The organism is Brevundimonas sp. FV1ye4L, from assembly GCF_058681255.1.
Window position 1 is genome coordinate 1,631,103 of sequence record NZ_CM178734.1, and the last position, 57,671, is coordinate 1,688,773.

42 protein-coding genes and 2 pseudogenes (2 of these 44 cut by a window edge) are annotated in these 57,671 nt (G+C 66.8%); 21 read left to right on the plus strand and 23 right to left on the minus strand.

From position 1 onward, the window contains the following. A protein-coding gene (locus ACW17X_RS07945; protein WP_492100395.1) for a PAS domain S-box protein crosses the window boundary here: on the plus strand, positions 1–1,861 show its 3' portion. Its footprint begins 938 nt before the window's first position; only the last 1,861 of its 2,799 coding nucleotides appear in the window; its start codon lies off the left edge, out of view; its stop codon occupies positions 1,859–1,861. A gap of 90 nt (positions 1,862–1,951) precedes the next feature. On the opposite strand, the gene ACW17X_RS07950 is transcribed toward ACW17X_RS07945, so the two are convergent. Continuing rightward, entirely contained in the window at positions 1,952–2,308 is a 357-nt protein-coding gene (locus tag ACW17X_RS07950) for a DUF6481 family protein (RefSeq protein WP_492100396.1), read from the minus strand. Between the two features lie 232 nt (positions 2,309–2,540). Then, positions 2,541–2,726 carry a hypothetical protein gene (locus ACW17X_RS07955; protein WP_492087797.1) on the minus strand — a complete coding sequence of 62 codons (186 nt, stop codon included), beginning with the start codon at positions 2,724–2,726 and terminating at the stop codon, positions 2,541–2,543. Between the two features lie 434 nt (positions 2,727–3,160). On the opposite strand from ACW17X_RS07955, the gene ACW17X_RS07960 reads away from it, so the two are divergent. Next, positions 3,161–4,330 carry a cell wall hydrolase gene (locus ACW17X_RS07960; RefSeq protein WP_492100397.1) on the plus strand — a complete coding sequence of 390 codons (1,170 nt, stop codon included), beginning with the start codon at positions 3,161–3,163 and terminating at the stop codon, positions 4,328–4,330. Positions 4,331–4,376: 46 nt separating this feature from the next. Here the strand turns inward: ACW17X_RS07960 and nadC are convergent, their stop codons facing one another. From nadC to ACW17X_RS07995, 7 genes are all read right to left on the minus strand, one after another. Further along, positions 4,377–5,237 (minus strand): carboxylating nicotinate-nucleotide diphosphorylase, encoded by an 861-nt coding sequence (nadC, locus tag ACW17X_RS07965; protein WP_492100398.1) that lies wholly within the window; start codon positions 5,235–5,237, stop codon positions 4,377–4,379. Then, positions 5,234–6,748: an L-aspartate oxidase gene (locus ACW17X_RS07970; protein ID WP_492100399.1), complete on the minus strand. Its 1,515-nt coding sequence runs from the start codon at positions 6,746–6,748 to the stop codon at positions 5,234–5,236. The genes nadC and ACW17X_RS07970 overlap by 4 nt, the downstream gene beginning before the upstream one ends. After that, a complete protein-coding gene (locus tag ACW17X_RS07975) occupies positions 6,748–7,605 on the minus strand; it encodes a metalloprotease (RefSeq protein WP_492100400.1) in 858 nt (285 codons plus the stop codon). Before ACW17X_RS07975 ends, ACW17X_RS07970 begins: the two co-directional genes overlap by 1 nt. 54 nt (positions 7,606–7,659) lie before the next feature. Further along, positions 7,660–8,751 (minus strand): quinolinate synthase NadA, encoded by a 1,092-nt coding sequence (nadA, locus tag ACW17X_RS07980; protein WP_492100401.1) that lies wholly within the window; start codon positions 8,749–8,751, stop codon positions 7,660–7,662. Positions 8,752–8,835: 84 nt separating this feature from the next. Continuing rightward, complete coding sequence (locus tag ACW17X_RS07985; RefSeq protein ID WP_492100402.1) at positions 8,836–9,045, minus strand: helix-turn-helix transcriptional regulator; 210 nt, start codon at positions 9,043–9,045, stop codon at positions 8,836–8,838. Continuing rightward, positions 9,038–9,748, minus strand: a complete 711-nt coding sequence (locus ACW17X_RS07990; protein WP_492100403.1) for a hypothetical protein — start codon at positions 9,746–9,748, stop codon at positions 9,038–9,040. Before ACW17X_RS07990 ends, ACW17X_RS07985 begins: the two co-directional genes overlap by 8 nt. Next, positions 9,741–10,442 carry a hypothetical protein gene (locus ACW17X_RS07995; protein ID WP_492100404.1) on the minus strand — a complete coding sequence of 234 codons (702 nt, stop codon included), beginning with the start codon at positions 10,440–10,442 and terminating at the stop codon, positions 9,741–9,743. Before ACW17X_RS07995 ends, ACW17X_RS07990 begins: the two co-directional genes overlap by 8 nt. A gap of 433 nt (positions 10,443–10,875) precedes the next feature. Between ACW17X_RS07995 and ilvA the strand changes: the two genes are divergently transcribed. After that, entirely contained in the window at positions 10,876–12,390 is a 1,515-nt protein-coding gene (gene ilvA, locus ACW17X_RS08000; RefSeq protein WP_492100405.1) for a threonine ammonia-lyase, biosynthetic, read from the plus strand. A gap of 57 nt (positions 12,391–12,447) precedes the next feature. On the opposite strand, the gene ACW17X_RS08005 is transcribed toward ilvA, so the two are convergent. The 3 genes from ACW17X_RS08005 to ACW17X_RS08015 form a co-directional block, all read right to left on the minus strand. Continuing rightward, positions 12,448–12,846: a host attachment family protein gene (locus ACW17X_RS08005; protein ID WP_492100406.1), complete on the minus strand. Its 399-nt coding sequence runs from the start codon at positions 12,844–12,846 to the stop codon at positions 12,448–12,450. A 65-nt stretch (positions 12,847–12,911) separates the two neighbouring features. After that, entirely contained in the window at positions 12,912–13,436 is a 525-nt protein-coding gene (locus ACW17X_RS08010) for a methylated-DNA--[protein]-cysteine S-methyltransferase (protein ID WP_492087807.1), read from the minus strand. Next, complete coding sequence (locus ACW17X_RS08015) at positions 13,429–14,508, minus strand: bifunctional transcriptional activator/DNA repair enzyme AdaA (RefSeq protein WP_492100407.1); 1,080 nt, start codon at positions 14,506–14,508, stop codon at positions 13,429–13,431. The genes ACW17X_RS08010 and ACW17X_RS08015 overlap by 8 nt, the downstream gene beginning before the upstream one ends. 122 nt (positions 14,509–14,630) lie before the next feature. Here ACW17X_RS08015 and ACW17X_RS08020 point away from each other — a divergent pair, with 122 nt between their 5' ends. Together ACW17X_RS08020 and ACW17X_RS08025 are read left to right on the plus strand one after the other, a co-directional pair. Continuing rightward, the gene (locus ACW17X_RS08020) at positions 14,631–17,261 is read left to right on the plus strand and encodes a M14 family metallopeptidase (protein WP_492100408.1); all 2,631 of its coding nucleotides are present in this window, start codon (positions 14,631–14,633) and stop codon (positions 17,259–17,261) included. A gap of 102 nt (positions 17,262–17,363) precedes the next feature. Further along, on the plus strand, positions 17,364–17,681 hold the full coding sequence (locus ACW17X_RS08025) for a hypothetical protein (RefSeq protein ID WP_492100409.1): 318 nt from the start codon (positions 17,364–17,366) through the stop codon (positions 17,679–17,681). 43 nt (positions 17,682–17,724) lie between these two features. On the opposite strand, the gene ACW17X_RS08030 is transcribed toward ACW17X_RS08025, so the two are convergent. From ACW17X_RS08030 to ACW17X_RS08050, 5 genes are all read right to left on the minus strand, one after another. Then, positions 17,725–19,500, minus strand: coding sequence for an SLC13 family permease (locus ACW17X_RS08030; protein ID WP_492100410.1), 1,776 nt, complete (start codon positions 19,498–19,500; stop codon positions 17,725–17,727). Positions 19,501–19,578: 78 nt separating this feature from the next. Beyond that, positions 19,579–20,691, minus strand: coding sequence for an HAAS signaling domain-containing protein (locus ACW17X_RS08035; RefSeq protein WP_492100411.1), 1,113 nt, complete (start codon positions 20,689–20,691; stop codon positions 19,579–19,581). A 26-nt stretch (positions 20,692–20,717) separates the two neighbouring features. Beyond that, the gene (locus ACW17X_RS08040) at positions 20,718–21,077 is read right to left on the minus strand and encodes a PadR family transcriptional regulator (RefSeq protein ID WP_492100412.1); all 360 of its coding nucleotides are present in this window, start codon (positions 21,075–21,077) and stop codon (positions 20,718–20,720) included. 136 nt (positions 21,078–21,213) lie between these two features. After that, positions 21,214–24,189 carry a TonB-dependent receptor domain-containing protein gene (locus tag ACW17X_RS08045; RefSeq protein WP_492100413.1) on the minus strand — a complete coding sequence of 992 codons (2,976 nt, stop codon included), beginning with the start codon at positions 24,187–24,189 and terminating at the stop codon, positions 21,214–21,216. Between the two features lie 484 nt (positions 24,190–24,673). Beyond that, positions 24,674–27,520 carry a TonB-dependent receptor domain-containing protein gene (locus ACW17X_RS08050; protein WP_492100414.1) on the minus strand — a complete coding sequence of 949 codons (2,847 nt, stop codon included), beginning with the start codon at positions 27,518–27,520 and terminating at the stop codon, positions 24,674–24,676. A gap of 428 nt (positions 27,521–27,948) precedes the next feature. Here ACW17X_RS08050 and uvrB point away from each other — a divergent pair, with 428 nt between their 5' ends. After that, the gene (gene uvrB, locus ACW17X_RS08055) at positions 27,949–30,291 is read left to right on the plus strand and encodes an excinuclease ABC subunit UvrB (protein WP_492100415.1); all 2,343 of its coding nucleotides are present in this window, start codon (positions 27,949–27,951) and stop codon (positions 30,289–30,291) included. Positions 30,292–30,466: 175 nt separating this feature from the next. Here the strand turns inward: uvrB and ACW17X_RS08060 are convergent, their stop codons facing one another. Then, on the minus strand, positions 30,467–31,606 hold the full coding sequence (locus tag ACW17X_RS08060; protein WP_492096670.1) for a type I restriction endonuclease: 1,140 nt from the start codon (positions 31,604–31,606) through the stop codon (positions 30,467–30,469). Between the two features lie 241 nt (positions 31,607–31,847). Between ACW17X_RS08060 and ACW17X_RS08065 the strand changes: the two genes are divergently transcribed. Continuing rightward, positions 31,848–32,672 carry a protein NO VEIN domain-containing protein gene (locus ACW17X_RS08065; protein WP_492096671.1) on the plus strand — a complete coding sequence of 275 codons (825 nt, stop codon included), beginning with the start codon at positions 31,848–31,850 and terminating at the stop codon, positions 32,670–32,672. A 151-nt stretch (positions 32,673–32,823) separates the two neighbouring features. Further along, positions 32,824–33,040, plus strand: a pseudogene (locus tag ACW17X_RS08070) (DUF559 domain-containing protein); the annotation flags it as partial. Between the two features lie 624 nt (positions 33,041–33,664). Here ACW17X_RS08070 and ACW17X_RS08075 read toward each other — a convergent pair. Together ACW17X_RS08075 and ACW17X_RS08080 are read right to left on the minus strand one after the other, a co-directional pair. Next, positions 33,665–33,964: a helix-turn-helix domain-containing protein gene (locus tag ACW17X_RS08075; protein ID WP_492096672.1), complete on the minus strand. Its 300-nt coding sequence runs from the start codon at positions 33,962–33,964 to the stop codon at positions 33,665–33,667. 15 nt (positions 33,965–33,979) lie between these two features. Further along, the gene (locus tag ACW17X_RS08080; protein ID WP_492096673.1) at positions 33,980–34,318 is read right to left on the minus strand and encodes a type II toxin-antitoxin system RelE/ParE family toxin; all 339 of its coding nucleotides are present in this window, start codon (positions 34,316–34,318) and stop codon (positions 33,980–33,982) included. A 280-nt stretch (positions 34,319–34,598) separates the two neighbouring features. On the opposite strand from ACW17X_RS08080, the pseudogene ACW17X_RS08085 reads away from it, so the two are divergent. Beyond that, positions 34,599–34,815 (plus strand): annotated as a pseudogene (locus ACW17X_RS08085) (DUF559 domain-containing protein); the annotation flags it as partial. 266 nt (positions 34,816–35,081) lie between these two features. Beyond that, entirely contained in the window at positions 35,082–35,675 is a 594-nt protein-coding gene (locus ACW17X_RS08090) for a hypothetical protein (protein WP_492096674.1), read from the plus strand. 92 nt (positions 35,676–35,767) lie between these two features. Here ACW17X_RS08090 and lepA read toward each other — a convergent pair whose 3' ends face one another. Then, positions 35,768–37,576, minus strand: a complete 1,809-nt coding sequence (lepA, locus tag ACW17X_RS08095) for a translation elongation factor 4 (RefSeq protein WP_492096675.1) — start codon at positions 37,574–37,576, stop codon at positions 35,768–35,770. A 195-nt stretch (positions 37,577–37,771) separates the two neighbouring features. Between lepA and ACW17X_RS08100 the strand changes: the two genes are divergently transcribed. From ACW17X_RS08100 to ACW17X_RS08125, 6 genes are all read left to right on the plus strand, one after another. Next, positions 37,772–38,902, plus strand: a complete 1,131-nt coding sequence (locus tag ACW17X_RS08100) for an efflux RND transporter periplasmic adaptor subunit (protein WP_492096676.1) — start codon at positions 37,772–37,774, stop codon at positions 38,900–38,902. 9 nt (positions 38,903–38,911) lie between these two features. After that, complete coding sequence (locus ACW17X_RS08105) at positions 38,912–42,004, plus strand: efflux RND transporter permease subunit (RefSeq protein WP_492096677.1); 3,093 nt, start codon at positions 38,912–38,914, stop codon at positions 42,002–42,004. Between the two features lie 311 nt (positions 42,005–42,315). Beyond that, positions 42,316–43,224 (plus strand): cytochrome c oxidase subunit 3, encoded by a 909-nt coding sequence (locus ACW17X_RS08110; RefSeq protein WP_492096678.1) that lies wholly within the window; start codon positions 42,316–42,318, stop codon positions 43,222–43,224. Continuing rightward, on the plus strand, positions 43,221–43,616 hold the full coding sequence (locus ACW17X_RS08115; protein WP_492096679.1) for a DUF983 domain-containing protein: 396 nt from the start codon (positions 43,221–43,223) through the stop codon (positions 43,614–43,616). Before ACW17X_RS08110 ends, ACW17X_RS08115 begins: the two co-directional genes overlap by 4 nt. Further along, positions 43,616–44,326, plus strand: a complete 711-nt coding sequence (locus tag ACW17X_RS08120) for an SURF1 family protein (RefSeq protein ID WP_492096680.1) — start codon at positions 43,616–43,618, stop codon at positions 44,324–44,326. The genes ACW17X_RS08115 and ACW17X_RS08120 overlap by 1 nt, the downstream gene beginning before the upstream one ends. Before the next feature lie 50 nt (positions 44,327–44,376). Further along, on the plus strand, positions 44,377–45,591 hold the full coding sequence (locus ACW17X_RS08125) for a M16 family metallopeptidase (protein ID WP_492096681.1): 1,215 nt from the start codon (positions 44,377–44,379) through the stop codon (positions 45,589–45,591). A gap of 65 nt (positions 45,592–45,656) precedes the next feature. On the opposite strand, the gene ACW17X_RS08130 is transcribed toward ACW17X_RS08125, so the two are convergent. Further along, positions 45,657–48,458: a TonB-dependent receptor gene (locus tag ACW17X_RS08130; RefSeq protein WP_492096682.1), complete on the minus strand. Its 2,802-nt coding sequence runs from the start codon at positions 48,456–48,458 to the stop codon at positions 45,657–45,659. Positions 48,459–48,741: 283 nt separating this feature from the next. Between ACW17X_RS08130 and ACW17X_RS08135 the strand changes: the two genes are divergently transcribed. Further along, complete coding sequence (locus ACW17X_RS08135) at positions 48,742–50,550, plus strand: alpha-amylase family glycosyl hydrolase (RefSeq protein ID WP_492096683.1); 1,809 nt, start codon at positions 48,742–48,744, stop codon at positions 50,548–50,550. Beyond that, complete coding sequence (locus ACW17X_RS08140; RefSeq protein WP_492096684.1) at positions 50,547–52,187, plus strand: alpha-amylase family glycosyl hydrolase; 1,641 nt, start codon at positions 50,547–50,549, stop codon at positions 52,185–52,187. The genes ACW17X_RS08135 and ACW17X_RS08140 overlap by 4 nt, the downstream gene beginning before the upstream one ends. Before the next feature lie 5 nt (positions 52,188–52,192). Here the strand turns inward: ACW17X_RS08140 and ACW17X_RS08145 are convergent, their stop codons facing one another. After that, a complete protein-coding gene (locus tag ACW17X_RS08145) occupies positions 52,193–53,206 on the minus strand; it encodes a LacI family DNA-binding transcriptional regulator (RefSeq protein ID WP_492026315.1) in 1,014 nt (337 codons plus the stop codon). Positions 53,207–53,309: 103 nt separating this feature from the next. On the opposite strand from ACW17X_RS08145, the gene ACW17X_RS08150 reads away from it, so the two are divergent. The 3 genes from ACW17X_RS08150 to ACW17X_RS08160 all read left to right on the plus strand — a co-directional run. Then, positions 53,310–55,376 (plus strand): glycoside hydrolase family 97 protein, encoded by a 2,067-nt coding sequence (locus tag ACW17X_RS08150; protein WP_492096685.1) that lies wholly within the window; start codon positions 53,310–53,312, stop codon positions 55,374–55,376. Positions 55,377–55,521: 145 nt separating this feature from the next. Then, complete coding sequence (locus tag ACW17X_RS08155) at positions 55,522–57,057, plus strand: MFS transporter (RefSeq protein WP_492096686.1); 1,536 nt, start codon at positions 55,522–55,524, stop codon at positions 57,055–57,057. Positions 57,058–57,066: 9 nt separating this feature from the next. Beyond that, a protein-coding gene (locus ACW17X_RS08160) for a glucan 1,4-alpha-glucosidase (protein WP_492096687.1) crosses the window boundary here: on the plus strand, positions 57,067–57,671 show its beginning. It continues 1,780 nt past the right edge of the window; only the first 605 of its 2,385 coding nucleotides appear in the window; its start codon is at positions 57,067–57,069; its stop codon lies off the right edge, out of view.

Consider the following 57,671-nt stretch of genomic DNA (forward strand, 5'->3'; position numbering starts at 1 on the left):
CGGGTCGGATTATGAGACCGCTCGGGCCGCCGACTGGCGCGCCTCCCTTCATCCCGACGATGTGGAACGCATCATCGAAGAATCCATCGCGGGCGAAGCCACCGGCGAACCCTTCTCGCTCGAGGCGCGCTATCGCCGCCACGACGGCGAATGGCGCTGGCTGAAATCCTTCTCCCGCCCCCGCCTGGCCGGAAAGACGGTGATCGGCTTCGTCGGCGTCGCCTTCGACGTCACCGACATGCGCGAAGCCCAGGCGCGGCTGGCCGAGTCCGAAGTCCGCTTCCGCACCGTCGCCGACAGCGCACCGGCTCTGATCTGGATGACCGACGACTCGTCCCGGATCATCTTCGCCAACAAGCGCTACCGCCGCTTCTGCGGCATCCGGTCCCAGAAACAGCTGGCCGACGCCTGGCGCAGGCTGGTCCATCCCGACGACGAGATCGTGGTCGAGGCCGCCTTCCTGCGCGCCTTCCAGGCGCGCGATCGTTTCGAGGCGCTCAGCCGTGTCAACCATCCGACCCTCGGCCTGCGCTGGATCCGCACCGAGGGCGTGCCGCGTTTCGACGCCTCAGGCAGCTTCCAGGGCTATGTCGGCGCCAGCCTGGACGTCACGGACGCCAAGCGGGCCGAGGACGACCTCAAACATATCAACGAACTGCTCGAAGTCCGTGTGGCGGAGGCCTTGAAAGAAAAGGCCGCCGCCGAGGCCCACCTGATGCACGCCCAGCGTATGGAGGCCGTGGGCCGCCTGACCGGCGGCGTCGCGCACGACTTCAACAACCTGCTGACGGTCGTCATCGGCGCGCTGGACATCATCCTGCGCTCGAACGATCCGGCCAAGACGAAGAAGCTGGGCGAAGCCGCCCTGGCCGCCGCAAGGCGCGGCGAGAGCCTGACTCACCAACTGCTGGCCTTCTCCCGCCGTCAGGCGCTGAGGCCGGAACCCCTGGACCTGAACGGGCTGATCCGCGAGGGCGAGCCCCTGCTGCGCCGCGCCGTGGGCGAGGCTGTGGATTTCAAGGTCAAGCTGAAGCGCGGCGGCGCACGGGTAAAGGTCGACCCGGCCCAGTTCGAAGCCGCCCTGCTCAATCTGGTCGTCAACGCCCGCGACGCCCTTGGCGATGTCACGGGCGGCAAGGGCGCGCGGATCACGATCCAGACCATGAGCTGCGCTATCGAGGCCGGTCAGGTCGCCGAGTTGGCGCCGGGCGACTATGTCTGTGTGACGGTGTCGGACAATGGATCGGGTATGTCGGCCGAGGTGATCGACCGTGTCTTCGAGCCCTTCTTCACCACCAAGCCGGTCGGCAAGGGCACCGGCCTGGGTCTCAGCCAGGTCTATGGCTTCGCCCGCCAGTCGGGCGGCGGGGTCCACGTCATATCGACGGTGGGACGCGGCTCGGAGGTCCGTCTCTATCTTCCGCCGCTGCGCGCGGAAGATGTCGTCACCCCCGTCGCCACAGGCAGCGCCGGTGAACGGGCTTCCATCCGAGGCGGACGGATTTTGCTAGTCGAGGACGACGCCAGCGTCGCCGCTGTGGCCCTGGATCTGCTCGAAAGCTTCGGCCTGGAGGTGCAATTGGCTGAGAGTGGGCCGGATGCGCTCGAGGCGCTGCGCAACGCCCGGTTCGACATCATGCTGACCGACATCGTCATGCCCGGCGGCATGAGCGGCATCGATCTGGCGCGTCAGGCTGCGCAGGACTGGCCCGAGATGCGTATCGCCCTCACCTCGGGCTATGTCGGCGACGACGTGGACCAGGCCTTGGCCGGCACGCCCTGGCCCTTCCTGCGCAAACCCTATTCGACCGAACAGTTGCGCAGCATCGTCGACGGGCGGGCCGCCCTCCCGGCGGAATAGGTCCGCTTTAGGCGCCGCGACGCTGCAGGCAAAGAAAAGCGCGCCGCGAAATTCGCGACGCGCAAATCTTTAGGTCATACGGCCAGTGAACTAGCGACGCGCCTTGCGGGCGGCGTAGCGGGCGTCCCGCTTGGCCTTCTGCTCTTCCTTGGTCAATTGCTTGCGCGCCTTGCGGTCGGCGCGCTTCTCGGCCTCGATCTCCTCCTGGGCCGCGAGTTCGGCCGCCATACGGGCGGCGTCCTTCTCGGCCTTTTCACGGCGCTGTTCGGCCTTGGCCAGCTCGTGCTGCTGGCGCAGGGCTTCCTTTTCGGCGGCGCGCTTTTCGGCGAGGCGTTCGAATTCGGGGTCGGGGGCAGCGGCCTTCGGCTTGAATTTGGCGAGCAGGGCCTTTTTGGCCTCCTGCTGGGCGGTAATGCGGTCGGAAAATCCGGTCTTCAGATCTTTCATGCGAAAGCGTCAGGGTTCCTTGTGAACAGCCAGGGGCGGCTATCGGGGGTCGGGCGGCGATTAGAAACGCGCGACCCGAAGCGGGGCGCACAAACCCGATACGCACGCCAAAAGCAAGGTTTGCAGCGGCGAAATCGAGCCGACGCGCCGTTTGAAGCGCATATCGCGCGCCTCGGGCGCCTTAGTGATGCAGATAGGTCGCGCCCTCGCGATGACAAGGGCGCGCCGTGGCCTAGTTCGGCTTTTGCGCCTGACCGACCGCCGTACCGGCGGCTCCGCCCACCGCCGCGCCGACCGGTCCGCCGACGACAGCGCCCGCGACGGCGCCGCTGGCCGCCTTCTGTTCTATGGTCGTGCCGCAAGCGGCCAGGACCAAGGCTCCAGCGGTTACAGCCGCCAGGGTGAGGATTTTCGACATGGGCTTCTCTCCAAAGGTGAAGTGTCAACGCTGAACAGATATTCAGGTTCCGTAGCGATCCGAATACGCGACTCGGCCCAAATGCGAACAGACGATTCCCGTGTCTTAGCTGAAATGCGTTCGCGACCCCCCCGTCGAATGAAGACACAATGAAACCCAATACAGTATTCGTCCTCAGGACTGTCACATTGTCGCCCCAGCTGCGAAAATGTCCCGAGATTACAGTGAAAATACCTAATCCTTTCGAAGCCTTAACCCCACACTTGCGAATCAGCCACATTCAGGTCACAAACTCCGTTATATAGGCCCGTCCTCGACGTCGGGCGGATTACGCCGTGCGTTGAAACGTCATCCGGAATGCGACTGTCACGGTCGCCTGGAAGGCGAGACTACCCGGGGGCAGCGTTTCTCGCCCTGCTGAACAGGACGAACCGTTGTCGCATTCCTCTCAGACGCGCGCCGCGTCGCGCGCCGATCGTGTGGCGAAGATCAAGCCCATGACGGCTGCTGCGGCCTTTGGCGGTCTGGTGGGACTGGCGATCGGCGGCGCCTATCTGGGCGGGACCTTGGCGCGCACGACGACGTTGCGCGCCCAGGCCGAGCGGATTCAGGGCGCCACCGCGGCCGGTTTCACCGAAGAGGCCCTGTCGGCGGCCGCTGGCGGGCTGGACGCCAGCGCCCTGTCCATCGCCCGTCGCCACGATCCTTATACCAGCTCGGGCTCGGCCCAGCGGGACCGTCAGGCGGAGCTGCTGACCGCCCGCCTCGACCAGTTGGACAATAACCGCGACCCCAACCTGCGTCGCGCCAACCTGACCTCGCCCGTCGGCGCCAAGCCGTTCCGTATGGCCAGCGCGCTGGACGCCAGCCGCGATCTCGATTGCCTGACCCAGGTGGTCTATTACGAAGCCCGCGGCGAAGGCCGCGACGGCATGCAGGCCGTGGCCCAAGTAGTCCTGAACCGCGTCCGCCACCCCGCCTTCCCCAAGACCATCTGCGGCGTCGTCTATCAGGGCGCGGCCCGACGGACCGGCTGCCAGTTCTCCTTCACCTGCAACGGCGCCATGCGCGGCCGCGTCAACACCGCCGCCTGGAACCGCGCCAAGACCATCGCCTCGGGCGCCTTGTCGGGTTCGGTCTATTCGGCTGTGGGCAACGCCACTCACTTCCACACCACCGGCGTGGCGCCCGTCTGGCGCAATTCACTGATCCGGGTGAACCAGGTCGGCAGCCATCTCTTCTACCGCTTCGGCGGCCGCTCGGGCTCCAGCGGCGCCTTCACCTACGCCGCGCGTCCCTCGACCTCGGACGATCAACCCCGCCTGATCCAGGCCGGGCTCGATCCGGTCGAGGCCGCCCGCCAGGCCGGCCAGGCCGTGGCCTATTCGCTGGTCCTGGCCCAGGAAGGCCTGTCCGCGCCTGAACCGGCCCCTGCGCCTCAGCCGCGCCCGCAAGCCGCACCTCAGACTGAGGCCGGCGCCCCGCGCGCCCAATCCGCGCCCCAGCCGGCCGCCCAGGCTTCAGCCCGCGCCACCCGCCCTTCGGTCACGCCCGCCAAGGCCGCCGCCAAGGTCGAAGCCACGGACGTCTCCAACCCGGCCTGAGCAGAGACGGGAGCGGCCTCAAACGGCCGCTCCCCGCCCTACAGGTTCAAAACGCGTCCAGGCCGATGTCCAGCACGGGCGCCGAATGGGTCAGTGCGCCGACCGAGATGACGTCCACACCGGTCTCGGCGATGGCGCGCACGGTCGTCAGATCGACCCCGCCCGACGCCTCGAGCGTCAGCCGCCCGGCGACACGCGCCACGGCGGTCCTCAGGTCCGCCAGGCTGAAGTTGTCCAGCATGACCACGTCCGGCGCCACGCCCTCGGCGATCAGGTCCAGCACCGCGTCCAGCTGATCCAGCCCGTCCACCTCGACCTCCACCTTCATCAGATGGGGCGCAAAGGCCCTGGCCCGGCGCACCGCCTCGGCGACCCCGCCGCACACGGCCACATGGTTGTCCTTGATCAGGATGGCGTCATCCAGGCCGAAACGGTGGTTCATCCCCCCGCCGCAGGCCACCGCATGTTTCTCCAGCGCCCGCAGGCCCGGCGTGGTCTTGCGCGTATCCGCGATCCTCGCCCCGGTCCCGGCCACCGCCTCGACATAGGCCCGCGTCAGGGTCGCCACGCCGCTCATCCGCCCGACTAGGTTCAACGCCGTCCGCTCGGCCGACAGAAAGGCGCGCGCATCGGCCTCCACCACCACCAGCACCGCCCCCGCCTCGAACGCCGCCCCATCCCTCAGCCGCACATCGACCGAAGCCTTGGGATCCATGGCCAGCACCGCCAGCCGCACACAGTCGATCCCCGCCAGCACCCCCGGCTTGCGCGCGACAAAGGCCGCCTTCATCAGCGCCCCTTGCGGAATACAGGCCAGGGCGGTCACATCGCCCGCCCGCCCCAGATCCTCGGCCAGGGCCATGCGCACGACCGGTTCGATCAACACGTCAGGCAGGGCGCGGCTCATTCCGCCGCCTCCAGCACCGCCGCCCGCGCCGCCCGGACGCGCGTATGGTCCGCCACCGCGTTCGTCTGCGGATAATCCGCCCGATAATGACCGCCCCGGCTCTCGCGCCGGTCCAGCGCGGCCTGCACGATCAGCCGCGCCGCCAGCAAGGCCGCCGCCGGTCCATACTGCGCCTCCAGCCGGTCGATCAGGGCGATCAGCCCCGCCAGGCCGTCCGCAGTCCGCACCACTCCCGCATGATCCGTCATCCCCGCCCTCAGCTCCGCCAGGGCCGCCTCGGGCAGGTCCGGCGCCGCGACGACCGGCAGGGCGCGCCCGCCGCCGGCCTCGCCCGCCACCGCCCGCCCGGCGCGCCGCCCGAACGCCGCCGCCTCGAGCAGGGAGTTGGACGCCAGCCGGTTGGCGCCATGCACCCCCGTCGCCGCACATTCCCCCACCGCATACAGGCCCGCGACCGTGGTACGCCCATCGGCGTCGGCGGCGATCCCGCCCATATGGTAGTGGCAGGCCGCCATCACCGGGATCGGGCTGAGGCGCGGGTCCAGGCCGCTGCGCATACAGGCGGCGAACACCGCCGGAAACTCATGCGGGAACGCGTCGCCTATGGCCGTGCGCGCATCCAGAAAGGCGCCCCGCCCGTCGATCCGCGCCGCATGCACCGCCCGCGCCACCACGTCGCGCGGCTTCAGGTCGGCGTCGTCCTCAGCCCCCAGCAGGAACCGCCCCTGCCCGTCGATCAGCCGCGCCCCCTCCCCGCGCAGCGCCTCAGTCGCCAGGGGCGCCGGGTCCAGCCCAACGTCTATGGCCGTGGGGTGAAACTGCACGAACTCGGGATCCAGGATCTCCGCCCCCGCCCGCGCCGCCAGCGCCATCCCCTCGCCCTTCAGCGCCGACGGGGTCGTCGTCGCGGCGAACAGGCCGCCCGCCCCACCGGTGGCCAGCACCACCGCCGTGGCAGTAATCTCGACCAACCGGCCGCCGCGCTCGACCACCGCCCCGACCACCCGGCCGTCGGCGTCCTGCACCAGGCCCTTCAGCCGCGCGTCGTCCCAGACCTCGATCAGCTTCTCGGCCCGCACCGCCGCCACCACGGCCGACAGGATCGCCCGCCCGGCCCCGTCGCCGCCGACCCGCGCCACGCGCGGCACGGAATGCGCCGCCTCCAGGCTGACCACGAAACCGCCATCCGCATCCCGGTCGAACGGCGCGCCCTGGGCCGCCAGCCATTCCACCGTCTCGCGCCCCGCGCCGGTCAGGGCCTGGGCCGCGCCCGGCTCGACTAGGCCCGCGCCCGCCGCCTCGGTGTCCTTCGCGTGCAGGTCGGCCGAATCCACAGCCGTCAGGGCCGCCGCCATCCCGCCCTGCGCCCAGGCCGAGGAACAGGCGTTCAGCAAGGGCTCCGGCGTCACCACCAGCACCTTCGCCCCCGCCCGCGCCGCCTCCAGCGCGGCCGACAGCCCCGCCAGACCCGCGCCGACGATCAGCGGCCCGTCATGTCGCGTTCGGTTCATCACCGCACTCCGAGAGAGTTGAGGCCCAGGCGCACCGCGCTCGCGGGATCGCCTTCGACCATGGGCATCAGGGCGCCGACCGCCGCCGCCGCACAGACGGCCAGGGTCAGCAGATAAAGCGCCAGGCTCTTGCCCGCCTCGGGCCAGCTCAGCGTGCCCCAGGCCGCGCGCCAGACGCCGCGCTTCATATGGCTGAACACCGACAGAGCCAGGAAGGCGGCCAGGATGAACCGGCCCGTCGACAGCCCCCACCAGACCACGGCCACGCCGATGGCCAGCAGCACCACCTGCTCCAGCCGCGGATGCACCCGCGTCAGCACCGGCCCCAGGGCCTTGGACCCATCCAGCGGCGGCGCGGGGACCAGGTTGACCAGGTTCAGCATGGCGATGAAGAAGGCGCCCATCAGCCATTCCCCCTGCCCTGTGGCCATCCACACCCCGACGAACGGGATCATGGCCAAGAGCCCGAACGCCGGCCCGGCCAGCGACACCAGCACCCCGTCCCACTCGCTCTTGGCCGCCCGCCGCGCCTTGGCCAATCCGCCCAGGAAGGGAATGATGTAGATCCGCGCCGGTCCCATGCCGAGCTTGTTCATCACCACGGCGTGCCCCGCCTCATGGACGAACAGACCGATCAGAACCGCCCCCGCCACAATGGCGCTGCCTGTGATCCACCACAGGAAGCCGGCCATCAGGGCCGTCGACAGCAGGGCCCAGACCAGGCTCTGGTCCTTCTCGACCGGCTCCTCGAAGGCGGGCTGGGCCTGCGCCTCGCGAACGGCGACCTCCTCGGGTTTGATGTCCCAAGGACCCGGCGTGCGGCTGGGTGTGCGGGCGGGTGTGTCTGTGTTGTTCATGGCGTCCAGATGGGCGTCGCGCGCGCTCCCGGCGAGGGGACCGAACGCCGCGCCTCAGATCAGCTCCACATCGACGTGATGCCGCGCCTTGACCAGGTCATAGCGGGCCGGAACGACGGGCGGCGGCAGGTCGATCATCCGCTGCACGGCCATGCGCCCGCGCTCGATCATCGCCTCAGGCACCGTCACCTCGAACTGCATGTGCAGCAGGCAGTCGTGGATGTTCTGCAGCGTGATCCGCTTCATGTGCGGGCACAGGTTGCAGGGGCCGATGAACTGCACACCCGGCACGTCCCCGGCGACGTTCGAGGCCATCGAACATTCGGTGATCATCACCACCTGTTTGGGCCGACGCGCCTCGACATAGTCGGTCATGGCCGCCGTCGAACCGGCGAAGTCCGCCGCCGCCAGCACGTCTTCCGGGCATTCGGGGTGGGCCAGAATCTCGGCCCCCGGATAGGCGGCGCGCATCTCGGCGATGTCGTCCACCGTGAACCGTTCGTGCACCTCGCAGCGGCCCTTCCAGGCGATGATCCCGACCGTCGTCTGGGCCGCGACATTGCGCGCCAGATATTCGTCGGGGATCAGGATGACCCGATCCACGCCCCATTCCTTGGCCGCCCATTCGACCACCTGAACGGCGTTGGCGCTGGTGCAGCAGATGTCGGTCTCGGCCTTCACATCGGCCGTGGTGTTCACATAGGTCACGACCGGCAGGCCCGGATAGCGCTGCTTGATCAGCCGCACGTCCGCCCCCGTGATCGACGACGCCAGCGAACATCCCGCCCGCAGATCCGGGATCAGCACCGTCTTTTCCGGGCTCAGGATCTTCGAGGTCTCGGCCATGAAGTGCACGCCCGCCTGGACGATCACCTTCGCTGTCGAGATCGATGCTTGCTTGGCCAGGCCCAGGCTGTCGCCGACATAGTCGCCGACCCCGTGGAAGATCTCGGGCGTCATATAGTTGTGGGCCAGGATCACCGCGTCGCGCTCGCGCTTCAGCCGGTTGATCTCGCTGATCAACCGCGCCTGGGCGGGCCACTCCAGCGGCGTGACGTGGTCCTTGACCTTCGCCCACACCCCGGCGGTCTCCCGCTCCAGTTCCTTCGTCAGACCAAAGGCCCCAAGGGTCGAACCCTCCGCCATGACCGTCTCCCTAGACCCTTATGCTCAAAGTTAGCATAAGCACATCCAATGTAGGCCGATGGAGGCCGTACGCAAGCGGATTGTTCAGTCGATCAGTTCAAACAGATCGCCCAGCGGAACATCCAGCGCCTTCGCCAGGGTCAGGGCCACCACCACGGACGGGGTGAAGACCCGGTTCTCGATCGTATTCACCGTCTTGCGCGACAGCTTGGCCCGGTCCGCCAGCTCCTGCTGCGTCAGACCAGCGGCCGTCCGCACCTCCTTCAGCCGCACAGCTAGCCGAGGCTCAGCCACGCGACGCCTGCCGATCCAGCCACCAGTAGCGCAGCGCGGCAGTCATCGCCGCCGCCTGGAACACGACCGGCATTCCCGCGACCGTCAGGGGCGGCTGAAAAAGACCGGCGACATAGAGAACGGCCACCGACGCCAGCGACACCCGAAACGCCCAAGCCGTCGCGCTTCGGCGGAAATGGATCGTGAGTTCGTCGGCCGCCTTGGGCAGGGCCCCGGCGCGCCTTTGCCACACCTTGCCCCCCAATATGACGCCCATGACGGCCAAGGGCATCGCCACGCCCCCCACCGCCGACTTCCAGTCGTCGAAGTCGCCCACGCCGGACGCGATCCGCCAGGCCGCGTCCACGCCGAAGGCCGTATAAAGCAGACCAAGCGCCGCCAAAAAGACCAGGCCCAAGGCCTCGGCGCTTTGAACCTGATCCCTGTCCAGTCCGCCCGCCACGGCCTCGATATCCGCTTCGCGCCGCCCCCAAAGATCGAACGCCAAAACCACGGTCAGACCCAGGACAGCCAGACCAAACCCGAACGCCGCCATAAACAACAGCGCGGAGCCCTTAAGCTGCCCCGCCACGATCATCAACGCGAAGGCGGCTAGGGCCAGCCCGGCCAGCATCAGGCCTTCGCGCCTCATACGCTTCAACCGCGCCCGCGCCCGCGTTCTCGACAGAGCGATCCGCTCCGCATTCCAGTCCGTCTCACCCACGGTCGGCCTCGCGATCCAGAAGATAATAGCGCAACACCGCCGCCGTGGCGGTTAGGTAGAGCAGGGCCGGCAAGGCCGCGACCGCCGCAGCCGGCCGCCAGAGCCCCAGCGCAAAGACGCCGACCATCCCGACGGCGGCAACGCCCAAGGCCATGGCCAGCGCCTTGTGCCGGAACGACAGGGTCAGCTCGTCCTCGAGCAGCCGCTTCATCCGCCTGTCGCGCGGATTATCCAGCCCGGCGACCATCAGCAGCATGAGGCCCGCGACCATGGGACCGACCGCCACCATTAGATAATCCACCCCACCCGGCGCGCCAGACGCCAAACCCCAGCCGGCCTTGACCGACAGGAAGGTCAGATAGGCGCCGGTGATCGGCATGAAGGCCATCGAAAGCGCCCGTTGCCGCTGCACCTTGTCGCGATAGCCGGAGCCGGTCTCCAGCTTGAACGTGTCTGCATTGGGCAGGAAGCGCCGCGCAAAGAAGGCGCTCGCAATCATGGCGACGACGCCCGCCGCCATCGTCGAGCCGCCGATAAGACGCCCCATCTCGGGATTCGCCGGCCACTCCTCCATGACCAGAAGGCCGGTCACCAGCAGGGCCAGTCCAGCTCCGCCCAGACCGGCGCAGATCGCCAGACGCTGTGTGCGCCTCCGCTCTCTCGCCCGTACGTCTCGTCTTTCCTGATCGTCCATAACGGCCTCACGTCACCTACAGGTGACATATAACCTATGGGTTACTAACCCCGTCAAGAGGGTCGTTTGCATGCGCCGCTCCCCGCGCCGTCCTGTGAGAGGTTCAGCCGCCCATCGCCCACAATGCCGCTGGTCGCCGCTTCGCAATTTCAACGCCTTGCGGAATTGTCGAGGCGAGTTTCAAGCCCGAGCGCGGACCACCCGTATGATAGACGCGATGAAAGCCGCCCTTTCCAGTTCTGCGCCTGATCGCCCCCTCCGGCAGCCGCTCGTGGGCGTCGGTTTGGCGCCTTTGGCACGTTTGGCGCTTTGTCACCCTGTTTTTGCGCCAAACACCGTCGCCGCAAACGGCAAGAACCGTTCCCAAGCCCGGCAGGTTCGCTTAGACAGCGGCCAACTTCATTCCTCAGAACGCCGCCTTCCCGACATTTCCATGCAAGACACCATCCGCCGCATCCTCACCGCCCGCGTCTATGACGTGGCGGAGGAAACGCCCCTCGATCCGCTGCGTCGCCTGTCGGCGCGGCTGGAACGCCCCGTGCTGCTGAAGCGCGAGGACCTGCAGCCGGTGTTTTCGTTCAAGATCCGCGGCGCCTACAACAAGATCGCCGGCCTGTCGCAGGCCGAACTGTCAAAGGGCGTCATCTGCGCCTCGGCCGGCAATCACGCCCAGGGCGTGGCCCTGGCCGCCGCCCGCCGCAACATCCCCGCTGTCATCGTCATGCCGACCACCACCCCCGGCATCAAGGTGGCGGCCGTCCGCGCCCTGGGCGGCGAAGTGGTCCTGCACGGCGACAGTTTCGACGAGGCCTACGCCCACGCCCGCTATGTGGAGAGCCAGACCGGCGCGGCCTTCATCCACCCCTTCGACGATCCCGACGTGATCGCCGGCCAGGGCACGGTGGGGCTTGAGATCGCCCGTCAGCACGCCGACCCCATAGAGGCCGTCTTCGTGCCCATCGGCGGCGGCGGCTTGGCCGCCGGGATGGCGGCCATACTCAAATTCCTGCGCCCCGAGACCCGCGTCATCGGCGTCGAGCCGGTGGATGCTCCCACCATGAAGGCGTCCATCGACGCCGGCGAGGTGGTGACCTTGAACGAGGTCGGCCTGTTCGCCGACGGGGTGGCCGTGCGCCGCGCCGGGGATCACACCTTCCGCCTGTGCAAGGACCTGCTGGACGAGATCGTCCTGGTGGACACCGACGCCATCTGCGCCGCCATCAAGGACATCTTCGACGACAGCCGCGCCATCGCCGAACCCTCGGGCGCCGTCGCGCTTGCGGGCCTCAAGGCCTGGGCCGCCGCCCACCCCGGCGCGGGCACGCTGATCGCCGTCAACTCGGGCGCCAATCTGAACTTCGACCGCCTGCGCCATGTCGCCGAACGCGCCGAGATCGGCGAGGGCGCCGAGGCCCTGCTGGCCGTGGCCATGAAGGACGACCGCGACGACTACCGCCGCTTCCTCGACAGTCTCGACGGCCGCTCGGTCACCGAGTTCAACTACCGCTGGTCCGGCGACGGCGAGGCCCAGATCTTCGTCGGCGTCGCCCTGCGCAACGGCCCGCACGAGCGCGACGACTTAATCGCGACTCTTCGCGCCAGCGGCTACGCCGTCGAGGACATGAGCGACAACGAGACCGCCAAACTGCACGTCCGCTACATGGTCGGCGGCCGCACCGTCGGCCTGCCGCACGAACGCATCCTGCGCTTCCAGTTCCCCGAACGCCCCGGCGCCTTCCTGCGCTTCCTCAACAGCCTCCAGCCCGCCTGGGCCCTGACCCTGTTCCACTACCGCAACCACGGCGACGACGTCGGCCGGGTGCTGGCCGGCGTCAGCGTCCCCCCCGAAGAACAGGCCCACCTGTCCGCCGCCCTCGCCGACCTGGGCTACCCCTACGTCGACGAAACCGCCAACCCCGCCTGCCGCCTGTTCCTGGACGGCACCTAAGCCACGAAAAAGGGGCGACCGTCACCGGCCGCCCCTTTCCATTAACCACCTAATAAATCAGGCCTTTTCGATAGCCGTCGCGATCTGATCGGTACTATGCCCCGTCAGGTCCTTGGCGATTTCGCCGGCCAGCTTCCCCTGCAGATCCTTATGCCAATGCTTGCGCAGCTCGCCCAAAGTCTTGGGGGCCGCGATGACCAGCAGCTCGTCGATCTTGTTGGTGAGGGACCATTTGTTCAGCACCTCGGCCACGCCCATCGCGAATCCGTCCTCGGCCTGAGTATCATTGTCCGGGTTAGCCTCGCTGGAGCGCCGCCCCGCCGACCCCGAGACCCGATCCTCGATCTCCGGCGTGTCCAGGGCCGTCAGCCGGATCTCCTGAGCATTGGTGTTCTTGAACAGGGCCAGCTTCTCGCCGTCGACCACGGCCACCAGGGCGCCATTGGATAGTTTCATCGTCGATACTCTTTCGGTCTGTGGACTTGGGTAACGGTCGGGGACCGATGCCGTTGCCTCCCCGATCAGAGCAGCCGCCCGCCGGCCTCGTGCGCCAGCAGCCAGCGCTTCCGCTCCAGCCCGCCCGCATAGCCCGTCAGGGTCCCGTTCGCCCCGATCACCCTATGGCAAGGCACGATCACCCCGACCGGGTTGGAGCCATTGGCCAGCCCCACCGCCCGCACAGCCTTGGGCGACCCGATCGCCGCCGCCAGCTGCCCGTAGCTGCGCGTCTCCCCCGCCGGAATGGTCCGCAACGCGGCCCACACCGCCTGCTGGAACACCGTCCCGCCGGTCTTGACCGCCACCCCGTCGAACGCCGCCAGATCACCGCCGAAATAGGCCTCCACCGCCCGGCGCACCGCCTCCGGCGCCCGCCCCTCGACCAGTTCGACCGGGCCATAGTGAAGCCGCAAAAGCCGCCGCATCCGCTCCTCGTAATCGTGGAAGTCCAGCGCCCGCACCGCCCCCTCGCCATCGGTCGCCACCAGCACCTCGCCCACCGGCGAGCCGATCCGATCCAGGGTCAAGGTCATCGACTGTCTAGGCATCGCCCGTCTCCTTCATGGTCCAGTACAGCGCCCCATAGGCCCGCCACGGCCGCCACCGTTCGGCCCGCGCCGCCAGGGCCGCATCCGCCGTCGCCAGCCGGTCGCTGGGCGCATCCTCCCCGGCGTCGATCCAGTCGCCCGCCGGCCGCAGTCCCGGCCAGGCCTCGAGCGCCGCACGCAGGTCCGGATCCGCCGACAGATCGCGCCGGATCGCCTCGGGATCGGCAGCCAGGTCAAACACCCGCCGCACCCGCGCCAGCACCCCGGGCAGAGCTTTCAGCTCATCCACCCGCGCCTCCACCCCCGCCTTGCCCTCTGCCACAGGCCGCACGGAAACCTCGCCCTGCGTCCCGTCCACCGCGACCCGCAGCCGCCGCCGCCAGACCCCGTCCACCACGCTCTCGTCCGGCGCGGCCCGCGCGGCCAAAGCCAACATCATCGCGGGCCAGTCATAGGGCGGTCGATAGGCGAGGCCCAGCTTCACCGCGCCCCCGCCTTCGCCCTCTCCCGTGCGCCGCCGCAGCTCCGATGGAGGCCGCCCGTACAGAGCCTGAAACGTCTCGTTGAACCGTCTCACGCTGCCGAAACCCGAGCCCATCGCCACCTCGGCCATCGACAGGTCGGTCTCGTGGATCAACTGCTTAGCCAGCAAGACACGCCGCGTTTGGGCCACGCTGACCGGCGCCGCGCCCAGGTGCTGGCGGAACAACCGCCGCAGATGCCGCTCCCCCACACCAAGCCGCGCCGCCAGGGCATCGGCGTCGCCCCCGTCCAGAGCCCCCGCCTCGATCAGGGCCAGGGCCCGACTGACGGTGTTCGACGTCCCCCGCCACGCCCCCATCTCGGGCGCCGTCTCGGGCCGACACCGCAGGCACGCGCGAAACCCCGCCGCCTCCGCCGAGGCCGCCGTGGGATGAAACACCACATTCTCGCGCCGGGGCGTCCGCGCCGGACAGACCGGCCGGCAGTAAATCCCCGTCGAGGTCACGCCCGTGAAGAACCGCCCGTCGAACCGGGCGTCCCGCGCCCCCAAGGCTCTCCAGCAGGCCTCCTGATCCAGCGTCTGTTCCATGACGCCAAGATGGCGGCTCGGCCCGACGATGTCTCGCGGTTTTCGGACATGAATGAGCGAGCAGGCGCCATTTCCTTTTCCAACCCTGCGGTTAAGGTGACGCCTTCCCGGGGGGTTAGTTCATGTCCAGTCATCGTCGTTCCGTGCGTCCGCTCGCTTTCGCCCTGGCCGGCGCCTGCGCCGCCGCCTTGCTCGCGGTCCAGCCCGTCTCGGCGCGTCAGACCGCCGCCGACATCCCCACCGTGCGCCAGACCCTCGGCTATGACAGCGGCCAGGAGATCACCCGCGCCGCCGACGTGCGCCGCTATTTCGAGGCCCTGAAGACCGCCGCCCCCGACCAGGTCGCCATCGGCGACTATGCAAAGACCTGGGAAGGCCGCCCCCTGTTCTGGGCTGCCGTCGGATCGCCCGCCAACATCGCCCGGCTGGACCAGATCAAGGCCGCCTCCCGCGCCCTAGGCGACCCACGCCTCACCTCGCCCCAGCAGGCGTCCGCCATCATCGCGGACCAGCCGGTCCTCGTCTGGATGGCCTATTCGGTCCACGGCAATGAGATCAGCCCCGCCGACGCCGCCATGGAGGCCGCCCGCCGCCTGCTGACCGACCCGACCGCCCAGGCTTGGCTGGCCAACACCGTCGTCGTCTTCGTCCCGACCCAGAACCCGGACGGGCGCGAGCGTTTCCTCAACAGCTTCGCCTCCGGTCGCGGCTCCCTGCCCAATCCCGATCCGGCCTCGGCCGAGCGGGACGAGCCATGGCCCAGCGGCCGCTACAACCATTATCTGTTCGACCTGAACCGCGACTGGTTCATCCAGACCCAGCCGGAGACCCAGGGTCATTCCGCCCAGGTCCGCGAATGGCGCCCCCAGGTCGTCGTCGACAGCCACGAAATGGGTTCGGACGAGACCTTCTTCTTCCCGCCCGAGGCCGAGCCGCTGAACCCGTGGATCTGGCCGCGCACCCTGGAGAACCGCGCCCTGTTCGGCCGCAACACCGGCGCCCGGTTCGACGCGGCCGGCCTGCCCTACTTCAACCGCAAGGTCTTCGACGCCTTCTATCCCGGCTACGGCGACGGCTGGCCCGGCTATCTGGGCGCCGTCTCCATGACCTACGAAGTCGGATCGGCGCGGGGTCTGGCCGCCCGGCGCAGCTCCGGGGAGATCTTCACCTACGCCGATACCGTCCGCGCCCACCTGACCGCCACACTGGCCACGATCGAGACGGCCTCAGACAATCACGACCGCCTGCTGAACGACTTCTACGCCTATCACCGCGACGGCGTGGCGGGACGCGGCGCCTATGTCCTGTCGCGGGCCTCGGATCCCGCCGCCGCCGACCGTCTCGCCGGCCTCCTGGTCCGCTCGGGCATCGAGGTCGGGGTCGCACGCCAGGCCTTCGCCTGCGCCGGCCAACACCGCGCGGGCGACTATGTGATCAACCTGGCCCAGCCCCAGCGCCGCATGGCCGAGGTGTTGCTGACCCGCGACGTGCCCATCCCGCCCGCCTTCCTGGCCGAGCAGGAACGCCGTCGCGCGCGCGGCCTGGGCGACGAGATCTATGACGTCACCGCCTGGTCCCTGCCCCTGATGTTCGGCGTCGATGCGAGCCGTTGCGACAGCGCGCCCGGCGTCGCCGTCGATGCGCGCGGCCCGGAACTGGTCACGCCCGCCGCCGTCCAGAACGCCGAGGCCCGCTACGGCTTCCTGGTCGCGCCCGGATCGAGCCAGCCGCGGTTCCTCGCCGCCGCGCTCCAGGCCGGGCTGACGATCAGTTCCGCCGACCAACCCTTCACCCAGAACGGCCGCAACTGGCCCGCCGGCACCTTGATCCTTCCGAAGGCGGGCGCCCCCGCCGACTTGGTCGCCACCCTGAACCGTCTCGCCGCCGACACCGGCGCCGAGGTGATCGGCGTCGATGAATCCTGGGTCGAGCGCGGCGCCGGCTTCGGCTCCAGCGACGTAGTGCGGCTGCGCGCCCCGCGCATCGCCCTGGCCTGGGACAGCCCGACCGCCCCCGACGCCGCCGGCGCGACCCGCTGGCTGCTGGAACGCGACCTGGGCTATCCGGTCACCGCCATCCGCGCCGCCAGCTTCGGCGAGGCCGACCTGTCGCAATACCAGGTCCTGATCCTGCCAGAGGGCCGCAACTACGCCTCTGCCCTGGGCGAGTCCGGGGTCAAGGCCCTGCACGACTGGGTCTCGCGCGGCGGCACCCTGATCAGCCTGGGAACCGCCACCCGCCTGCTGACCGACGCCGACAGCGACATGCTGGCCTCCCGCCGCGAGACCGGCGCCTCGGACAAGGACGAAGGCAAGCCGGAAAGCCCCGCCCGGATCGCCAACCAGACCGACTACGCCGCCCTGCTGGCCCACAGCGACCACGGGCCCGACTCGGTCGCCGGCGTCCTGGCCCGCGCCCATGTCGATCCCGACCACTGGATCGGCGCCGGCCTGCCGTCCGAGTTGAACATCCTGGTGCGCGGCGCCGACATCTACGCCCCGCTGAAACGCGGCGAGGGCGTCAACGCCGTGCGGTTCGAGGGCTCGGACCGGCTGCTGGCCTCGGGCCAGCTGTGGGCCGAGAACCAGGCCCAGCTCGGCTTCAAACCGATCGTCATGGTCGAGACCCTGGGTTCGGGCCAGTTGATCGCCTTCACCCAGGACCCCACGGTTCGCGGCTATCTGGAAGGCTTGAAGCCCCTGTTCGCCAATGCGGCGTTCAAGGGGCCGGCCCACGTCTCGCCACGCTGGTAAGGTCCCAGAGCCTGATCGCGATCAGGGCTGGACACAGGCTCAGAGGGGCATAACCTCGTTTTTCGCCCGCAGAGGCGCGAATAGAAAAACGGGAGCTACGCCTTGATACGACTGTCTCTTTCCACCCTTGCCACCATCGGCGCCGCCGTGGGGGCCGCCGGCCTGGTCGCCTTCACCGCCACGGCCCAGGATCGTCCCAGCCCGGAGCCCGCCGCCTCGGGCCGCGCCCTGCCGGTCGGCGCCTATCGCGAGACCTGCCGCAGCATCAGCCTCAACGGCGATCGCCTGCGCGCGCGCTGTATCGCCAAGGACGGCCAATCGGTCTCCTCGACCCTGAGTGTTCGCAGCTGCCGGGGGGCCCAGATTCAGAACGACAATGGTCGGCTGACCTGCGCAGCCGCCCCCACCCGCTCCACCTGAGCACCATCAAGCGCCGGTCCCAGCTCGCAGGGACCGGCGCGTCCTACATCGGCCAGAACAGCAATATGGCCGGCGGACCGATCACCAGCACCAGCAGGCTCAACGGCGCCCCCAGCTTGGGATAGTCCGAGAACCTGTACCCGCCCGGCCCCATGACCAGCGTATTGCACTGGTGCCCGATGGGGGTCAGGAAGTCGCACGCCGCCCCCACCGCCACTGCCATCAGGAACGGATCCGGCCGATAGCCCAGTTGCTGGGCCAGGGTCGCGGCGATGGGCGCCACCACCAGAACCGTCGCCGCATTGTTCAGGAAGGGCGTCACCGCCATGGCCGCGAACATCATCCCCGCCACCGCCACCACCGGCGGTATGCCCTGGAAGATCGACTTCAGCCCTCCGGCGATCAGATCCGCCCCGCCCGTCTGCTGGATCGCGTCCGACACCGGGATCAAGGCGGCGATCAGCACCAGCAGCGGCCCGTCCAGCGCGGCATAGGCCTCGCGCATCTTCAGCCCGCCCAGGGCTACGATCACCACCGCCGCGCCGAAGAAGGCGATCGACACCGGGATCACGCCGAACCCCACCATCACCATGGCCGTCGCCAGCACCACGGCCGGCAGGAATTTGCGCCGCTGACCGCCCAGCCGCATGTCCCTTTCCGCCAGGGGCAAAAGACCCAGGGTCGCCAACCGCCCGGGCAGGCCGGCCTCCGACCCCTGCAGCAGCAGTACGTCCCCCGCCTGCAGCCTGGCCGTCCGCAGATGCTGGGTCAGCTCATAGCCGCTGCGAGACACGCCCAGCAGGTTCAGCCCATGCTGGCCGTACAGGTCCAGCGACCGCACCGACTGCCCGATCAACAGCGAGTCCGCCCCGATCACCGCCTCGGCCAGGCTGACCTCGTCCTTTGCCTCTTCCAGCAGCACCGGCCGATCGCCCCGCACCAGTTTCAGCTTGGTGGCGTCGATAAACCCTTCCAGCGCCTCCTGATCCCCCTTGATCAGCAGGGTGTCGCCGGCCCGGACCAGGGTGTTGCCGCGCGGCCGGGTCTTGCGCTTGCCGTCGCGGATCAGGGCCATGACCTGGATCTCGTCCGGCGCCATGGCCTTCAAGGCGCTGATCGCCTTGGCCTCCATCGTCCAGTCGTCCGGAACCCTCGCCTCCGTCAGATAGGCGTTGGCGGACAGAGCCGCCGACAGGCCGATGCTCCCCGTCCGATCCTTGGGCAACAGCCGATACCCAAACGCCAGAAACACCAGAGCCACCCCGGTCAGGATCAGGCCCACCGGCGCATAGTCGAACATGCGGAACGGCTCGCCGATCATGTCCTGGCGCACCTCGGCCACCAGGATATTGGGCGCGGTCCCGACCAGGGTCACCATACCCCCCGCCATGGCGCCGAAGGCCATGGGCATCAGCAGCCGCGATTGTTTGGTCCCCGTGCGCCGGCTGACCTGCAACGCGACCGGCATCATGATGGCCAGGGCGCCGACATTCTTGGTCACCATAGACAACAGGGTCACGGCCGTGGTCAGCACGGGCACCTGCGACCGCTCGGTCTTCAGATACGGCATGATCCGCTTCAGGGCCATTTCGACGATGCCCGACTTGGCGAAGGCCGCCGACACCACCAGGGCGCAGGCGATGATCACCGTCACATCGTTGGAAAAGCCTTCGAACGCCGCCTCGGCCGGGATCACCCCGATGGCCAGCCCCGCCACCAGGGCCGCCACCGCGACCAGGTCATAGCGGAACCGGCCCCAGATGAAGGCCGCGACCGTCAGGCCGACGAGGCCGAAGGCCAAACCCTGTTGTAGTGTCACTCAGATGCTCTCGCCCCCGGCCGCCCAGCGCCGCCGATCGACAGCAACGGCGAAACCGGCCGGAGGTTCAACGCCCCTTCATCGTCCCGCGACCAGTCGCCCCGCCGCCCGCAAGATGCGCCAGATCTCGCCCAGGAAGGCCCAGACCACGATCAGCATCAGGATCGCCGCCAGCCCGCCCCCGTCGCCCGCCGTCCGATGGAAGGTCGACTGGAGGCGCTCGGCGAACTCCGTCACCGTGCCGACCCAGATCACCGGCGTCAGCGGCGACCAGAACCACAGCCACGCCACGCCCCAGGCCGCCGCCGCCCCGAAGCCGATGTCGCCCAGCGCCGTCAGCCGCACATTGCCGCCCGACGCCGCCCGCATCAGGTCGAACACCACCTTGGCCGCCGCGAACAGGGTCACGGGCCAGTAGGCGGCATTCACGATCTCGGCCAGGATCCGGCCGTAGTCGACGCCGTCCAGCACCCCCGCCACCTCGTCCGGCCGGATCGAGGCCACCGGCAGCAGGCCGGTCCACCACAGCAGCAGCACCGCCCAGGCGATGGCGCTGGACACCGCGCGCGCGACCGGCGACATCTCGGCGCTCTTGCGCACCTCCGGCCCCGATTTGGCGGCCACGCCTTCACGCAGCGTCGCCCCGCCGCGCGCCAGCCTCTGCCCCCAGGTCTCGGCGTCCAAGTCGCCGCCCAGTTCAAAGAGGCCCAGGTCCTTGACCCGCCATTTGGCGATAAAGTCGGGCTTCTTCTCCTGCCGCTCCAGCACGAAGCCGATCAGGGTCACGACCCCGATCACCGACACCGCCCCGTTGAACAGACCGCCGACGACCTCGCCCAGGCTTTGCCCCGCATAGACGTCGCCGGTCAGGACCTGCACCCCCACCCCGATCAGGGTGACGCACGCCATCACCAGCAGCGCCGTCTTCACCGCGAACAGCCACCAGGGATACAGCTCCGGCCCGATCAGCGCCTGCGGCCCCGACCGATACCGCGCCGCCACCGTCAGCGGATGGCCGACCTCGCGCAGCAGGGCCTCGACCTCGTCGTCGCTCGGCGTCCGGCCCAGCCGCTCTTCCAGCGCCTCGAGCCGCCCCATGATCTCGTCGCGCAGCTCGGCGACGATGTCGTCGCGCGTCGCCTTCGGCAGCTGGGCCGCCACCGCCTTCAGATAGGATTCAACCAGGTCCATCCCACGCTCTCCCTCTTTCCCGATGTTCACAGCATCTTCTCCAGCGAGGCCGACAGGCCCCGCCATTCGGCCGCCAGCCGCGCCAGCATGGCCTCCCCGCGCGGCGACAGGCGGTAGAACCGCTTCTTGCGCCGCTCCTCCTCACGCCATTCGCTGTCCAGCAGCCCCTGGCTCTCCAGCCGGCGCAGCAGCGGATAGAGGGTGCTCTCCTCCATCTCGACCCCGACCTCGCCCAGCGCCACCCGCAGCGAATAGCCGTATTGCTCGCGCCGCAAGCTCGCCAGCACCGCCAGGATCAACGACCCCCGCCGCAGCTCCAGCCGCAAGCTCTCGAACAGCAGTTCCTCATCCTGACTCACCCGCTCGCTCCAACCGACGCGCCGCATAGTGTGCGACACACAGTGTATGCGGCATACTGTGCGAGAGTGTCAAGCGAACCCTGTCGCCAGTGTTTCAGACACGAAAAAAGGCGGCGGACCGAAGTCCGCCGCCCCTATTTCAGCCCCAAGAAGGGCGTTCGACTTAGAACGACTTCGTCAGATTGATGAAGGCCGAACGGCCGAAGTAGTCGTAGCTCGACGACAACGGCACATTACCGACGCGGCTCGCGTATCCAGCAGTGATATAGGCCGGATCTTCGTTAAACAGATTGCGAACACCAGCCGTCACAGACCATTCGTCGGTGCGGTACTGAATAGACGCGTTGTGCAGATAGTAGTCGTCAACTTCGTTATTAATGCCGTAGTCATTGATCAGGGATTGGCCGTAACGGTTCTGATAGTAGTCTTCGTAGCCGGACGCTGCGATCCACTCCAATCCGTAGCGAACGCGCCAGTTATCCCACGAATAGGTGGCGTCGAACGTGGCCGAGAACTCGGGCGTGCCGATGGTGCCGACCTCATCATAGATGGGATCGTCAGCAAACAGCGTGCTGTAGCGCTCGGTCATCTGCGTAACGTTCAAGTTGAACAGGGCAGTGCCCGGTCCGAAATCTCGGCGATAACGAGCCGTGTAATCCAGCCCCTTCACCACATCCGTCGCGACGTTGACGTAGCTGTCATAGACCGTCAGGGCGTTTACGGAATCACGCTCAACGAGGGCGCAATAACCAGAGTTGGATGCGAAATCAGACGCGGACGAGTTGTAGCAGAAGCTCATGATCGCGCCCGATCCGATCCTCGACACGCCGTTATCGACCTGGATTTCGTAGTAATCGACGGCAAAGGACAGGTCGCCCCAGCCCGAGGGCAGGGTCGGCTGGAAGATTGCGCCGACAGTCATGTTGTCGGAGGTTTCAGCCTCAAGACCGGCAACAGCTCCACCCGAAGTGATCACCCGAACGCTGCTGGTCTGAACGAACGTAGAACCCAGACCTTCGCTGGCGCAGTTGGCGACGACAGCGGCAGGATCGTTCGGCGACTGTTCCGAGCAAGGATCGTTCGAGCCTGCGATGAAGCCACTGGTGGCGCCGACAAACTGTTCGAACAGCGCAGGCGCGCGATAAGAGGTGCCGTAGGTGCCGCGCAGCGACAGCCAGTTCACCGGCGTATAGACCAGACCGATCTTGTAGGTCGTGTCTTCGCCATACGACTCATAATCCGTGTAGCGGGCCGAGGCACTGAGGGTCAGGGCCTGGGCGAAGGGCAGGTTGGCCAAAAGCGGCGCTTCCAACTCGCCGAACACTTCCCACACTTGGTCCGAACCCCGGGTAATGCCAGCGGTCGAGAAGCCATAGATATTCGAATTTTGCATATCCAGGGCGGGCGTATCGTCGATCTCGGCTTCACGCCATTCGGCGCCCACGAAGGCCGAAACCTGACCTGCCGGCAGGGTGAACAAAGGACCGTCGAGGCCGAAGCTGACGACCTTCTCGGTGTATTCTGTGGTGCCGGTAATCGGGCGGAAGACATAGTTCTTCCAATCCTCCGGCAAATCGCCCCCGACCGTGGCCGATGTTAGGAAGGGCGCCGGAATACAGCCCGCCGTCGGATCGGTGATGTTGACACGGCAGGTCACGGTCCCGGTCAAACCGGTGGACAGAACGCCCGTGCGGGTCAGGCTTGCCGGGGTTCCCGCCGGCGCGACGACCACATCCAGAGAATTCCGAAGCAGATCAGTAATGAACTGCTCGAACATATACTCCGCCTTGGACGTCGTATAGCTCGCATAGGCGTCATAGCGCCAGTTCGGGACGATGAAGTCGCCACGAATGCCCACAACTTCCTTATTGAAGTCAACGGTCTGCTCGCTGTCATACAGGCCGTAACCGACGAAGGCGCGAACGCCGACGCGAGCGTTAGCGAAAGGTCCGGTCGTGGGGCTCAAGCCCCCGGCCGGATTTGCCGAGAAGTTAGAAGCGGTCAGATTGGACGGGATAAGCAGGTTGCCGCGGTAGTAGTCGAGGGACAGCTGGCGATAACCGACTTGCGACGACTCGCGACGATTGAACAGAATTTCACCATACAACTCTGCATTGCCCAAAGCCTGCAAGTCATAAGCGCCTTCGGTATACAGCGTCGTCACCGTAACCGGCGACATCAGCGACTCCTTCAGCATGTCCTCTTCGAAGCTGTCGCGGTCGTAATAGCCCACGCCTTCGAACCCGACGAGACCAGTCGTCACGGCCGAATTCGGCCGCCAGCGCGTGAAGGCGCCTGCAGTCGAGGAATTGCCCGGGCCAGGAACGCCGGCCAATGCGCTGGTGCCGATGGTGTTGATCGTTACCCCGCCGCCGTCGATCGTATAGCATTTCGGCTGGCCGGTCATCGGATCGATGAAGTCGGAACCGTCAGCGTAGCCGTCGACCGCGCAACGCGCCCAGTCGCGCGCCCCCAAGGTCATTTCCTCACGGTTCATATACTCGGCCGAACCGGCGACATGCCAACGATCGCCGCTGGTCCCGGCGACGATCGACAGACGGCCTTGCTGACCTTCGCCGTCTGCGTCAAGCGGAGCGTTATACTGCGCCTCAAGTGTAAGGCCGTCGATATTGTTGCGGGTGATGATGTTGACGACGCCGGCGACAGCGTCAGAACCGTAGATAGACGAGGCGCCGTCCTTCAGCACCTCAATACGCTCGACCATGGCCGAGGGCAGCACGTTCAGGTCGGTCGAACCCACCGAACCGCGCGAACCCGCTGGCGCAACGCGACGGCCGTTCAGCAGGATCAGGGTGCGGGTGGCGCCCAGGCCGCGCAGCGACAGGGTGTTGGCGCCGGGGCCGCCGTTGGTGACATAGCCGCCGTAGGCGTTGTTGATCTGGTCCGTACCGCCGGAGATGGCGGTGCCCTGCAGGACATCGGTGGTCGAGGCGAAACCAGCCAGCGTGGTTTCGTCGCGCGTCACCACCTGAACCGGCGACGGCGAATTATAGTTGTCGCGGCGCAGGCGCGAACCGACAACGACGACTTCTTCGACAGCGACGGCTTCATCCGCCTGGTCGGTGGTGGTTGCCGTCGATTGCGCGAACGCCGTCGGCGCGAAGCCGATCACAGCCACGGCCGCTAGGCCCGCGACCATGGTCGAACCCAGCAGTTGGTTCTTGAATTGCAGCATATTCCGTACGCCCCTCTTTCAAATCATCACGCGCCGCCTCGTCGAAACGGGCGAACCGATGACGCTCTTATAGAACGACGGACACAATGGGACAGGGATGCGGTCGCCTTCCTGCCACTTTCCACGCAATGACGTTACATTTCCGCCACATCACGATGACAGAAGCGTGTTGAAAATTTGACGCGAAATCGGGCCGTTCATCGAACATTAGTGCTTGTAGCTGGTATCGGCGGTGATTTTTATCCCAGTTGGCGGGCGATGTTGGATTTTCCCTCGCTTTTGACGAGCCCGTCTCCCCTTGTTCATGACAACGTCGAAATCGTTTTCGCCCCATTCCAACCGCAAATTTTGTCGGCAGGCGTCGAAATCACGAAAAAGGCGGCGGACCGAAGTCCGCCGCCTCATTCATTTGGAACCGTCGTGAGCCTTAGAAGGCCTTGGTCAGGTTCACGAAGGCCGTGCGGCCCAGGTAGTCGTAGCCCGAGTACAGCGGGGCGTTGCCGACCCGATTGTAATAGCCCGACGAGATGGTCGGCGGGTTGTCGTTCAACAGGTTGCGGACGCCGAGCGTGGCGGTCCAACCGTCGGACGCATACTGAACCGACGCATTGTGCAGCCAGTAGTCGTCGGCCTCGAGGTCCAGATCCGACGTCGCCGGATCTTCTTCGTAATAGGCGTAGCTGTCGGTGCCCTGGATCCATTCGACGCCGTAACGCACGCGCCACTTGTCCCAGGCGTAGGAAACGTCAGCCGTTCCGGTGAACTCCGGATTGTCGATCATGCCCAGGTCGTCTTCCAGGGCGTCTTCGGCGAACAGCTTGCTCGAGATTTCCGTGTACTGGGTGATCGCCAGGTTGAACAGCGCCGTGCCGGGGCCGACGTCCTTGCGATAACGGATGGTGTAATCCAGCCCCTTCACATTGTCGGTGGCCAGATTGACGTAGCTGTCCGAGACGGTCAGGCCGTTGTCGGCCGGATTACGCGAAACCAGGCGGCAGAAGCCGGCGTCGGCCGCGAAGTCCGACGGATTGGAGTCGTAGCAACGGTCCAGGATCTCCGTGGCGCCGGTGCGGGACACGCCGTTCTCGACCTCGATCTCGTAATAGTCGACGGCGAAGGCCAGATCGCCCCAGCCCGAGGGCAGCGGCGGCTGGATCACCAGGCCGACAGTCATGTTGGTCGAGGTTTCAGCCGACAGGCCGGCGTCTGCGCCGCCTTCCGTGATGACCTGCACGCCGGTGGTCGCCTCATAGGTGTCCGGCAGGCCTTCGGCCCGGCAGTTGGCGACCCGGTTGGGGTTCACTCCGTCTGCCGTGTACTCGTTGCAGGCGTCGCTGCCGCTCGACAGGAAGCCCGAGGTGGCGCCGACGAACTGTTCGAACAGCGCCGGGGCGCGGTACGAGGTGCCGTAGGTGCCGCGAACCGTGACCCAGTCGATCGGACGATAGACCAAGCCGACCTTGTAGGTCGTGTCGTCGCCGTAGGAGTCATAGTCCGTGTAGCGGAACGAACCGTTCAGGGTCAGCTCGCGCACGCCCGGCAGATCCACCAGGATCGGCGCTTCGATCTCACCGAACACTTCCTTGACCGAGTCCGAGCCGCGCGTGATGGCCGAGGTCGAGAAGTTGTAGGTGTTGCCCAGCTGGCTATCCAGGCCCGGGGTGTCGTCGATCTCGGACTCACGCCATTCGGCGCCAAAGAAGCCCATGACCTGGCCTGCAGGCAGGCTGAACAGCGGACCGTCGATGCCGATGCTGACCACCTTCTCGATGAACTCGGTCGTGCCGGTCACCGGACGGAAGACATAATTGACCCAATCCTGCGGCAGGACGCCGGCGATGGTCTGGGTCGTCAGCGCCGGGGCGGCGACGCAGCCCGGATTCGACGCCAGATCAGCGCACTGGAACCCGCCCGAACCATTGCTGACGGCGTCTAGGGACGCGATCAGATTATCGGTCAGGAACTGTTCGCTGGTGTAGGTCGACTTGGACCGCGAATAGCTGGCGTAGGCGTCATAGCGCCACTCCGGCAGGAAGAAGTCGCCCTTGATGCCGACGACATAGCGGCCGAAATCGACTTCCTGCTCGGAATGGTCGTTGCCGAAGCCGATAAAGGCGCGCACGCCCACGTTGTCGCCCTGATTCAGACCTTGGTCGGCGAAGGCGACGCTGCCTTGCAGGTTGGTCGGGATCAGCGGGCTGCCGACGGCGTAGTCCAGCGCCAGTTGGCGATAACCGGTCTGCGACGACTTGCGCTGGTTGAACAGGGCTTCGCCGTACACTTCGGCATTGCCCAGGGCTTGCAGATCATAGCCGACTTCGCCGTACAGGGTGGTGATGTCCACCGGCGTGATCAGCGACTCGTTCAGCATCCGGTCTTCGAAGGTGTCACGAACATTGACGCTGTTGCCGGAGCCGCCGACGCCTTCGAACCCGACCAGGCCGGTCGTAACGGCCGAGTTCGGACGCCAGCGGTTGAAGGTCGTGCCGACCGCGCCGGGGGCGGCGACGCCCGTGGTCGCGCCCGTGGCGATGGTGTTGATCGTCACGCCGTTCGAGCCGGTCGTGGTGATCGGATAGCATTTCGACTGGCCGGTCAGCGGATCAATATAGTCCTGGCCGTTGCGCAGGCCGTCGGTCTGGCAACGGGTGAACTCGCGGTCGCGCAGGGTCAGTTCGTCACGCTCATAGCGTTCAACCGAACCGGCGGCGCGCCAGCGGTCGCCACGGACGCCGGCCGTCAGCGACAGACGGGTCGAACCGCCCGCGCCATTGGCTTCCAGCGGCTCGTTGCGCTGGGCTTCGAGGGTCAGACCTTCGAAGTTGTTGCGGGTCTGGATGTTGACCACGCCGGCGACGGCGTCCGAACCATAGACCGACGATGCGCCGTCCCGCAGAACTTCGACGCGGTCGATGATGGCGGTCGGCAGCACGTTGAGGTCGGCCGCGCCGACCGAACCGCGCGAACCGGCCGGCGAGACGCGACGGCCGTTCAGCAGCACCAGGGTGCGGCTGGGGCTCATGCCGCGCAGGCCGATGGTGTTGGCGCCGGGGCCGCCGTTGGTGACGTAGCCGCCGTACGAGTTGTTGATCTGCGAGGTGCCGCCGGTGACGGCCGTGCTTTGCAGCGCCTCGGTCGTCGAGGCGAAGCCCTGCAGGGTCGCTTCTTCACGCGTCACCACCTGGGTCGGCGACGGGGCGTTGTAGTTGTCGCGGCGAATGCGCGAGCCGATGACGACGATATCGTCGATGCTGGCCGAGTCTTCAGCCGGCATGACCGAAGCATCCTGCGCCAACGCCATGGACGGGGCAAACATCGCCATAGAGGCGACTGCAATTCCACCGACCATGGTCGATGCAAGAAGGTTGTTCTTACGAGTACGCATACGCCTCTTCACAGATAAGATTGACACAATACTCGAACACGATATGTATATCGGTGTTATGTATCATCGATATACAGAATGCATCCGTTATGCGACCGGCCTAAGCGCACCGAAAGCGAACTGCAACTAAAAAGTCGCATAAAAGTTGAGAACAAGGACAAATTGCGCGCGAAATGCATCATTGCACGGCGTAAAGTAGCATTTTATTTCTACATTACGCCGTTTTATCGCCATTTTTGACGCCCGCCTTCTTTCAGAGCCCAGAAGCGCTCGGCGCGGGTATGGCGGAGGCCGGACCCCCGCACTAAGTTCTGTTCATGAACCGTTCCTCGACGCCGAAGCCCGCCGCCGCAAAGCCGGCCAAGCCCGTCCACACGCCTGACCCCGGCGTGCGAGAGGCCGCTGCGGCGTTCAAACGCGACACCGGGAAAATGCCGATGTTCGCCCCCGTCACCGGCCCGCGCCTGACGCCGGAGGAGCCCGTCGCCGCCCCTGCCGACTGGGTCCCGCACCGCCCCTCGCACGAGGGCAAGAAGAAGGGCGGCCGCTTCCGGCTCGAGACCAAATACACCCCCGCCGGCGACCAGCCCGCCGCCATCGCCGAACTGGTCGCCCAGGCCGAGGCGGGCGATCGCGATCAGGTGCTGCTGGGCGTCACCGGCTCGGGCAAGACCTTCACCATGGCCAAGGTCATCGAACAGACCCAGCGCCCGGCCCTGATCCTGGCCCCCAACAAGACCCTGGCGGCCCAGCTCTACTCCGAGTTCAAGAGCTTCTTCCCGGACAACGCCGTCGAATATTTTGTCAGCTACTACGACTACTACCAGCCTGAAGCTTATGTTCCGCGTACGGACACCTATATCGAGAAGGACTCGTCCATAAATGAGCAGATCGACCGGATGCGGCACTCGGCGACGCGGGCGATACTGGAGCGGGAGGATGTGATCGTCGTCGCCTCCGTCTCCTGCATCTACGGCATCGGGTCGGTCGAGACCTATACGGCCATGACCTTCACGCTGAAGGTGGGGGACCAGATCGACGAGGGGAAGCTGCGGGCCGATCTGATCGCGCTGCAGTACAAGCGCAACGACCTGAATTTCGACCGCGGCATGTTCCGCAAGCGCGGCGACGTCATCGAGATCTTCCCGGTCCACCTTGAGGACCGCGCCTGGCGCATCAGCCTGTTCGGCGACGAGCTGGAGGCGATCCAGGAGTTCGACCCCCTGACCGGCAAGAAGACCGCCGACCTGACCGAGATCACCGTCTACGCCGCCAGCCACTATGTGACCCCGCGCCCGACGCTGAACCAGGCCACCCAGGGCATCAAGGCCGAGCTGAAGGAGACGCTGGACTGGATGATCGAGAACGGCAAACTGCTCGAGGCCCAGCGCCTCGAACAGCGCACCCGTTTCGACCTGGAGATGATGGAGGCCACCGGCAGCTGCGCCGGCATCGAGAACTATTCCCGCTGGCTGACCGGCCGCGCCCCCGGCGAGCCCCCGCCCACCTTCTTCGAATACATCCCCGACAACGCCCTGCTGTTCGTGGATGAGAGCCACGTCACCATCGGCCAGATCAACGGCATGTTCCGCGGCGACTACCGCCGCAAATCCACCCTGGCCGAATACGGCTTCCGCCTGCCCTCCTGCATCGACAACCGCCCGCTGAAGTTCGAGGAATGGGAGGCCATGCGCCCTCAGACCGTCCACGTCAGCGCCACCCCCGGCGCCTGGGAGATGGACCAGGCCGGCGGCGTCTTCGTCGAACAGGTCATCCGCCCCACCGGCCTGATCGACCCGCCGGTCGAGATCCGCCCGGTCAGCGGCGCCACCCGCAACCAGGTCGACGACGTCATCGACGAGGTCAAGGCCACCACCCGCGCCGGCTACCGCAGCCTGGTCACCACCCTGACCAAGAAGATGGCCGAGGACCTGACCGAATACATGCATGAACAGGGGATCCGCGTCCGCTACATGCACTCCGACGTCGACACCCTGGAGCGGATCGAGATCCTGCGCGACCTGCGTCTGGGATCCTTCGACTGCCTGATCGGCATCAACCTGCTGCGCGAGGGGCTGGACATCCCCGAGTGCGGCCTGGTCGCCATCCTGGACGCGGACAAGGAGGGCTTCCTGCGCTCCGAGACCTCGCTCATCCAGACCATCGGCCGCGCCGCGCGCAACATCGACGGCCGCGTCATCCTGTACGCCGACCGCATGACCGGCAGTATGGAGCGCGCCATCGCCGAGACCGACCGCCGCCGCGAACGCCAGATGGCCTACAACACCGAACACGGCATCACGCCCGAAAGCGTCAAGCGCGACATCAAGGAGCTGATGGACAGCCCCTATGAGTCCCGCGAAATGGACCGCCTGACCCGCCCCGGCGTCGCCGAAGCCTCCAAACCCTTCGTCGGCTCAAACTTCCAGGCCGCCCTCAAGGACCTGGAAGGCCGCATGCGCGAAGCCGCCTCCAACCTGGAGTTCGAGGAAGCCGGCCGCCTGCGCGACGAGATCAAGCGCATGAAGCTGCTGGACCTGGAATTCGCCAACGAGGCCCTGACGGGGGCGGGGGAAGAGGTGGACCGGTCGGCGCCGAAGAAGTGGCGCGCGGAGGCGGCGGCGGAGAAGGCGGAGGCGTTCAGGAAGGGGCGGCTGTAGGGGGCGCTCCCGCTTCCTTCTCCCCTTGCGGGAGAAGGTGGCCGAGCGAAGCGAGGTCGGATGAGGGGTCACGCCGGCCCTAACGATCCACGCCGAACCGACCCCTCATCCGGCCCTTCGGGCCACCTTCTCCCGCAAGGGGAGAAGGGACGCGCAATTTAGAGGTAACCTTCGCTCAGGCCTTTTCGGGGCCTTCGAGCTCTTTGATCCGCTTCTCGATCTGATCAGACAGTTGATAGATGTCCGTCAGGTCGCTGATCAGGTGTCGGATTTCGTCCTTGTCGGAGAAGGTGCCGACATACTTCTTGGTGACGCCGTTGAAGTGCAGGCGGGCGATGGTCTTGCGGTTGTTGTCGTCCAGCAGGATCGCGCAATAGGACTGGGCGTCGCGCATGACGATGCGTTTGGGCTTCACCACTTTCGAGGCAATTGCCTGGATGATGTGGAAGCCGGACACCTCCTCTTCCGTCGTCACGACGATCTCGGGATCGCTCGGCGGGGCTTCGTCTTGGTCGGTCATCGACGGGCCGGTCGCGTTCAGGGCCGTGGACAGGCGCTCGTTGACCTTGTCGCGAATGATCGAAGAAAAGGTCGCCACGACCATTTTGCCGAAATTCTCGCGGACCTGAGCAGTGACGCGCCCCTCGTGGACACGGGTGGCCATCATCCGCACGAACTCCTCCGAGGGCTCGGCCATCTCTTTTTCCAGTTCCTTGCGAAGCAGGGACTGGAGTTTCAGCAGTCCCGCTTCCTGAACGATCTTGTCGATGTCGAACGAGAGCTTGGTGAATTTCTCGACCGTGCGGCCATCGGTCGGCTTCAGCGCGTCCATGCTGAAGGTGAAGAACGGCTTGTCGTCCATCTTGTTGGTGGCTTCGACGTCGGAATAGAACTGGTAGACGACGCCGTTGGTCAGGATAGCCAGCCGGGCATCCGTCACCGAGAAATAGCGAAACAACTGGCTGGCGTGGTTGAGGTTGAGCGCCACATTGCTAGGCTTACACTCGATCAGAATGCGGATCTTGCCACCATGGCAGATGGCGTAATCGACTTTCTCACCCTTCTTGGTGCCAACGTCGGCTGTATATTCCGGAATGACCTCGGACGGGTTGAACACGTCGTAGCCCAGCGCTTGGATGAAGGGCATGACCAAGGCCGTCTTTGCGGCCTCTTCGGTCAGCAACACCTCTCGATGCTCCATCGTGCGTTTCTGAAGTTCGCCCAGTTTCGTTTGAATGTCCAAGGCTTTCCCCCTTATTGAACAACGATAGCTAAGCCGCAACCGGCACGGGAGTCTAGCGCCGTCGGCGGACAATCAATCTGGATGAGGGGTTTCACCGGGCCCTAACGATCCACGCCGAACCGACCCCTCATCCGGCCCTGCGGGCCACCTTCTCCCGCAAGGGGAGAAGGAAGGGCGATTAGCGCACTGGTAAAGACCGTCGCCGTCATACTAACCTAAGGTTGGTGGGGAGAATGGGTTGGTCGATCAGGGCAAATATGGCCGCGACTGGGATAAGGAGGAGTTGGACCTCATCGTCGCCGACTATTTCGCCATGCTCGACGACGCCGTCTCTGGTCGCCCGCTGGTCAAGGCCCGTCACGCCAAGGCGTTGTCACAACAGATCGGCCGCACGGTCGGCTCGGTCGGTCAGAAATACGGAAACATCTCCGCCGTCCTGACCGAACTGGGCATGCCCAAGCTGAATGGTTTCGGTAGTCGGCCGAACTACCAAGAAGCCATCTTCTCCGCACTGGAACGCCATCTCGACCAGAATCCCGCCGCTTGGGACATCGGGATGCCATTGCGCGACTCCCTGCGGGCCCAAGCGACCGAACAGCCGGCGTATGGAAGCGGGGTGTCGGAGCCCTCGACCGCGTTTGAGCCGGCGCCCCTGCTGATGACCTCGGCCCCTCCCCTTGGCGCGGAGAGGCCCCGACGACCCGTGGGCCTGTCGCGACTGGTTCGGAAATTCGATCCGGCGGCTCGCGATCAGCGGAACCGGCAGCTTGGCTTGTTGGGCGAGGAGCGCATCTTCCACCACGAACGCGCCCATCTGATCGCCCATGATCGGGCGGATCTAGCGAAGAAGGTCGAATGGACGTCGCAGGAGCGCGGAGACGGGGCCGGATACGACATTCGCAGCTTCGACCCGACGGATGGTCGTGAGCGACTGATCGAGGTGAAGGCCACGCGTGGCGGCGCATCGACGGACTTCTTCCTGACCCGAACGGAATGCGAGGTGGCGCAGGAGCGGCCTGACGCATGGCGGCTTTACCGCGTGCATAGCTTGCCCGTCCGGCCGGAATTCTTCGTCCTCGCGCCACCGTTGGAAAGCGCGGTGGTGCTGACGCCGGAGGCGTGGCGGGCGTCCTTCTGACCCCTCATCCGACCTCGCTGCGCTCGGCCACCTTCTCCCGCAGGGGGAGAAGGAAGAGGTTGCAATCTTGGCGGGCGTTGCGCACAATCTTTATATGAGCGACTGGCTGCAATCACGCGCCAAACAGATGCGCCGCGAGCCCGTCCATTATGAGCGGCGGCTGTGGGGGCTGTTGCGGGATCGGCGGCTGGCGGGGCTGAAGTTTCGGCGGCAGATGGTGATCGGGCGGTATATCGTCGACTTCATCTGTCTGAGGCATCGGCTGATCGTCGAGGCGGACGGGCCGCAGCATGACGACCGGATCGAGGACGCCGAGCGGGACGCCTGGCTGCGCGAACAGGGGTTCCGGGTGCTGCGGTTTCCGAATGGGATGATCGGGAACCAGCGGGAAGCGGTGCTGTCGGCCATTGTGGCGGCGACGGAGGAAGGCCTGACGCGCGACTAAACCTTCCTTCTCCCCTTGCGGGAGAAGGTGGCCGAGCGAAGCGAGGTCGGATGAGGGGTTTCACCGGCTCTGACGGTTCAGGCTGAACGACCCCTCATCCGGCCCTCCGGGCCACCTTCTCCCGCAGGGGGAGAAGGAAGGGCGTCTCCGGGTCGAGGACGCGGTTCAGTTGGGCGCGGCGGGTCTCCATTTCGGCGGTCCTGGCGGTGCGCGTCAGGCCCTGGGCCTTCATCGCCGTTCTGATCCCTTCTCCCCTTGCGGGAGAAGGTGGGCGAGCGGAGCGAGGTCGGATGAGGGGTTACACCGGCCCCGACGATCCACGCCGAACCGACCCCTCATCCGGCCCCCCTGGTCTTTCATCATCCTCCGGCAAGCCGCGCCTTCGCGGCGCAGACCGGGGGACCCAGCGGCGCGCGTGAGCGCGAACCTGTCGCGGACGCGATCTTCAAACGCCGTGCGGCGGATGGATTTCGCCTGACGGCGCCGCTGGGTCCCCCGGTCTCGCTACGCTCGCCGGAGGATGACGAAAGGCGGGGCGGGTTGACGGCTAAACCAACTCCACCTTCAGCGAACGCCCCAGCACCCGAGCCGCGCGGCTGAGCGTGTCCAGCGTCACGTTCGACGCCTCCGGGTCGAGGACGCGGTTCAGTTGGGCGCGGCTGGTCTCCATTTCGGCGGCCATGGCGGCGCGGGTCAGGCCCTGGGCCTTCATCGCCTGCTGGAGCTGGAGGGCGATCACGCTCTTGACCGCGCGCAGGGTCACTTCCTCGCGGATGCCGTCCTCGTCGAGGAAATCGTCCAGGGTGGCGAGGTCCGACGGATCGCGGAACTTCATGTCTGAGGTCATTCGACGCTCCTTTGATTAAAGGCTGCGCTCCTTCATGCGGCGTAGCGCGATCTCGATCTCGGCCTTTGGGGTCTTCTGCGACTTCTTGAGGAAGCCGTGGACCACGACCAGCGCCTTGTGCGCCGTATCGTGGAAGAAGATCATCCGCACCTCGCGATTGCCGCCGAGGCTGGACCGGACCTCCCACAGGCCGCCGCCCAGCGAACGGCAGAGCGGAAGCCCCATCGGAAACCCGAACTGGACCCGCTTGAGGTCGTAGCCGAGGATCGCGCGGTCCGGCTTATCGAAGGATCGCAGCCACTCCTGAATGACCGGCCGACCGGCGGGGGTCTGGTAGAAGCGGACCGTGTGCATGGGTCACTCGTCTAACGGCGTGATGATGGTGCATGGCTTGGTCCCTGGCAGGTTATAGGGCAGATCGTACCATAAATAGTCCATTGAGCAATCCTGCCTTTTAGCGGCGATTTGCAAGAAGCACGGGGCAGGCCCTGGGCCGCCATCCCCGTTCTGATCCCTTCTCCCGTAAGGGGAGAAGGAAGAGGTTGCAATCTTGGCGGGCGTTGCGCACAATCTGGATATGGACGACTGGCTGCAATCCCGCGCCAAACAGATGCGCCGCGAGCCCGTCCATTATGAGCGGCGGCTGTGGGGCCTGTTGCGGGATCGGCGGCTGGCGGGGCTGAAGTTTCGGCGTCAGATGGTGATCGGGCGGTATATCGTCGACTTCATCTGTCTGAGGCATCGGCTGATCGTCGAGGCGGACGGGCCGCAGCATGACGACCGGATCGAGGACGCCGAGCGGGACGCCTGGCTGCGCGAACAGGGGTTCCGGGTGCTGCGGTTTCCGAATGGGATGATCGGGAACCAGCGGGAAGCGGTGCTGTCGGCCATTGTGGCGGCGACGGAGGAAGGCCTGACGCGCGACTAAACCTTCCTTCTCCCCTTGCGGGAGAAGGTGGCCGAGCGAAGCGAGGTCGGATGAGGGGTTTTACCGGCCCTGGCGGTTCAGGCTGAACGACCCCTCATCCGGCCCTGCGGGCCACCTTCTCCCGCAAGGGGAGAAGGAAGAGAGGGTTGCGTCCAACTTTGGCGTAACGGCGGTTTAGGCCGTGGGGACATGAGCCAGGGCATTCACCGCAAGATCCGATCCGACGCCGTCTGGGCCGAGGTGCGCAAGGCGTGGGAGGATGGGGAGACCGCGCGGTCGGTGGCGCGGCGGTATGACGTCGGGGTTCACGCCCTGTGGAAGCGGCGCGAGGCGGAGGGCTGGACGCGGCCGGAGCCGAAGGCGGGGCCGGTGGAGCCGGCCGAGGGCTGGGGCGCCTATGTGCAGGGGCGGCGGGACGCCTTCGAGGCGCGTCTGGAAGAGGCGCGGGCGCTGGCGGAATGTCTGGTCGAGGCGATGAAGGACGAGCGGCTGACGCGGGCGCCGCACTGGCATATTCCGTGGCTGTATCGCTGGCGCGCCGACCATCTGGGGGCTGAGGCGGCGGCGCGGGACCGGGAGCGGGCGCGCGAGGCGGGGCATCCGTGGGCCGAGGTGTTCTGGGACGAGGACGGGGTGCTGAGGCCGCTATGGCGGCTGGATGAAGAGATGGCGCGGCTGCACCCGCAGGACTGGCGCCGGGCGCTGGGCGTGCCGGAGGGGGTGGAGGTGGGACTCCTTCTCCCCTTGCGGGAGAAGGTGGCCGAGCGCAGCGAGGTCGGATGAGGGGTCGGTTTGGCGTGGATCGTCAGGGTCGGTGTGACCCCTCATCCGGCCCTGCGGGCCACCTTCTCCCGCAAGGGAGAAGGAAGAGGAGTCTAGTCCTCGTCCATCTTGAGCGCGGCGATGAAGGCTTCCTGCGGGATTTCGACCTTGCCGAACTGACGCATCTTCTTCTTGCCGGCCTTCTGCTTCTCCAGCAGCTTCTTCTTCCGCGTGGCGTCGCCGCCGTAGCATTTCGAGGTCACGTCCTTGCGGAGCGCGCGCACGGTCTCGCGGGCGATGATCTTGCCGCCGATGGCCGCCTGGATCGGGATGACGAACAGGTGGGGCGGGATCAGCTCCTTCATCTTCTCGACCATGCCCCGGCCGCGCGTCTCGGCGCGGGCGCGGTGGACCAGCATGGACAGGGCGTCGACCGGTTCGGCGTTGACCAGGATGTTCATCTTCACCAGGTCGCCGACCTTGTATTCGGTGATCTCGTAGTCGAACGAGGCATAGCCCTTCGAGATCGACTTCAGACGGTCGTAGAAGTCGAACACCACCTCGTTCAGCGGCAGCTCATAGACCACCATGGCGCGGGCGCCGACGTAGGACAGTTCGATCTGCTGGCCGCGGCGGTCCTGGCACAGCTTGATGACGCTGCCGAGGTATTCGTCCGGCGTCAGGATGGTGGCCTTGATCCAGGGCTCGCTGATCGTCTCGATCTGCATCACGTCGGGCAGGTCGGCCGGGTTGTGCAGGTCGATCTCGGAGCCGTCGCGCAGGCCGATCTTGTAGACCACCGAAGGGGCGGTCGCGATCAGGTCCAGGTTGAACTCGCGGCTGAGCCGTTCCTGGATGATCTCGAGGTGCAGCAAACCGAGGAAGCCGCAGCGGAAGCCGAAGCCCAGGGCGGCGCTCGATTCCATCTCGTAGGTGAATGACGCATCATTCAGCCGCAGCTTGCCGATGGCGGCGCGCAGGTCCTCGAAATCGGCGGCGTCGACCGGGAACAGGCCGCAGAAGACCACCGACTGGACCTCCTTGAACCCCTTCAGCGGTTCGGCGGTCGGCTTTCTTTCATCGGTGATGGTGTCGCCGACGGCGGCGTGGGCGACTTCCTTGATCTGGGCGGTGATGAAGCCGACCTCGCCGGGGCCCAGCTGGTCCACCGGGGTGTTCTTGGGCAGGAAGACGCCGACCCGGTCGATCAGGTGGGTCGAGCCGTTGCGCATCATCTTGACCCGCATGCCGGTCTTCAGCACCCCGTCGAAGACGCGCACCAGGACGACGACGCCGAGGTAGGGGTCGTACCAGGCGTCGACCAGCATGGCCTTCAGCGGGGCGTCGGGGTCGCCCTTGGGGGGCGGGAGTTTGGTGACGATGGCTTCGAGGACGTCCTCGATGCCGATGCCGGACTTGGCGCTGCACAGCACGGCCTCGGAGGCGTCGATGCCGATGACGTCCTCGATCTGGGCGCGGACCCGCTCGGGCTCGGCCGCCGGCAGATCGACCTTGTTCAGGACGGGGACGATCTCGTGGTTGTTGTCGATCGCCTGATAGACGTTCGCCAGGGTCTGGGCCTCGACCCCCTGGGACGCATCCACGACCAGCAGCGACCCCTCGCACGCCGCCAGGCTGCGCGACACCTCATAGGCGAAGTCCACGTGGCCCGGCGTGTCCATCAGGTTCAGGACATAGTCCTGCCCGTCCTTGGCGAGGTAGTTCAGGCGCACCGTCTGCGCCTTGATCGTAATGCCCCGCTCCTTCTCGATATCCATATTGTCGAGCACCTGCTCGGACATCTCGCGCGCGGTCAGGCCGCCGGTGAATTGGATCAGTCGGTCGGACAGGGTGGACTTGCCGTGGTCGATGTGCGCGACCACGCTGAAGTTCCGGATGTTCGAGATAGGGGGAGTCGTCATCCGCGCGCCCCTATCACGCGTAGAGGTCCGGGACCAGCGGGCGCGGCGATCCGCGCCCCTGACAGTGTCAGATTAAGGCTTTGCAATAAAGCGCATGGGCGTTTGAGGACCGTTCGCAGACGAGGTAAGAAGCGGGTCTGTGATCACCGGCGCCAGCCGGGCGGTCCGCTTCGCCTGCAACCGAGGAAATCTCCCGTGTCCAAGACGACCCGAACCGCCTTCAGCCTTGGCGCTCTCGCCGTGTCGGCCTTCCTGCTGGCCGGCTGCGGGGGGCATGGCGACGAGGCGACCGAGGAGAAGGCCGCCGGCGGCTCGCGCCAGACCGTCACCGCCGCCACCGTGACCCAGACCAATCTGCGGCGCACCGTCACCGCCTCGGGCACCGTCTCAGCCTGGGAGGAAGTGCCGGTCGCGGCCGAGACCGGGGGCCTGACCGCCGTCGCCGTCTATGTGGATGAAGGCTCCTATGTGCGTCAGGGCCAGCCCCTGGTGCAGATGAACGACGTCCTGCTGCGCGCCCAGCTGCGCCAGCAGCAGGCCCAGGTGCAGCTGGCCGAAGCCAATGTGGCGCGCGACGACGCGGCCCTGGACCGGGCGCAACAGCTGAAGGAACGCGGCTTCCTCAGCCAGGCCTCGCTGGACACCGCCCTGGCCAATCAGCGGGCGTCCAACGCCAATCTGGCCGCCGCCCGCGCCACCCTGGCCCAGACACAGACCCAGTTGTCGCAGGCCACCGTCCGCGCGCCCGTCGCCGGCCTGGTCATCAGCCGCAGCGTCACCAAGGGCCAGATCATCGCCGCCGGGACCGAGCTGTTCCGCATGGTCCGCGACGGCCGGCTGGAGTTGGACGCCCAGGTGCCCGAGACCGAACTGGCCCAGGTTCGCGCCGGCCAGTCGGCGACCGTCTCCTCGAGCGAGGCTGGAACCACCGCGGGCACGGTTCGGATCGTCACGCCCGAGGTCAACGCCAACACCCGCCTGGGTCTGGCGCGCATCTCGCTGTCGCCCGGCGCCCCGCTGCGGCCGGGCATGTTCGCCCGCGCCGACATCGACGTCGGCGACCAGCCGGCCACCACGGTGCCGACGGGCGCGGTCCTGTATCGCGACAACAAGCCGGGGGTCTTCAGCCTGGCCGCCGACGGTCGGGTTCACTTCCAGCCGGTCGTCATCCTGTCGCGGACCGACACCCAGACGGCCGTCACCGGCGTCAATGTCGGCGCCCAGGTCATCGTCGACGGCGCCGGCTTCCTGAACGAGGGCGACCGCGTCAACGTCGCCCAGGCCCCCGGCGGCGCCCGCCCCGCTACACAGCCTGCGGCCAAGTAGGACCGACCGATGAACCAGATGTCGTCCTGGGCGATCAAGAACCCGATTCCGATCATCCTGCTGTTCCTGCTGCTGACGCTCGGCGGCGTGGTCGGCTTCATGGGGATGCGGATCAATCAGAACCCTGACATCGACTTCCCGCTGGTCAATGTCACCGCCGCCCGCCCCGGCTCGGCGCCGGCGGAAATGGAGGTCCAGGTCACGCGGCTGATCGAGGACTCGCTGGCCGGCCTGTCGGGCGTGCGCCACATCACCTCGAACATCAGCGACGGCGTCTCGACGACGGTGATCGAGTTCGAACTGGGCACGGACACCGACCGCGCGACCAATGACGTGCGCAACGCCATGACCGGCCTGCGCGCCAGCCTGCCCCAGGACATGCAGGAGCCGGCGGTCCAGCGCATCGACATCACCGGCGACGCCCTGATCACCTATGTGGTCCGGTCGCCGACCATGACGCCGGAAGAGATCAGCTGGTTCATCGACAACGAGATGAGCCGGGCCCTGCTGGCCCTGGGCGGCGTGGGCGAGGTCAACCGGTCAGGCGGCGTGGATCGCGAGATCCGGGTGGAGCTGGATCCGCAACGGCTGTCGGCCTACGGCGTCACCGCGGCCGAGGTCAGCCAGGCGCTGAACAACGTCAACAACAACCTGCCCGGCGGCCGCGTCACCATCGCCGGGTCCGAGCGCGCCGTCCGCACCCTGGGCGCCGCCACCTCGGTCGCACAGTTGCGCGAGACCCTGGTGCCGCTGGGCGACGGCAAGACCGTGCGCCTGGATAACCTCGGCACGGTCGAGGACAAGTGGAGCGAACCGCGTCGCCTGGCCCGCTACAACGGCCAGGAGGCCGTAACCTTCAACTTCCTGCGCTCGCGCACTGCGTCCGAAGTCAAGGTCGCGGAACGGGTCCGCGAAGAGGTCCAGAAGATCGACGAGGCCCATCCCGAGCTGACCATCAGTCAGGTCACGGCCAGCGTCGAGGAGATCGAAGAGAGCTATCTGGCCTCGCTGGAGGCCCTGCTGCTGGGCGCCGTCCTGGCCGTCATTATCGTCTTCATCTTCCTGCGCGACTGGCGCGCCACCCTGATCGCGGCGACGGCCATGCCGATGTCGCTGATCCCGACCTTCGCCATCCTGGGCCCGCTGGACCAGTCGCTGAACGTCGTCACCCTGCTGGCCCTGTCCCTGACCATCGGCATCCTGGTCGACGACGCCATCGTGGAGATCGAGAACATCGTCCGCCACATGCGCGACGGCAAGCCGCCCTATGACGCCTCGCTGGAGGCGGCGGACGAGATCGGCCTGGCGGTCGTGGCCACCACGGCCACCATCATCGCCGTCTTTGCGCCGGTCGGCTTCATGCCGGGCATCATCGGCCAGTTCTTCAAGGCCTTCGCCCTGGCGGCCTGCGTCTCCGTGGCCTTCTCACTGTTGGTGGCGCGGACCCTGACGCCGCTGATGGCGGCCTTCATCCTGAAACACACCCACCATGAGGATCGCGATCCCTTCTGGATGAGCGGCTATCTGAAGGCCCTGCGCTGGTGCCTGGGCAATCGCTGGAAGGTCTTCATCATCGGCATCCTGTTCCTGGTCGGGTCGATCGGAACCTCGATCGTGGCCAAGATGTCGTTCGAGTTCATGTCGCCCGGCGACACGGCCCGCGCGGCCTTCCAGGTCGAGCTGCCGCCGGGTTCGACCCTGCGCCAGACCGACGCCGTGGTGCAGCAGATCACCCGCAAGCTGGAGGCCCGCCCCGAGGTCACCTCGGTCTATGCCGCCATCGGCGGCCAGGACGTGACCCAGGCCAACATCTACGCCGACATGGTGCCCAAGGGCGACCGCGAACTGAGCCAGCAGGCCTTTGCGCGGGTCATGGTCGACGAGATGAAACAGATCCCCGGCGCCCGCATCCGCGCCGGCATCGCTCAACAAGGGGGCGGGCCGGGCGACGGCACGACCTACACCTTCTCAATTCTGAGCGACAATCCTGAGGCCCTGACCGCAGCCGCGCGCAAGGTGGAGGAGGAGATGCGCGGCGTCCCGGGCCTGGCCAACGTCGTCAACTCGGCCGCCATCGCCCGCCCGGAAATCCTGGTCACGCCGCGCGCGGACGAGGCCGCCCTGGCCGGGGTTTCGGCCGGCGCCATCTCGCAGGCGGTGCGGGTCGCCACCATCGGCGACGTCGATCAGAACCTGCCCAAATATAATCTGGGCGACCGCCAGATCCCGATCCGGCTGCAGTTGACCGAGGAAGCCCGCGAGGACCTGAGCGTGCTGGAGACCCTGCGCGTGCCCGGCAACAACGGCGCCTCGGTGCCGCTGAGCGCCGTCGCCGACATCGAGTTCGGCGCCGGTCCGGCCACCGTCACCCGCCAAGACCGGTCGCGCATCGCCTCGATCAGCGCCGAACTGGACGGCATCACCACGGGCGCGGCCGGCGTGGCGGTCAACCGCCTGCCCTCGGTTCAGAACCTGCCCGCCGGCGTGCGTCAGGTGCCGGCCGGCGACGCCGAGTTCATCCAGGAGATGCTGACCGGTTTCGGCATCGCCTTCGCCTCGGGCATTCTGCTGATGTATGCGGTGCTGACCCTGCTGTTCAAAAGCTTCGCCTATCCGATCACCATCATGGCGGCCCTGCCCCTGGCCATCGGCGGCGCCTTCATCGCCCTGGCCATCGGCGGCGCCAACTTCTCCATGTCGGCCCTGATCGGAGTGCTGATGCTGATGGGGATCGCGGCCAAGAACTCCATCCTGCTGGTCGACTATGTCATCATGGCCGAGAAGGAGGGGATGCCGCGATACGAAGCCATCATGGATGCGGCGCACAAGCGCGCCCGGCCCATCCTGATGACCACCTTCGCCATGGGCGCGGGCATGGTGCCGATCGCCATGGGGATCGGGGCCGACGTCCAGTTCCGCTCGCCGATGGCGATTGCGGTGCTGGGGGGGCTGATCTCCTCGACCTTCCTGTCCCTGCTCTATATCCCCGCCATCTTCACCATCATCGACGATGTGGCCAAGTGGGCGCGGCGCATCCTGCGCCGGTCGACGGCGGGACAGCGGGAACTGGCCCAGCCGAGGCAGGGGCCGTTGGTGGAGTAGTGGGTTCCCGTAAATCCGTCTCCTTGTCCTGACGGCGCGGCGCCGACATCGGTCCCGGCGACCGTTCGGGCTGGTTTATGAAGGGGGGCGGCGCCCCCGGGCTCAAGCACGGTCTGAAAGGACCAAGGGCGGCCGGTGCGCCATCAACCTGGACAATCAGACGACGCCGTCAGCAGACAAGGGTGACGGATTTTTGGAGGGACGGAGATCGCGGCGGAAACACGGCGACGCACTGGCGCGACGCAAAAGCCGCGGTTATAGCTGGCGGATAAGGCGAGTTCATCGCCAGCCTAATTATAGAGATGAAACGCATGGCCGACGCGCACGCCGCTCCGCACCACGACTATCACCTCGTGCCGCCCAGCCCGTGGCCGCTGCTGTCCTCCATCGCGGCGACCATCATGTTCATCGGCGCCGTGATCTGGATGAAGGGGCTGGCCCCGGCCGAGAACGGGCCGATCGCCGCCAACTTCCTGGCCGAGGGTCGGCAGGGAGTCTTCTTCGCCGGTCTGGCGGGGGTGCTGATCTCGGCCTTCGGCTGGTGGTCGGACGTGATCAAGGAATCCAAGGCGGGCGATCATACGCCGGTCGTGTCCATCGGCCTGCGCTACGGCATGATCCTGTTCATCGCGTCGGAGGTGATGTTCTTCGTCGCCTTCTTCTGGATGTTCTTCGACATGGCCCTGTTCCATGAATCGCGGGCGTTGACGCCGGAAGTCGGAACCTGGGCGGATACGGCCAAGGCCTGGTCCACCTGGCCGCCGCAAGGGGTCGAGGTGCTGTCGCCCTGGCAGCTGCCGCTGCTGAACACCGTGACCCTGCTGCTGAGCGGCTGCACCGTGACCTGGGCCCACCACGCGATCCAGGTCGGCGACCGCAAGGGCGCCAAGATCGCCCTGGTCATCACCGTGATCCTGGGCGTCTTCTTCACCTGCGTTCAGGTCTACGAATATCAGCACATCCTGCACGAGCACCTGTTCTTCAACGAGGAAGCGATCAACTCGGGCCTGTATGGGTCGATCTTCTTCATGGCGACGGGCTTCCACGGCTTCCACGTCCTGATCGGCACCATCTTCCTGGCGGTCTGCCTGATCCGCCTGCTGGCCGGGGACTTCACCCCGCAGAAGCATTTCGGCTTCGAGGCGGCGGCCTGGTACTGGCATTTCGTGGACGTGGTCTGGCTGTTCCTGTTCGCCTTCGTCTACGTCGTCTTCGGTTGATCCCGGACACCACGGACAAGATTGCGGCGGCGGGGGACGAGGGATCGTCTCCCGCCGTCGCCGTTTCCGCTGTGCGGGCGGGCGTAAAGGGGCGGTGCCCGCGCTGTGGTCAGGGGCGGCTGTTCGCCGGCTTTCTGAAGGTGCGGACGGAGTGCGAAGCCTGCGGCCTGGACTACACCACCATCCAGACCGGCGACGGGCCGGCCAGTTTCATCATGCAGATCGCGGGCTTTGTGGTCGGGTTTTCGGCCCTGGTGGTCGAGATCAAATTCCATCCGCCGATGTGGCTGCACCTGATTGTCTGGCTGCCGCTGGTGGTGGGCCTGTCGCTGGCGCTGATGCGGCCGGGGCGGGGGCTGATGATCGGCCTGCAGTACAGGAACCAGACGTGATGCGGTTTCCCTGGATACTGACCGTTCTGACGGTCGCGGCTCTGGCGCTGCTGATCGGGCTGGGCCTGTGGCAGGTCGAGCGGCTGAAGTGGAAAGAGGGGCTGATCGCGGCGTCCGAGGCGGCGGCGGCCAAGTCGCCTGCGCCGCTGGATCAGGTGCTGGGCCCCAATCAGGACGAGGGCGATCTGGAGTTCAGGAAGGCGTTGATCGTCTGTCCGGGTCTGGCCACCGCCCCCTATGTCGAGCTGCAGTCGATCCATGACGGCGAGGCGGGGGTGCGGCTGATCTCGGCGTGCAAGCCGGCGGGGGCGGAGTTCAGCCTGCTGATCGACCGGGGCTTCATCGCCGACGGAGTGAACGACCGGCCGCGCGTGATCGAGACCAGCCTGCCGCTGGTGCTGATCGGGGAGTTCCGCAGTTTCGATCCGCCCAGCGGCATGACGCCGGCGCCGGCGAACGGCCGCTTCTACGGCCGCGACACGGCGGCCATGGCCGAGGCCCTGAAGGTTCAGGGGCCCGTGAGGCCCGAGGCGGTGTTCGCAATCAGCCCGACCAATCCCGAGTTCGCGGCCCTTCGGCCGTCCGCGCCGCCGGCGGCCTTTTCCAACAATCATTTCGGTTACGCCCTGACGTGGTTCGGGCTGGCGATTGCCCTGGCGGGCTTCTATGTGGCCCTGCTTCGACGTCGAACCAAGAAAGACATCCCCTGACGGCTTCCCTGCACACCCTGTCCAACGGCGTTCGCGTCATCTGCGACCCCATGCCCGGCCTGAAGACCTTGGCCGTCGTCGTCACCGTCAAGGGCGGGGCGCGGTGGGAGGCGGAGGATCGTTCCGGCTGGTCGCACCTGCTGGAGCATCTGGTGTTCAAGGGCGCCGGCGACATGGCCGCGCGCGAGATCGTCGAACGGATCGAGGCCGAGGGCGGCACGATCAACGCCTCCACCGGCTATGAGCGGACCAGTTTCGAGGTGCGGGGCCTGGACGGGTCGCTGCCGCTGGCGATGCAGGTGCTGTCGGACCTGGTGTTCCGGCCCACGCTCGACCCCGCCGAGATCGAGCGGGAAAAGGACGTGGTGGCCCAGGAGATCGCCGAGGCCTTCGACACGCCCGACGACCATGTGTTCGAGATGGTCCAGACGCGCGCCTTCGCCGGCCAGCCGCTGGGCCGGCCGATCCTGGGCTCGGTCGCCAGCCTGAAACCGGCGGACAAGGCGACGGTCGAGGCCTGGCGGGCGCGGTTGTATTCGCCCGACCGGATGGTGGTGTCGGTCTCCGGCGCGGTCGAGGAGGGCGAACTGCTGGCCCTGGCCGAGCGTTGGTTCGGCGCGGCGGCGGCGACCCCCGTCGAGGCGCCGGCGCCGGCCCTGTTTGTCGGCGGGCATGCGGCCCTGACGCGCAAGATCGAACAGGCCAATCTGGTGTTCCAGCTGCCGGCCCTGTCGGCGACCGACCCGGCCCTGTCGTCGATGCGGTTGTTCGGCGAGATCCTGGGCGGGGGCATGGCCTCGCGCCTGTTCCAGAGCGCGCGCGAGGAGCGGGGCCTAGCCTACGCCATCGACGCCTATCAGGAGCCGTATGAAGATACGGGGGTGCTGGGCATCTACGCCGGCGCGGCGGCGGACCGGGCGAAAGAACTGGCCCAGGTGGCGGCGGGCGAGGTGCGGGCCCTGGCCGAGACGGGGCCGACCGAGAAGGAGCTGTCGCGGGCCAAGGCGGTGATGAAGGCGGGCCTGTGGATGTCGGACGAGAATCCGATGAGCCGGGCGGGACGCAACGCGGCCCAGACCCTGATCTTCGGCGCGCCCCGGTCCAGCCTGTCGATGACCGAACAGCTGGAAGGCCAGACGGTCGAGGACGTGCGGGCGGTCGGTGCGCGGATGCTGGCGGGCGGCCGGGCGGCCAGCGCCGTGCTGGGGCCCAAGTCGGCGGCTCCGGCGGGCGAGGCGTTTGCGGCGGGGCTGTTCGGGGGGTAGCTCCCAGCCCCAAAAGAAAGGGCCGCCTCTTTTCCGAAGCGGCCCAAGTTTGCTCAGGGGAGAAATCAGAAGCGGTAGTTCATGCCCACCGCGAAGGTCCGGCCATAGCTCTGATAATCGATGGTCTGACGGTCATCGCCGTTCTGGAAGGTCTTGAACGGTTCATCGGTCAGGTTGTTGACCTGCGCCAGGATCGACAGGCCTTCCAGCGGGCCGGACTGGAACTCATAGCCGACCTGGGCGTCGACGACGGTTTCCTCGGCCACCGAACGCAGGGTCCGGCCGTTGCCGAAGCCGGCGACCTCGCCCAGGAAGTCCGAACGGTAACGGGCCGAGACGCGGCCCTGGAAGCCGTAGCGTTCATAGTAGAGCGTGCCGTTCATGACCGTTTCCGACAGGCCCGGCAGGGTGGTGGGCGGGTTGGCGGGATCCGGCTGGACCTCGCTGTCCGTCTGCGAGGCGCTGAACAAGCCGCCGAAGCCTTCCAGCGCCGGGTGGAAGATATCAAATGGCGCGGAGACCGAGAATTCCAGACCCTTGATCCAGCCGCCGTCGCCGTTTTCAGGCGTCGTGAGAACACCCTCATTGATCACGGGCGTGACGCCGCCGGTCGGATAGCCGGTGAAATCGAACAGCACGCTACGCGTGTAGACGTAGCTTTCGAGGTTCTTGTAGAAGGCCGCCAGCGAGACATAGCCCTTGCGGTTGGCGAAGTACTTCTCGAACGAGACGTCGACCACATCGGCGATGAAGGGCTTCAGCTCGGGATTTCCGCCGCCGCCGCCCCACGGCGAGTTCTGGGTCGGCGTCGCGTTTGCGTTGTTGTTGCCCGCGTTGAACGAGAAGTTCCGCGAGGCGCGCATGTCGTCCATGCGCGGGCGCGCCAGAGTGCGGGCCACGGCGAAGCGGGCGAACATGTCGTCGCCGACCTCCAGGATGAAGTTCGAGCTGGGCAGGATTTCCAGATATTCCGCGCCGCCGGTGAGTTCGGCGACGGCGGCCACGCCCTGGCTGATCTGCTGGGCCTCGAAGCCTTGCCCCTGCTGATCGGTGTAGACGAACTGCATGCCGACATTGCCGGTCAGCGGCAGGCCGAACAGAGAGTGGTCGATGTTGGCGCGGACATAGGCGGTCGAGACCTTTTCCGTGACTTCCCAGTTGCCGGCGGCGACGTCGGCGTTGGGGTTGCGGACTAGGTCCAGCAGGCCGCTGTTGACCAGGCCGAGGGCGTCATAGCTGAGCACCTGCGAGATGCCGAGGTAGCCCAGGTCGGTCGGGTCCAGCAGATACTCCGACGGCACGAACAGATCGCCGCCACCGGGGACGCCGATGTAATACTGGTCGTTGACGAAGGTCTTGTTCCGCTCGGAGTAGTTGAAGCCGAAGTCGATCGACTTGAACGGGCTCTGGTGCAGTTGGCGGTTCGCGGTCAGGCGCACCGCCTTGATCTCGTCCTCGATGGACGGGGTGTTCATATAGCCGACCTGGCCGCCCGTGATGACGTCGCTGCCCCAGCCCTGGGCTGAGGTGATGCGGATCAGGGTCGGGTCGGCGTAGTCGAGCTGGCTGGTGAAGCGGGTGACGCCGTCATCGGTCAGTTCGAAGCCGAGGGTGTCCAGCGCGCCGTTGATGTTACGGCCGGTGCCGGCGTTGGTCTCGAGGATGATGTCGTTCCGCTCGACCTTCGAATAGTTGACGTCGAGCGCCAGGGTCCAGTCGTCGTTGGCGACGAACTCGGTGTTCCAGCCCAGGGCCGTGATGTTGCTGTCACGCTTGTTCAGGTCGTTGCGGACGACGCCCTTGATGTTGTCCCAGGTGCCGGCGACGATCAGGCCGTCCTCGACCGTATAGCCGGGGCGCAGAGACGGGCCAGGACGGCAGACGGCGCTTTGAACATTGCCGCCCGCGGCGCAGGCGCCCGACGCAGCCTCAGCCGAACCGCCCCAGGCCAGCGGGAATTCGATGCCGCGCAGGACCTGGGTGTTCTTGAACTCGGAATAGAAGGCGTCGATCGTCGAATGGATACGATCGTTCGGGCGCCATTCAAGCACGCCCATATAGCCGTCGCGCTCCAGCTCCGACGACATGACATAGGGTTTGACGCCGCCGGTCAGCAGATTGCCGTCGCTGTAGTTCGGATAGCCCCAGGCGTTGAACCGCTCCGACTGATACGGCGAGCTCATGTGAGCGTAACCCAGGGCGACGCCCAGGGTCCCGTCCATGAACTGGTCGATGTAGGAAATCGTGTAGCGGTCGCCGCTGTCGGTCGTGCCGGAGTTCAGGGCGCCGATGTCGTTCCACTCGTGACGATAGTTCACGGCGATGGCCTGGCGGCCGTAGGCCAGCGGGCGGACGGTGCGCAGGTCGACGGTGCCGGCCAGGCCCTGGCCGACCAGGGCCGAATCCGGGGTCTTGTAGACGACCACGCTGCCCAGCAGTTCCGACGGGAATTGGTCGAACTCAACGCCGCGGTTGTCGCCGGTGGTGACCAGTTCGCGTCCGTTCAGCAGGGCGGTGGTGAAGTCCGGGCCCAGGCCGCGGATGGAGATCTGCTGGCTGCGGCCGTCCAGGCGCTGCATGGTCACGCCCGGCAGGCGGGCCAGGGATTCGGCGATGGAGACGTCCGGCAGCTTGCCGATGTCTTCGGCCGAAATGACCTCGACGATCGAGGTGTTGTTGGCCTTGGCCGAAATCGAGGCCTCGATCGAGCGGCGGATGCCGGTGACGACGATTTCGCCGACTTCGGCGGCCTGGTCGTCGGCCGGGGCGGCGGTTTGGGCGTGAACGCTGCTGACGGCCATCAGCATGGCGGCGCCGAATGCGGCGCCCGACATCAGGCGCACGCGCCGGTTAAGACGTTGAGACATGGTCATCCTCCCTGAGGCTGTCGCGATTCTGAATGTCGCAACCGAAGCCTTCGCAAAAATATGCAAACATTTGTCATTCTTGCAAGCAGTTAATCTCTGCGGCTCATTTTTGCCGCACCTCAAGCTTGGCGTTTACCCCGTATTTGCCCTTATTTCGCCTGTTCCTGCCCTATCTATGCTGCGACGCAGCATTGTAATGCGCGTTGACACATCGCGCCGCGACTGCAAAATCTTGCAAATCGATCTGGAAGGCTTTGCACTTTCCGGACAGGAGGACGACAGGATGACGCTCAACCGACTGTGGAAGACGCCGAAGCGCGCCATGATGATGGCTGCCGCCCTGCTGGCCTCGACCTCTCCCCTGCCGGTTCAGGCGTCGGACGCCCTGACCGCGCTGCGTCAGCGCCCGCCCCAGGACGAGGTCATCTATTTCCTGCTGCCCGACCGTTTCGCCAACGGCGATCCGTCGAACGACCACGGGGGCTATGCGCCCGAGCGGCTGAAGAGCGGCTTTGATCCGTCCGACACCGACTTCTATCACGGCGGCGATCTGGCCGGCGTGACCCAGCGGCTGGACTATATCCAGGGCCTCGGCGCGACGGCGGTCTGGCTGGCGCCCATCTTCAAGAACAAGCCGGTCCAGACGCACGGGAACTACACCGGCGCGGCGCACCACGGCTATTGGATCACCGACTTCACCGCCGTCGATCCGCATTTCGGCGACGAGGCGGCGATGCACGCCCTGGTCGATGCGGCCCATGCGCGGGGCATGAAGGTCTATCTGGACATCGTCGCCAATCACACGGCCGACGTGATCCGTTATCGCGAATGCCCCGACCGGCCGTGCGAATACCGCAGCCGGGCCGACTATCCTTACACCCGTCTCGGCGGGCTGGACGGAGCGGCGATAAACGAGGGTTTCGACGGGCGGGACTTCTCGCGCCTGACCCGGCCCGACTACGCCTATACGCCTTATGTTCCGGCGGGCGAGGAGAAGGCCAAGGTTCCGGCCTGGCTGAACGACCCGATCCACTATCATAACCGGGGCGACAGCACCTTCGCCGGCGAAAGCTCGCTGGACGGGGATTTCGCCGGCCTGGACGATCTGCTGACCGAGGATCCGGTCGTGATCCAGGGCATGATCGACATCTTCGGCGGCTGGATCGACAAGTACGGGATCGACGGCTACCGCATCGACACCGCCCGCCACGTGAACCCCGAGTTCTGGCAGGCCTTCATCCCCGCCATGCTGGAGCGGGCGCGGGCCAAGGGCATCCCGAACTTCCACATCTTCGGCGAGGTCTATGACCATGACCCGGCGGTCACGGCGCGGTTCACGCGGGCGGACGCCTATCCGGCCGTGCTGGATTTCCCGTTCCAGAAGACGGCGGTGGACGTCGCCTCGGGCAAGTCGGGGACCGACACCCTGGCCAAGCTGTTCGCCGCCGACGCGATCTACGCCAAGGGGGCGGACACCGCCGCCATCCTGCCGACCTTCCTGGGCAACCACGACATGGGCCGCGTCGGCTTCTTCGTGAAACAGGCCAATCCGGACGCCGATGAGGCCGAGATCCTGGCCCGGGTGAAACTCGCCCACGCCCTGATGATGTTCAGCCGCGGCGTGCCGACCCTCTATTACGGTGACGAACAGGGCTTCGCCGGCGCCGGCGGTTACGGAAACTCGCGCCAGGACATGTTCGCCAGCCAGACCGCCGTCTATGCGGCGGAGCAGCCCATCGGCGGTCGCCAGCCCGCCTATTCGACTGAAGCGCCCCTCTATACGGCCATCGCCGAAATGGCCCGGATCCGCGCTGCGGAACCGGCGCTGCGCCACGGCCGTCAGGTCGTCCGCGCCGCCGGCGACACGCCGGGCCTGTTCGCCGTGTCCCGCCTCGACGAGGCCGGCGGAGAGACCCTGGTTCTGTTCAACACCTCGACCGCCGCCGTCACCGCACAGGTTGAGGTGGAGCCCGCATCGCTGCGGTGGCAAGCTGTTCGCGGCGACTGTGCGGCCCAGGCTTCGGCGCCGGCCAGCTACGCCGTCCGCATCGCCCCTCTCGACTATCTGATCTGCAAGAGCACGCCCAAGTGAACGCCCACACCCTCGACCTCGCGACCGCCGCCCAGCCGGCGACCGCCCACACTGAATGGTGGCGGGGTGCGGTGCTGTACCAGATCTATCCGCGCAGCTTCGCCGACGCGAACGACGACGGCGTCGGCGACCTGAAGGGGATCACCGAGCATCTGGACCATGTCGCCTCGCTGGGCGTGGACGGGATCTGGCTGTCGCCCTTCTTCACCTCGCCGATGAAGGATTTCGGCTATGACGTCGCCGACTATTGCGACGTCGATCCGATCTTCGGGACCCTGGCCGATTTCGACGCCCTGGTGGCCCGCGCCCACGCGTTGGGTCTGAAGGTGGTGATCGACCAGGTCTTTTCGCACACCTCGGACGAACACCCCTGGTTCCTGGACAGCCGCGCGTCGCGCAGCGGGCCGCACGCCGACTGGTACGTCTGGGCTGACGCCAAGCCGGACGGATCGCCGCCGTCGAACTGGCAGTCGGTGTTCGGCGGTCCGGCCTGGACCTGGAACGCCCGGCGCGGCCAGTACTATATGCACAACTTCCTGGCCTCCCAGCCGCAGTTGAACGTGCGGAACCCCGAGGTGCAGGACGCCCTGATCGCGGCGGCGCGGTTTTGGCTGGACCGGGGGGTGGACGGGTTCCGGCTGGACGCCATCAACTTCTCCATCCACGACCTGAAGCTGACCGACAATCCGCCGATCAACGACGGCAAGAAACGCACCCGCCCGTTCGACTTCCAGGACAAGATCAACAATCAGAGCCAGCCGGAGATCATCGGCTTCCTGAACCGGATCCGCGCCCTGACCGACAGCTACGAGGGCCGGTTCACGGTCGCGGAGGTGGGCGGCGACCACGCGGATCGGGAGATGAAGGAATACACCGCCGGGGCGGACCGCCTGCACTCGGCCTATGGCTTCCTGTATCTGTACGCCGACACGCTGAAGAGCGAACTGGTGGCCCAGGGCGAGACCATGTGGCCGGATCAGCAGGGCGAGGGCTGGCCGTCCTGGACCTTCTCGAACCATGACGCGCCGCGCGCCGTGTCACGCTGGGCCCAGGGCCGGGACCGCAAGGCCTTCGCCGAGATGGCCCTGCTGCTGCTGGTCTGCCTGCGCGGCAATGTCTTCGTCTATCAGGGCGAGGAACTGGGCCTGCCCCAGGCCGAGGTGCCGTTCGAACGGCTGGTCGATCCCGAGGCCATCGCCAACTGGCCCGAGACCCTGGGCCGCGACGGCGCCCGCACCCCCATGCCCTGGCATGCGGATCAGGCCAACGCCGGCTTCTCCACCGTCGAGCCCTGGCTGCCGGTCGATGCCCGCCACCTGCCGCTGGCGGTGGACGCGCAGGAGGCCGATCCGGCCTCGACCCTGCAGGTGGCGCGCCGGATGATCCGGCTGCGTCATCAGCATGCGGCCCTGCGCTACGGCGGGATGACGCCGATCGAGACCTCGGACCTGCTGGTGTTCGAACGACAGGAGCGCGGCGGCGACGGGGAGAAGCTGCTGTGCGTCTTCAACCTGGGCCACGACCCGGTTGATTGGCGTCCGCCCGTTGATGCGACGCGGGTCGAGGCGATCAACTGGACTGAGGCCGACGGTTCCGCCCTGCCCCCGCTCGCCGGACGGGTCTTCAGACTGGCATGAGCCGATCAGCCGCCACAGGTCTCGCGAACGATCAGATCGGTGGGAACGCGTTCCGACCGACCGGCGGTCGCGCCCCCGTGATCCAGCAGCTTGGACACCATCAGCCGGCCGGCCTTCATCGTGTCCTGGGCGATGGTCGAAAGGGCCGGGCGCGAGTAGCGGCTGAAGGGCACATTATCGAAGCCGATCACCGAGACGTCGCCGGGCACGGTCAGGCCGGCGTGTTCCAGCGCGCGCACCGCGCCCAGGGCGATCTGGTCGGAGGCCGCCACCACGCCGTCGAACCGCACGCCCCGGCGAACCAGGGCGTCTACGGCCGCCTCGGCGGACTCGACCTCGAAATGGGCGGGGACGATCAGTTCGGCGTCCACCGACAGACCCGCCGTCTCCAGCGCCTCCAGATAGCCCCGGTGTCTCTGCATCGCCTCGGGCGGATCGAGGTCGCCCAAGAACACGATCCGCGTGCGCCCCAGCCGCGCCAGGTGCGAAGTCGCGCGGCGACCGCCGGAGAAGTTGTCGGAGCCGATGGAGCAATAGTCCTGTTCCGGCAGATCGGCGCCCCAGACCACGAACCGGTAATCCCCAGCAGCCAGCCGGTTGAAGGCGGCGTGCAGGCTGGACTGGCCCAGGAAGATCACCCCGTCGGCTCGGCTGGTGTTCATCGCCGCCGCCAGCTCGTCATACGTGGCGGGGGATATGTGGCTCATCAGCAGGTCGCAGCCGCGTTCGCGCGCCGCCTCGCCCACCCCGGCCAGCAGCTCCAGGAAGAAGGGGTCGGAGATCCGGCCCTCCCGCCCCTGAGGTCGCGGCGTCACCAGGGCGATCGTGCCCTGGGCCCCGATCGGTCCGGCGGGCATGTAGCGGCGGAACGGGTAGTCGTGCTCCTTCGCCAGCTTCCAGATCAGTTGTTTGGTGCGGTCGTTGACCGCGGGGCTGTCGTTCAGCGCGCGCGAGGTGGTGGCGACCGACACGCCGGCCAGGCGCGCGATGTCTTCAAGTCGAGTGGTCTTGCGGCTCAAGGTCGCGGGTCCCCAGCACAGTCTGTTCTGACTGCAAATTTTTCTGCAAACATTTCAGCCACCGTTCGCGGCGGTTGGCAAGAGGCGGCGTAACGGAGTTCCCATGATGCAGCGCAGATCCTTCCTGGCCCTTGGCGGCGCCTCGATCCTGGCCTTTGGAGCGACGGGCGTTCGCGCCCAGACCACGCCGACCCATGCCCGCGCCAGCTCGCCCGGCGGCGTCCTGACGGTCGAGGCCTTCACCGACAACGACGGCCGGCCGATGTACGCCGTCCTGCGTCAGGGCCGGATGGTCGTCGCCCCGTCGAAGCTGGGCTTCCTGCTGACCGACGCCCCGGCGTTGGAACGCGGCCTGGCGATCACCGCCGGCCAGCCCGTGACGGTGGACGAGACCTGGGAACAGCCGTGGGGCGAGCGCCGCTTCATCCACAACCACTACAACGAATGGCGGGTCAGCTACGCCGAGACCGCCGGCCTGCAACGCCGCGTGGACGTGGTGTTCCGCCTGTATGACGACGGCCTGGGCTTCCGCTACGAGTTCCCGGACCAGGCCGCGCTGAAGACGGTCCGCATCGGTTCGGAGATCACCGAGTTCAACCTGGCCGAGGACGGCGAGGCGATCTGGTGCCCGGCCTGGGAATGGAACCGCGAGGAATACCTCTACAGCCGCACGCCGATCAGCGCGGTCGGCAGCGCCCAGACACCGATGACCGTCAAGGGCCAGTCGGGGCTGCACGTCTCGATCCACGAAGCCGCCTGCATCGACTACGCCGGGATGAACCTGCGCCGGTCGGAGGAGACGAAGTTCCGCGCCCAGCTGACGCCGGGCCTGACCAGCGCCGCCGTGGTGCGCGAGGCGCCGTTCCATACGCCTTGGCGGACGCTGCAGGTGTCGGACACAGCGGCCGGCCTGATCGAGTCGAGCCTGATCCTGAACCTGAACGAACCCAACAAGCTGGGCGACGTGTCGTGGTTCAAGCCGATGAAGTACGTCGGCGTCTGGTGGGAGATGCACCTGGAGCTGAAGAGCTGGAACTCCGGCCCCAAACACGGGGCGACGACCGAGAACACGATCAAGCACATCGACTTCGCGGCCAAGCACGGCTTCGGCGGGGTTCTGGTCGAAGGCTGGAACAAGGGCTGGGACGGCCAATGGTTCGCCAATGGTTCGGACTTCAGCTTCACCGAAGCCTATCCGGACTTCGATCTGGAACGGGTCACGACCTATGCCGCCTCCAAGGGCGTTCAGCTGATCGGCCACCACGAGACCGGCGGCAACGCCTTCCATTACGAGCAGCAGCTCGAAGCGGCGATGGAGTTGTACGGCCGCATGGGCGTCCGTTCGGTCAAGACCGGCTATGTGGCGGACGCGCAAGGCGCCCGTGTCGCCGGACCGGACGGCCAGATGGTCATGGCCTGGCACGAGAGCCAGGCGATGGCCCAGCACCACATGAAGGTCGTCGAGGCGGGCGCGCGTCACAAGGTGGCGATCAACGCCCACGAACCGTTCAAGGACACCGGCCTGCGCCGCACCTATCCGAACATCATCAGCCGCGAAGGCCAGCGGGGCATGGAGTATTCGGCCTGGGGCAACCCCGGCAATCCGCCCGAGCATGAGCCGAACCTGGTCTTCACCCGCCTGCTGGCCGGACCGATGGACTATACCCCCGGCATCTTCGGCATGGAGACGCGCAGTCCCGGCGGGGTGCAGACGACCTGGGCCAAGCAGCTGGCCCTCTATGTCGTCATCTACAGCCCCATCCAGATGGCGGCCGACCTGCTGGTCAACTACGAGGCCAATCCGGCGCCCTTCCAGTTCATCAAGGACGTGCCCTGCGACTGGGCCGAGACCCGCGTGCTGGCGGCCGAGATCGGCGACTATGTCGCCATCGCGCGCAAGGATCGGGCGTCGGACGTCTGGGCCTTGGGCGCCGTCACCGACGAGCATCCGCGTGTTCTGACCGCGCCCCTCGACTTCCTGGATGACGGGCGCCGCTATCGCGCCGAGATCTACCGGGATGGACCGGACGCCGACTATCGCGGCAAGCGCGAGGACATCGTCATCGAGCAGCGCGAGGTGACGTCGGCGGACGTTCTGACCCTGGCGCTCGCGCCCGGCGGCGGCCAGGCGATCCGGTTTGTGCCGCTGGGACGGAGCCGTCGTCGATGAGCGGCCCTCAACCCTCAAACCCGTCATCCTCGGGCTTGACCCGAGGACCGGATGATCAGCCGCTCATGCGAAGGGGCGATGCACAGCCCGACCGGCGCCCGGTCCTCGGGTCAAGCCCGAGGATGACGGATTGGGGGAGCGCCACATGACCCTGGTCGCCCACCGCCCGCGCCTGTCCGGCCTGGCGATCTGGAACATGTGCGTCGGCTTCTTCGGCATCCAGATCGGCTTCGGCCTGCAGAACGCCAATACCAGCCGCATCTTCCAGACCCTGGGCGCCGAGGTCGACAGCCTGGCCATCCTGTGGATCGCCGCGCCGCTGACCGGCCTCCTGGTTCAGCCGATCATCGGCCATTTCAGCGACCGGACCTGGACCCGGTTCGGGCGTCGGCGTCCCTATTTCCTGGTCGGCGCCATCGCCACCACCCTGGCCCTGATCGCCATGCCCAACAGCCCCGGCCTGTGGTTTGCCGCGGCCATGCTTTGGATCATGGACGCCTCGATCAATATCACCATGGAGCCGTTCCGCGCCTTCGTCGGCGACAATCTGCCAGAAGAACAACGCACCGCCGGCTATGCGATGCAGAGCTTCTTCATCGGGGCGGGCGCGGTGTTCGCCTCGGTCCTGCCGTGGCTGCTGTCCAACGTGTTCGGCGTGGTCTCGACGGCCGAGGCGGGCGTCGTGCCCCTGTCGGTCAAGATCGCCTTCTATGTCGGCGCCGCCGGCCTGTTCTCGGCCGTGCTGTGGACCGTGCTGAGCACCAGGGAATACAGCCCCGAACAGATCGCCGCCTTCGAGCGCGCCAAACAGGAAGCGCTGGGGGCGCCCGCCGAGGACGGCCCCGAGGCGCCGGCGCGCAGCGTTCAGGGCTGGATGACGTCGGGCCTGGTTTGCGCCGTCCTGGGCGGGCTGGGTTTCGTGCTGATCGGCGCGCTGGACCTGGAGAAGGAGCTGCTGGTTCTGGCCGGCTTCTTCGCCGGTTTTGGGCTGTTGCAGATCGCGGTCGGCATGATGCAACGCCGCCAGATCGTCAACGCGGCGACCGAAATCCTGAACGACATCTTCCGCATGCCCGAGACGATGCGCGGTCTCGCGGTCGTCCAGTTCTTCAGCTGGTTCGCCCTGTTCGCCATGTGGATCTACACCACCGCCGCCGTCACCCGTGTCCATTACGGGACCAGCGACACCACCTCGGCCGCCTATGCCGCCGGGGCCGACTGGGTCGGGGTTCTGTTCGGGGTCTATAACGGCGTGGCGGCCCTGGCGGCCTTCACCCTGCCGGTCCTGGCCAAGCGCATCGGCCGCAAGGCGACCCACGCCCTGATGCTGCTGCTGGGCGCGGCGGGCTTGTTCGGGGTCTTCGTCATCCGCGATCCGGGCCTGCTTTGGCTGCCAATGATCGGCGTCGGCTTCGCCTGGGCCTCGATCGTCTCCATGCCCTACGCCATCCTGTCGGCGGCGGTGCCGGATCGGAAGATGGGCGTCTATATGGGCGTCTTCAACATCTTCATCGTCGTGCCGCAACTGTTGGCCGCCACCGTCCTGGGCCTGATCCTGAAGACCCTGTTCGACGGCCAGGCCATCTGGGCCTTGGTGCTCGGCGCCGTCTCCTTCGTGCTGGCGGCGGCGAGCGCCCTGCTGGTGCGCGAACATTCCCCCTCCCCCACGCCCAACCCGTGAGGCTTCTCCATGCGTAAGTTCAAAACCCTTTGCCTGGCCGGCGCCGCCGGTCTCGCCGTCGCCTCGGCCGCGTCCGCACAGTCGGTCGCGCCAGGTTCCGTCGCCCCGGGCGCGCCGGGCGATCTGCCGACCTGGTCCAGCGCCGCCAAGACCGGCGCCGGCGCATCCTATGAAGCCTATGTCGACGGCCAGTATCGCGACGGCGGTCCGACCGGGGCGGTGTCCAAGGTCTGGTTCTCCATCGCCGACGGGGTCCTGACCGAGACTATGTACGGCCTGATCCACGAGGCCCAGATCAAGGCGCTGCGCTTCGCCGTCGTCACGCCGGATGGTCTGGCGCTGGAAGGCGACGACACCACGGCCAAGACCGAATACCTGCACGTGGACACCCAGGGACGCCCGCTGTCCCCCGCCTACAAGGTCACGACCCGCGACAAGGCCGGCCGGTTCGAGATCGAGAAACGGATTTTCACCGACCCGGACCGCAACGCCCTTGTGCTGCGCGTTCGGATCACGGCCCTCAGCGGAGAGGCCACGCCCTATCTTCTGCTGGAGCCGCACATCGCCAATACCGGCGTCGATGACCACGGCGCGGTGACAACCCAGGGCTTCCA

Coding starts and splice junctions, on each gene's coding strand:
- ACW17X_RS08105 (WP_492096677.1), top strand. CDS start 38,912: ATGAACCAGATGTCGTCCTGGGCGATCAAGAACCCGATTCCGATCATC.
- ACW17X_RS07950 (WP_492100396.1), bottom strand. CDS start 2,308: ATGAAAGATCTGAAGACCGGATTTTCCGACCGCATTACCGCCCAGCAG.
- ACW17X_RS07970 (WP_492100399.1), bottom strand. CDS start 6,748: ATGAACCGAACGCGACATGACGGGCCGCTGATCGTCGGCGCGGGTCTG.
- ACW17X_RS08015 (WP_492100407.1), bottom strand. CDS start 14,508: ATGGAACAGACGCTGGATCAGGAGGCCTGCTGGAGAGCCTTGGGGGCG.
- ACW17X_RS08125 (WP_492096681.1), top strand. CDS start 44,377: ATGCCCGGCCTGAAGACCTTGGCCGTCGTCGTCACCGTCAAGGGCGGG.
- ACW17X_RS08110 (WP_492096678.1), top strand. CDS start 42,316: ATGGCCGACGCGCACGCCGCTCCGCACCACGACTATCACCTCGTGCCG.
- ACW17X_RS08040 (WP_492100412.1), bottom strand. CDS start 21,077: ATGCGGCGCGTCGGTTGGAGCGAGCGGGTGAGTCAGGATGAGGAACTG.
- ilvA (WP_492100405.1), top strand. CDS start 10,876: ATGCAAGACACCATCCGCCGCATCCTCACCGCCCGCGTCTATGACGTG.
- ACW17X_RS08135 (WP_492096683.1), top strand. CDS start 48,742: ATGACGCTCAACCGACTGTGGAAGACGCCGAAGCGCGCCATGATGATG.
- ACW17X_RS08050 (WP_492100414.1), bottom strand. CDS start 27,520: ATGCCGGCTGAAGACTCGGCCAGCATCGACGATATCGTCGTCATCGGC.
- nadC (WP_492100398.1), bottom strand. CDS start 5,237: ATGAGCCGCGCCCTGCCTGACGTGTTGATCGAACCGGTCGTGCGCATG.
- ACW17X_RS08065 (WP_492096671.1), top strand. CDS start 31,848: ATGCTCGACGACGCCGTCTCTGGTCGCCCGCTGGTCAAGGCCCGTCAC.
- ACW17X_RS08020 (WP_492100408.1), top strand. CDS start 14,631: ATGTCCAGTCATCGTCGTTCCGTGCGTCCGCTCGCTTTCGCCCTGGCC.
- ACW17X_RS08155 (WP_492096686.1), top strand. CDS start 55,522: ATGACCCTGGTCGCCCACCGCCCGCGCCTGTCCGGCCTGGCGATCTGG.
- ACW17X_RS08130 (WP_492096682.1), bottom strand. CDS start 48,458: ATGTCTCAACGTCTTAACCGGCGCGTGCGCCTGATGTCGGGCGCCGCA.
- ACW17X_RS08010 (WP_492087807.1), bottom strand. CDS start 13,436: ATGCCTAGACAGTCGATGACCTTGACCCTGGATCGGATCGGCTCGCCG.
- ACW17X_RS07975 (WP_492100400.1), bottom strand. CDS start 7,605: ATGAACAACACAGACACACCCGCCCGCACACCCAGCCGCACGCCGGGT.
- nadA (WP_492100401.1), bottom strand. CDS start 8,751: ATGGCGGAGGGTTCGACCCTTGGGGCCTTTGGTCTGACGAAGGAACTG.
- ACW17X_RS08150 (WP_492096685.1), top strand. CDS start 53,310: ATGATGCAGCGCAGATCCTTCCTGGCCCTTGGCGGCGCCTCGATCCTG.
- ACW17X_RS08090 (WP_492096674.1), top strand. CDS start 35,082: ATGAGCCAGGGCATTCACCGCAAGATCCGATCCGACGCCGTCTGGGCC.
- uvrB (WP_492100415.1), top strand. CDS start 27,949: ATGAACCGTTCCTCGACGCCGAAGCCCGCCGCCGCAAAGCCGGCCAAG.
- ACW17X_RS08080 (WP_492096673.1), bottom strand. CDS start 34,318: ATGCACACGGTCCGCTTCTACCAGACCCCCGCCGGTCGGCCGGTCATT.
- ACW17X_RS08120 (WP_492096680.1), top strand. CDS start 43,616: ATGCGGTTTCCCTGGATACTGACCGTTCTGACGGTCGCGGCTCTGGCG.
- ACW17X_RS08075 (WP_492096672.1), bottom strand. CDS start 33,964: ATGACCTCAGACATGAAGTTCCGCGATCCGTCGGACCTCGCCACCCTG.
- ACW17X_RS07955 (WP_492087797.1), bottom strand. CDS start 2,726: ATGTCGAAAATCCTCACCCTGGCGGCTGTAACCGCTGGAGCCTTGGTC.
- ACW17X_RS08005 (WP_492100406.1), bottom strand. CDS start 12,846: ATGAAACTATCCAATGGCGCCCTGGTGGCCGTGGTCGACGGCGAGAAG.
- ACW17X_RS08035 (WP_492100411.1), bottom strand. CDS start 20,691: ATGGACCTGGTTGAATCCTATCTGAAGGCGGTGGCGGCCCAGCTGCCG.
- ACW17X_RS07995 (WP_492100404.1), bottom strand. CDS start 10,442: ATGGACGATCAGGAAAGACGAGACGTACGGGCGAGAGAGCGGAGGCGC.
- lepA (WP_492096675.1), bottom strand. CDS start 37,576: ATGACGACTCCCCCTATCTCGAACATCCGGAACTTCAGCGTGGTCGCG.